Source organism: Luteibacter sp. UNC138MFCol5.1 (assembly GCF_900110505.1).
In the GTDB taxonomy this organism is placed as follows: Bacteria; Pseudomonadota; Gammaproteobacteria; order Xanthomonadales; family Rhodanobacteraceae; genus Luteibacter.
Genome location: NZ_FODZ01000003.1, coordinates 311975 through 367797, shown reverse-complemented (window position 1 = coordinate 367797; position 55823 = coordinate 311975). Strand labels below are relative to the sequence as shown.

At 67.6% G+C, this 55823-nt stretch carries 57 protein-coding genes, 4 tRNA genes and 1 other RNA gene (1 of these 62 cut by a window edge); 51 read left to right on the top strand and 11 right to left on the bottom strand.

Annotation, left to right across the window (positions count from 1 at the left end; genetic code table 11):
- From lon to fabV, 6 genes are all read left to right on the top strand, one after another.
- Positions 1–2303: the 3' portion of an endopeptidase La gene (lon, locus tag BMY69_RS10100; protein ID WP_090177688.1), read on the top strand. Its footprint begins 205 nt before the window's first position; the window shows 2303 of its 2508 coding nt (coding positions 206–2508); its start codon lies beyond the left edge, outside the window; it ends in the stop codon at positions 2301–2303.
- 342 nt (positions 2304–2645) lie between these two features.
- Positions 2646–2918: an HU family DNA-binding protein gene (locus BMY69_RS10095; protein WP_090054255.1), complete on the top strand. Its 273-nt coding sequence runs from the start codon at positions 2646–2648 to the stop codon at positions 2916–2918.
- Positions 2919–2934: 16 nt separating this feature from the next.
- Positions 2935–3009: transfer RNA gene (locus tag BMY69_RS10090), tRNA-Val, on the top strand.
- A 9-nt stretch (positions 3010–3018) separates the two neighbouring features.
- Positions 3019–3095, top strand: a tRNA-Asp gene (locus BMY69_RS10085).
- 84 nt (positions 3096–3179) lie between these two features.
- Positions 3180–5090, top strand: coding sequence for a SurA N-terminal domain-containing protein (locus BMY69_RS10080; RefSeq protein WP_090177685.1), 1911 nt, complete (start codon positions 3180–3182; stop codon positions 5088–5090).
- 117 nt (positions 5091–5207) lie between these two features.
- Complete coding sequence (fabV, locus tag BMY69_RS10075; RefSeq protein WP_090178431.1) at positions 5208–6425, top strand: enoyl-ACP reductase FabV; 1218 nt, start codon at positions 5208–5210, stop codon at positions 6423–6425.
- 19 nt (positions 6426–6444) lie between these two features.
- On the opposite strand, the gene BMY69_RS10070 is transcribed toward fabV, so the two are convergent.
- Positions 6445–7707, bottom strand: coding sequence for a transglycosylase SLT domain-containing protein (locus BMY69_RS10070; protein ID WP_090177682.1), 1263 nt, complete (start codon positions 7705–7707; stop codon positions 6445–6447).
- The gene (gloB, locus tag BMY69_RS10065; RefSeq protein ID WP_090177680.1) at positions 7704–8471 is read right to left on the bottom strand and encodes a hydroxyacylglutathione hydrolase; all 768 of its coding nucleotides are present in this window, start codon (positions 8469–8471) and stop codon (positions 7704–7706) included. Before gloB ends, BMY69_RS10070 begins: the two co-directional genes overlap by 4 nt.
- A 168-nt stretch (positions 8472–8639) precedes the next feature.
- On the opposite strand from gloB, the gene BMY69_RS10060 reads away from it, so the two are divergent.
- The 3 genes from BMY69_RS10060 to dnaQ are packed head-to-tail and all read left to right on the top strand — an operon-like array spanning position 8640 to position 10516.
- The gene (locus tag BMY69_RS10060) at positions 8640–9332 is read left to right on the top strand and encodes a methyltransferase domain-containing protein (RefSeq protein WP_090054247.1); all 693 of its coding nucleotides are present in this window, start codon (positions 8640–8642) and stop codon (positions 9330–9332) included.
- Between the two features lie 3 nt (positions 9333–9335).
- A complete protein-coding gene (rnhA, locus tag BMY69_RS10055; protein ID WP_090054245.1) occupies positions 9336–9797 on the top strand; it encodes a ribonuclease HI in 462 nt (153 codons plus the stop codon).
- Positions 9794–10516 (top strand): DNA polymerase III subunit epsilon, encoded by a 723-nt coding sequence (gene dnaQ / locus BMY69_RS10050; RefSeq protein ID WP_090177678.1) that lies wholly within the window; start codon positions 9794–9796, stop codon positions 10514–10516. Before rnhA ends, dnaQ begins: the two co-directional genes overlap by 4 nt.
- A 73-nt stretch (positions 10517–10589) precedes the next feature.
- Here dnaQ and BMY69_RS10045 read toward each other — a convergent pair whose 3' ends face one another.
- Positions 10590–11294, bottom strand: a complete 705-nt coding sequence (locus BMY69_RS10045; RefSeq protein ID WP_090177675.1) for a PP2C family protein-serine/threonine phosphatase — start codon at positions 11292–11294, stop codon at positions 10590–10592.
- A 146-nt stretch (positions 11295–11440) separates the two neighbouring features.
- On the opposite strand from BMY69_RS10045, the gene BMY69_RS10040 reads away from it, so the two are divergent.
- Positions 11441–11530 (top strand) — tRNA-Ser (locus BMY69_RS10040).
- Positions 11531–11617: 87 nt separating this feature from the next.
- On the opposite strand, the gene BMY69_RS10035 is transcribed toward BMY69_RS10040, so the two are convergent.
- Positions 11618–11860 carry a hypothetical protein gene (locus BMY69_RS10035; RefSeq protein ID WP_090177673.1) on the bottom strand — a complete coding sequence of 81 codons (243 nt, stop codon included), beginning with the start codon at positions 11858–11860 and terminating at the stop codon, positions 11618–11620.
- A gap of 154 nt (positions 11861–12014) precedes the next feature.
- On the opposite strand from BMY69_RS10035, the gene BMY69_RS19660 reads away from it, so the two are divergent.
- From BMY69_RS19660 to BMY69_RS10020, 4 genes are all read left to right on the top strand, one after another.
- On the top strand, positions 12015–12176 hold the full coding sequence (locus BMY69_RS19660; RefSeq protein WP_177191135.1) for a hypothetical protein: 162 nt from the start codon (positions 12015–12017) through the stop codon (positions 12174–12176).
- Positions 12177–12280: 104 nt separating this feature from the next.
- Positions 12281–13192, top strand: coding sequence for a YihY/virulence factor BrkB family protein (locus BMY69_RS10030; protein ID WP_255364521.1), 912 nt, complete (start codon positions 12281–12283; stop codon positions 13190–13192).
- A 45-nt stretch (positions 13193–13237) separates the two neighbouring features.
- Positions 13238–14527 (top strand): Nramp family divalent metal transporter, encoded by a 1290-nt coding sequence (locus tag BMY69_RS10025; RefSeq protein WP_090177671.1) that lies wholly within the window; start codon positions 13238–13240, stop codon positions 14525–14527.
- A 64-nt stretch (positions 14528–14591) separates the two neighbouring features.
- Positions 14592–14996, top strand: a complete 405-nt coding sequence (locus tag BMY69_RS10020; RefSeq protein ID WP_090054235.1) for a DUF6165 family protein — start codon at positions 14592–14594, stop codon at positions 14994–14996.
- Positions 14997–15084: 88 nt separating this feature from the next.
- Here BMY69_RS10020 and BMY69_RS10015 read toward each other — a convergent pair whose 3' ends face one another.
- Positions 15085–16110, bottom strand: a complete 1026-nt coding sequence (locus BMY69_RS10015; protein ID WP_090054233.1) for a glycosyltransferase family 9 protein — start codon at positions 16108–16110, stop codon at positions 15085–15087.
- 97 nt (positions 16111–16207) lie between these two features.
- On the opposite strand from BMY69_RS10015, the gene BMY69_RS10010 reads away from it, so the two are divergent.
- The 8 genes from BMY69_RS10010 to BMY69_RS09975 all read left to right on the top strand — a co-directional run bounded on the left by BMY69_RS10010 (position 16208) and on the right by BMY69_RS09975 (position 21108).
- Positions 16208–16936, top strand: a complete 729-nt coding sequence (locus tag BMY69_RS10010; protein WP_090177669.1) for a 3-deoxy-D-manno-octulosonic acid kinase — start codon at positions 16208–16210, stop codon at positions 16934–16936.
- Entirely contained in the window at positions 16933–17691 is a 759-nt protein-coding gene (locus BMY69_RS10005; protein ID WP_090177666.1) for an MBL fold metallo-hydrolase, read from the top strand. The genes BMY69_RS10010 and BMY69_RS10005 overlap by 4 nt, the downstream gene beginning before the upstream one ends.
- A gap of 151 nt (positions 17692–17842) precedes the next feature.
- Positions 17843–17933: transfer RNA gene (locus BMY69_RS10000), tRNA-Ser, on the top strand.
- Positions 17934–17958: 25 nt separating this feature from the next.
- Positions 17959–18055: signal recognition particle sRNA small type (ffs, locus tag BMY69_RS09995), an RNA gene on the top strand.
- 76 nt (positions 18056–18131) lie between these two features.
- Entirely contained in the window at positions 18132–19802 is a 1671-nt protein-coding gene (gene dnaX, locus BMY69_RS09990) for a DNA polymerase III subunit gamma/tau (protein WP_090177663.1), read from the top strand.
- Positions 19799–20122, top strand: a complete 324-nt coding sequence (locus tag BMY69_RS09985) for a YbaB/EbfC family nucleoid-associated protein (RefSeq protein ID WP_090054226.1) — start codon at positions 19799–19801, stop codon at positions 20120–20122. The genes dnaX and BMY69_RS09985 overlap by 4 nt, the downstream gene beginning before the upstream one ends.
- A 19-nt stretch (positions 20123–20141) precedes the next feature.
- Positions 20142–20744 (top strand): recombination mediator RecR, encoded by a 603-nt coding sequence (recR, locus tag BMY69_RS09980; protein ID WP_090054224.1) that lies wholly within the window; start codon positions 20142–20144, stop codon positions 20742–20744.
- Positions 20745–20763: 19 nt separating this feature from the next.
- Positions 20764–21108, top strand: coding sequence for a histidine triad nucleotide-binding protein (locus BMY69_RS09975; RefSeq protein WP_090177660.1), 345 nt, complete (start codon positions 20764–20766; stop codon positions 21106–21108).
- 78 nt (positions 21109–21186) lie between these two features.
- Here the strand turns inward: BMY69_RS09975 and BMY69_RS09970 are convergent, their stop codons facing one another.
- The 4 genes from BMY69_RS09970 to BMY69_RS09955 are packed head-to-tail and all read right to left on the bottom strand — an operon-like array spanning position 21187 to position 25715.
- Positions 21187–21789: a Slp family lipoprotein gene (locus BMY69_RS09970; protein ID WP_090177658.1), complete on the bottom strand. Its 603-nt coding sequence runs from the start codon at positions 21787–21789 to the stop codon at positions 21187–21189.
- A 43-nt stretch (positions 21790–21832) separates the two neighbouring features.
- A complete protein-coding gene (locus BMY69_RS09965) occupies positions 21833–23821 on the bottom strand; it encodes a transglutaminase TgpA family protein (protein ID WP_090177655.1) in 1989 nt (662 codons plus the stop codon).
- Entirely contained in the window at positions 23818–24774 is a 957-nt protein-coding gene (locus tag BMY69_RS09960) for a DUF58 domain-containing protein (protein ID WP_090177652.1), read from the bottom strand. Before BMY69_RS09960 ends, BMY69_RS09965 begins: the two co-directional genes overlap by 4 nt.
- The gene (locus BMY69_RS09955) at positions 24774–25715 is read right to left on the bottom strand and encodes an AAA family ATPase (protein WP_090177651.1); all 942 of its coding nucleotides are present in this window, start codon (positions 25713–25715) and stop codon (positions 24774–24776) included. The genes BMY69_RS09960 and BMY69_RS09955 overlap by 1 nt, the downstream gene beginning before the upstream one ends.
- A 140-nt stretch (positions 25716–25855) precedes the next feature.
- Here BMY69_RS09955 and BMY69_RS09950 point away from each other — a divergent pair, with 140 nt between their 5' ends.
- On the top strand, positions 25856–27334 hold the full coding sequence (locus BMY69_RS09950) for an ArnT family glycosyltransferase (RefSeq protein WP_255364520.1): 1479 nt from the start codon (positions 25856–25858) through the stop codon (positions 27332–27334).
- Positions 27335–27339: 5 nt separating this feature from the next.
- Here the strand turns inward: BMY69_RS09950 and BMY69_RS09945 are convergent, their stop codons facing one another.
- Positions 27340–27924: a Maf family protein gene (locus BMY69_RS09945; protein WP_090177648.1), complete on the bottom strand. Its 585-nt coding sequence runs from the start codon at positions 27922–27924 to the stop codon at positions 27340–27342.
- A 1-nt stretch (position 27925) separates the two neighbouring features.
- Positions 27926–28372, bottom strand: coding sequence for a hypothetical protein (locus tag BMY69_RS09940; protein WP_254779140.1), 447 nt, complete (start codon positions 28370–28372; stop codon positions 27926–27928).
- A 157-nt stretch (positions 28373–28529) separates the two neighbouring features.
- On the opposite strand from BMY69_RS09940, the gene BMY69_RS09935 reads away from it, so the two are divergent.
- The 28 genes from BMY69_RS09935 to nuoN all read left to right on the top strand — a co-directional run bounded on the left by BMY69_RS09935 (position 28530) and on the right by nuoN (position 55293).
- Complete coding sequence (locus tag BMY69_RS09935; protein ID WP_090054212.1) at positions 28530–29048, top strand: YceD family protein; 519 nt, start codon at positions 28530–28532, stop codon at positions 29046–29048.
- An 18-nt stretch (positions 29049–29066) separates the two neighbouring features.
- A complete protein-coding gene (gene rpmF / locus BMY69_RS09930; protein WP_090054210.1) occupies positions 29067–29261 on the top strand; it encodes a 50S ribosomal protein L32 in 195 nt (64 codons plus the stop codon).
- Between the two features lie 136 nt (positions 29262–29397).
- Positions 29398–30366: a beta-ketoacyl-ACP synthase III gene (locus BMY69_RS09925; protein WP_090054207.1), complete on the top strand. Its 969-nt coding sequence runs from the start codon at positions 29398–29400 to the stop codon at positions 30364–30366.
- Positions 30367–30574: 208 nt separating this feature from the next.
- On the top strand, positions 30575–31522 hold the full coding sequence (fabD, locus tag BMY69_RS09920; protein WP_090177647.1) for an ACP S-malonyltransferase: 948 nt from the start codon (positions 30575–30577) through the stop codon (positions 31520–31522).
- Between the two features lie 23 nt (positions 31523–31545).
- Positions 31546–32289 carry a 3-oxoacyl-ACP reductase FabG gene (gene fabG, locus BMY69_RS09915; protein ID WP_090177644.1) on the top strand — a complete coding sequence of 248 codons (744 nt, stop codon included), beginning with the start codon at positions 31546–31548 and terminating at the stop codon, positions 32287–32289.
- Between the two features lie 169 nt (positions 32290–32458).
- A complete protein-coding gene (acpP, locus tag BMY69_RS09910; RefSeq protein WP_090054201.1) occupies positions 32459–32698 on the top strand; it encodes an acyl carrier protein in 240 nt (79 codons plus the stop codon).
- 149 nt (positions 32699–32847) lie between these two features.
- Entirely contained in the window at positions 32848–34137 is a 1290-nt protein-coding gene (fabF, locus tag BMY69_RS09905) for a beta-ketoacyl-ACP synthase II (protein ID WP_090177643.1), read from the top strand.
- A 25-nt stretch (positions 34138–34162) separates the two neighbouring features.
- Positions 34163–35491: an aminodeoxychorismate synthase component I gene (locus BMY69_RS09900; protein WP_090178423.1), complete on the top strand. Its 1329-nt coding sequence runs from the start codon at positions 34163–34165 to the stop codon at positions 35489–35491.
- Positions 35488–36324, top strand: a complete 837-nt coding sequence (gene pabC, locus BMY69_RS09895; protein WP_090177640.1) for an aminodeoxychorismate lyase — start codon at positions 35488–35490, stop codon at positions 36322–36324. The genes BMY69_RS09900 and pabC overlap by 4 nt, the downstream gene beginning before the upstream one ends.
- On the top strand, positions 36321–37349 hold the full coding sequence (mltG, locus tag BMY69_RS09890) for an endolytic transglycosylase MltG (protein WP_090177638.1): 1029 nt from the start codon (positions 36321–36323) through the stop codon (positions 37347–37349). Before pabC ends, mltG begins: the two co-directional genes overlap by 4 nt.
- Positions 37340–37990: a dTMP kinase gene (gene tmk, locus BMY69_RS09885; protein ID WP_090054194.1), complete on the top strand. Its 651-nt coding sequence runs from the start codon at positions 37340–37342 to the stop codon at positions 37988–37990. Before mltG ends, tmk begins: the two co-directional genes overlap by 10 nt.
- Positions 37987–38922 carry a DNA polymerase III subunit delta' gene (holB, locus tag BMY69_RS09880; protein WP_090177636.1) on the top strand — a complete coding sequence of 312 codons (936 nt, stop codon included), beginning with the start codon at positions 37987–37989 and terminating at the stop codon, positions 38920–38922. The genes tmk and holB overlap by 4 nt, the downstream gene beginning before the upstream one ends.
- Positions 38923–38981: 59 nt before the next feature.
- Positions 38982–39944, top strand: a complete 963-nt coding sequence (locus BMY69_RS09875) for a PIG-L deacetylase family protein (protein WP_143070453.1) — start codon at positions 38982–38984, stop codon at positions 39942–39944.
- 34 nt (positions 39945–39978) lie between these two features.
- Positions 39979–40338, top strand: a complete 360-nt coding sequence (locus BMY69_RS09870) for a PilZ domain-containing protein (RefSeq protein ID WP_090054189.1) — start codon at positions 39979–39981, stop codon at positions 40336–40338.
- Positions 40339–40620: 282 nt separating this feature from the next.
- Entirely contained in the window at positions 40621–40977 is a 357-nt protein-coding gene (locus BMY69_RS09865; RefSeq protein ID WP_090054187.1) for an NADH-quinone oxidoreductase subunit A, read from the top strand.
- Positions 40968–41522, top strand: coding sequence for a NuoB/complex I 20 kDa subunit family protein (locus BMY69_RS09860; protein ID WP_090054185.1), 555 nt, complete (start codon positions 40968–40970; stop codon positions 41520–41522). Before BMY69_RS09865 ends, BMY69_RS09860 begins: the two co-directional genes overlap by 10 nt.
- A 13-nt stretch (positions 41523–41535) precedes the next feature.
- On the top strand, positions 41536–42264 hold the full coding sequence (locus BMY69_RS09855) for an NADH-quinone oxidoreductase subunit C (RefSeq protein ID WP_090054183.1): 729 nt from the start codon (positions 41536–41538) through the stop codon (positions 42262–42264).
- Positions 42265–42291: 27 nt separating this feature from the next.
- The gene (locus tag BMY69_RS09850) at positions 42292–43521 is read left to right on the top strand and encodes an NADH-quinone oxidoreductase subunit D (RefSeq protein ID WP_254779249.1); all 1230 of its coding nucleotides are present in this window, start codon (positions 42292–42294) and stop codon (positions 43519–43521) included.
- A gap of 21 nt (positions 43522–43542) precedes the next feature.
- Positions 43543–44070 carry an NADH-quinone oxidoreductase subunit NuoE gene (gene nuoE, locus BMY69_RS09845; RefSeq protein ID WP_090054179.1) on the top strand — a complete coding sequence of 176 codons (528 nt, stop codon included), beginning with the start codon at positions 43543–43545 and terminating at the stop codon, positions 44068–44070.
- Between the two features lie 10 nt (positions 44071–44080).
- Complete coding sequence (gene nuoF / locus BMY69_RS09840; protein ID WP_090177632.1) at positions 44081–45424, top strand: NADH-quinone oxidoreductase subunit NuoF; 1344 nt, start codon at positions 44081–44083, stop codon at positions 45422–45424.
- Complete coding sequence (nuoG, locus tag BMY69_RS09835; protein ID WP_090177629.1) at positions 45421–47736, top strand: NADH-quinone oxidoreductase subunit NuoG; 2316 nt, start codon at positions 45421–45423, stop codon at positions 47734–47736. Before nuoF ends, nuoG begins: the two co-directional genes overlap by 4 nt.
- A gap of 3 nt (positions 47737–47739) precedes the next feature.
- Positions 47740–48762, top strand: coding sequence for an NADH-quinone oxidoreductase subunit NuoH (nuoH, locus tag BMY69_RS09830; protein WP_090054173.1), 1023 nt, complete (start codon positions 47740–47742; stop codon positions 48760–48762).
- A 6-nt stretch (positions 48763–48768) separates the two neighbouring features.
- Positions 48769–49260 carry an NADH-quinone oxidoreductase subunit NuoI gene (nuoI, locus tag BMY69_RS09825; RefSeq protein ID WP_090054171.1) on the top strand — a complete coding sequence of 164 codons (492 nt, stop codon included), beginning with the start codon at positions 48769–48771 and terminating at the stop codon, positions 49258–49260.
- Positions 49261–49279: 19 nt separating this feature from the next.
- Positions 49280–49933: an NADH-quinone oxidoreductase subunit J gene (locus tag BMY69_RS09820; RefSeq protein ID WP_090177625.1), complete on the top strand. Its 654-nt coding sequence runs from the start codon at positions 49280–49282 to the stop codon at positions 49931–49933.
- Positions 49930–50235: an NADH-quinone oxidoreductase subunit NuoK gene (nuoK, locus tag BMY69_RS09815; protein ID WP_036112219.1), complete on the top strand. Its 306-nt coding sequence runs from the start codon at positions 49930–49932 to the stop codon at positions 50233–50235. Before BMY69_RS09820 ends, nuoK begins: the two co-directional genes overlap by 4 nt.
- Positions 50236–50239: 4 nt before the next feature.
- Positions 50240–52294, top strand: coding sequence for an NADH-quinone oxidoreductase subunit L (gene nuoL / locus BMY69_RS09810; RefSeq protein ID WP_090177624.1), 2055 nt, complete (start codon positions 50240–50242; stop codon positions 52292–52294).
- Positions 52295–52308: 14 nt separating this feature from the next.
- Positions 52309–53820 (top strand): NADH-quinone oxidoreductase subunit M, encoded by a 1512-nt coding sequence (locus BMY69_RS09805; RefSeq protein WP_090054165.1) that lies wholly within the window; start codon positions 52309–52311, stop codon positions 53818–53820.
- Between the two features lie 12 nt (positions 53821–53832).
- Positions 53833–55293: an NADH-quinone oxidoreductase subunit NuoN gene (gene nuoN / locus BMY69_RS09800; RefSeq protein ID WP_090177620.1), complete on the top strand. Its 1461-nt coding sequence runs from the start codon at positions 53833–53835 to the stop codon at positions 55291–55293.
- Positions 55294–55823: the final 530 nt, after the last annotated feature.

Genomic DNA, 55823 nt, shown 5'->3' with positions numbered 1-55823 from the left:
CGGCCATCGCCGACCTGCACAACGTCGGCACGCTCGCGGGCGTGCTGCAGCTGCTGAAGCTGCCGGACGGCACCGTGAAGGTGCTCGTCGAAGGGCAGTCGCGCGTGCAGATCGACGCGTTCGAAGACGAGGCCGGCATGATGAGCGGCCGCGCGCACGTCATCGAGCCGATCTACAGCAACAACGAGCGCGAGCTCGACGTCGTGTCGCGTTCGCTCGTCTCGCTGTTCGAACAGCTGGTCAAGCAGAGCCGCAAGCTGCCGCCGGAGATCCTGGCGACGCTCTCGGGCATCGACGATCCGTCGCGCCTGGCCGACTCGATCGCCGCCCATCTTTCGGTCCGCATGGCCGACAAGCAGCGCGTGCTCGAAACCGCGGACGTCGGTCAGCGCCTCGAGCTCCTCATCGGTCTGGTCGACGGCGAGATGGACCTGCAGCAGGTCGAGAAGCGCATCCGCGGCCGCGTGAAGTCGCAGATGGAGAAGAGCCAGCGCGAGTACTACCTCAACGAGCAGATGAAGGCTATCCAGAAGGAACTGGGTGAGGGCGAGGAGGGCGCGAACGAGATCGAGGAACTCCAGAAGAAGATCGACGGCGCCGGCATGCCCAAGGCCGTGCTCGCGAAGGCGCGCCAGGAGTTCAACAAGCTCAAGCAGATGTCGCCGATGTCCGCCGAGGCCACGGTGGTGCGCAACTACCTCGACTGGGTGGTGGGCGTGCCGTGGAAGAAGCGCACGAAGGTGCGCAAGGACCTCGCGCTCGCGCAGGAAACCCTCGACGCCGATCACTTCGGGCTCGAGAAGGTCAAGGAGCGCATCCTCGAATACCTCGCGGTCCAGCAGCGCGTGAACACGATGAAGGGCCCGATCCTGTGCCTCGTCGGTCCGCCCGGCGTAGGCAAGACGTCGCTCGGCCAGTCGATCGCGAAGGCGACGAACCGCAAGTTCGTCCGCATGAGCCTGGGTGGCGTGCGCGACGAGGCCGAGATTCGCGGTCATCGCCGCACCTACATCGGTTCGATGCCGGGTCGCATCGTGCAGAACCTCAACAAGGTCGGCAGCAAGAACCCGCTGTTCGTGCTGGACGAGATCGACAAGATGTCGATGGATTTCCGCGGCGACCCGTCGTCGGCGTTGCTCGAGGTGCTCGATCCGGAGCAGAACAACGCGTTCAACGACCACTACCTCGAAGTCGACCTCGACCTTTCGGAAGTGATGTGGATCGCCACCGCGAACTCGCTGAACATTCCGGGTCCGCTGCTCGATCGCATGGAAGTCATCCGCATCCCCGGTTACACCGAGGACGAGAAGCTCAACATCGCGCAGAAGTACCTGTTGCCGAAGCAGCTGAAGGCCAACGGTCTGAAGGCCGACGAGCTGGTGGTGGGCGAAGACGCGCTGCGCGACATCGTGCGTTACTACACGCGCGAGTCGGGCGTCCGCAACCTCGAGCGCGAAATCTCGAAGATCTGCCGTAAGGTGGTGAAGGAGATCGCGCTGGGCACGGTGCCCGCGCAGGCGAAGGCCAAGGTGAAGAAGCCGGCGAAGGCGGCGAAGGGCAAGGCGCTCGCGCCCGACCACGTGCACGTCGACGGCGGCAACCTCGATCATTACCTGGGCGTGCGCCGCTTCGACTTCGGTCGCGCGGAGCAGCAGAACGAAGTCGGTCTCGTCACCGGCCTCGCCTGGACGCAGGTCGGCGGCGATCTGTTGAGCATCGAGGCTTCCGTGGTGCCGGGCAAGGGTCGCCTGGTCCACACGGGCCAGCTGGGCGACGTGATGAAGGAATCGATCCAGGCCGCGCTCAGCGTCGTTCGCGCGCGCGCCGCGGGTCTGGGCATCGAGCCGGACTTCCACGAGAAGCTCGACATCCACATCCACGTGCCGGAGGGTGCGACGCCGAAGGACGGTCCGAGCGCGGGTATCGCGATGTGCACGGCGCTCGTGTCGGCCCTGACGAAGGTGCCGGTGCGATCCGAGGTCGCGATGACGGGCGAGATCACCTTGCGCGGTCGCGTGCTGCCCATCGGTGGCCTGAAGGAGAAGCTGCTGGCGGCGCATCGCGGCGGCATCACCACGGTGATCATCCCTGAGGAGAATCGCAAGGATCTGGTCGACCTGCCGGAAAACATCACCGGCTCGCTCGACATCCACGCGGTGAAGTGGATCGACGAGGTACTCGATCTCGCGCTGGAGCGCCCGATCGGGCAGGCGAAGACCGGCAACGGCGGCGAGAAGGTCGACGTGCCGCGCACGCAGGGCAAGCGTGGCAAGGGCAAGGCATCGCCGTCGCTGACGCATTGACGTAACGACACCGCATCGTTTCGTGTCACGAACAAGGGCGCACGCAAGTGCGCCCTTTTCGTTTTCGTCGTCCTGTCATCGACACGCCGCGATAATCCTTTTCGATGTCGCGCGCAAGCCTCCAAAGACCATGCATATGGCCTGAAAGCCTTGGTATTCCTTGTATTGCGATGGGGGGAGGGCGCTGGTATAAAGTCGGCTCCGCCTTCGCCCGCGCCGCAAGGGCGCGCTGGATCGCGGGGTTGCATTCGCCATGCCGAATCGGCGCGGCACCTGCGACCTGACGTCTTCGCCATGAATCGCCGACCGGCGCTTCGAATTACCTATGAAGGGAGTTACGTAATGAATAAGACCGACCTGACCGCCGCCATCGCAGAAATGGCAGAGCTCTCGAAGGCTGACGCCGGCAAGGCGCTCGATGCCCTGATCAAGGTGGTGTCCGAGACTCTGAAGAAGGGCGAAGACGTTGCCCTCGTCGGCTTCGGTACCTTCAAGCTGCGCAGCCGCGCCGCGCGCACCGGCCGCAACCCGCGCACGAACGAAGAGATCAAGATCCCGGCGTCGAAGGTCCCGGCCTTCACCGCTGGCAAGGCGCTCAAGGATCACGTAAACTAATCCGTCTTGCCGTCGGGGGTGCTTAGCTCAGCGGTAGAGCGTCGCCTTTACACGGCGCTGGTCGGGGGTTCGATCCCCTCAGCACCCACCAACGGAAAGTGGAGTGGTAGTTCAGTCGGTTAGAATGCTGGCCTGTCACGCCGGAGGTCGCGGGTTCGAGTCCCGTCCACTCCGCCAGTCATCCACAAAGGCGCCCGCGTGGCGCCTTTGTTTTATCGATCGCCGGTAAGGGTTACCGGTGCAACCATCGCGAGTCGCATCATGCTGCAAGCCCTGCGCAACAAGATCCATGGATGGCCTGCCGCCATCGTCCTCGGTGTCTGCGTGTTTGCCGTCGCGTTCTTCGGCATCGAGTCGTATTTCGTCTCGCACGTCGACACGTACGTGGCGAAGGTAGGCGATCACGAGATCTCGCAGCAGGACTGGCAGAATCGCATGAACGAGCTGCGCCAGCAGGCGGCGCAGAATCCGCAGTCGCCGTTCACGGCGGCGGATCTCGAAAAGCCGGAACTGAAGCAGCGCGTGCTCGACGGCATGATCAGCCAGCAGCTGCTGCAGCAGGCGAACGTCGACCTCGGCCTCACGGTCGCCGATGCCAGCGTGCGCAGCGCGATCGGCAGCGATCCGGGTTTCCAGGTCAACGGCCAGTTCAGCCCCGAGGCCTATCGCGCCATCCTCTCGATGCAGGGCATGAGCCCGGGCATGTACGAGCAGAAGGTGCGCGCGTCGCTCGCGACGCAGCTCATTCCCGAGGCGATTTCGAATACCACGCTGGTCAGCGATGCCGACGTCGACGCGTTCTTCCGCCTCCGTCTCCAGCAGCGCGACCTGAGCTTCGTCGAACTGCCGCGTCCCTCGCTGACGGACGCCACGGTGTCCGATGCCGACATCGACGCGTTCTACAAGTCGCATATCGCCGACTACACGACGCCTGAGCAGGTCTCGGTGCAGTACCTCGAAGTGAAGCAGGCCGACCTCAAGGTCGGTGAACCCACCGACGAGCAGCTGCACGCCTATTACGACAAGTTCAAGCAGCGCTACGCGCAGCCCGAGCAGCGCGAGGCGTCGCACATCCTCGTCAACGTGCCCAAGAACGCCACGCCGGAGCAGCAGAAGGCCGCGCTCGACAAGGCGAAGAAGATCGCCGCCGAAGCGACGCCGGAAAACTTCGCCAGGCTCGCCGCGGAAAACTCGGACGACCTGGGTTCGAAGCGCACGGGTGGCGACCTCGGCTGGCTCGAGAAGGGCGTCGCGAACGCGGCGTTCGATACCGCGCTGTTCGGCATGAAGAAGGGCGAAGTCACGAAGGAACCCGTCCTGTCGCCGGAAGAGGGCTACCACATCATCTGGCTGCGCGACGCCCGCGAGGGTGATGCGAAGCCGTTCGCCGAAGTGCGCGGCCAGCTCGCGTCCGACTGGGCGAAGAACGAGGGCGAGCGTCTGTACAACGAGCGCGCCGGTCAGCTCGCCGATCTCACGGAGCGCAATCCGGGCTCGCTGGAGCCGGCCGCGAAGGAGCTCGGTCTCGAGATCAAGACCTCGCCGCTGTTCGGTCGCGAGGGCGGCGAGGGCATCCCGTCGGATCCGAAGTTCGCGCTGGCCGCGTTCCAGGACGACGTGCTCGCGCAGGGCAACAACTCCTCGCTCGTGCAGCTCGGCAAGGGCGACGCGGTGGTGATGCATCTGGCGAAGCACAACGCCGCCGCGCCGAAGGCCCTGGCCGATGTGAAGGACGCCGTTCGCCAGCGCATCCTCGACGAGCGCGTCGACGCGCAGGCGAAGAAGCAGGCCGAGGACATCGCCGCGCAGCTCGCCAAGGGTGGCGATGTGGCCGCGCTGGCCAAGGCGCCGGTGCGCACGCTGGCCGGTCTCGATCGCAGCAAGCTCGCGTCGATCACCGACGTGTCGCCGGCGATCCTGCAGCAGGCCTTCACGCTGCCGCATCCGGTCGACGGGAAGCCCGCCTGGACGACCGTCCAGACCGGCAACGGCACCTACGCGCTGGTCGCCGTGAACAAGGTCGTGGACGGCGATCCGTCGAAGGTCGAGAAGGCGCAGCGCGACGCGCTCCGCGGCCAGATGATGGACGCGATGGCCCAGGCCGCCACGCTCGAATACATCGAGGCGCTCAAGAAGCGTACCGAGATAAAGATCGCCCAGGACCGCATGTAACAAGAAACCCCTCTCCGGAGGGGTTTTTTCATGCGGGTCGTCCCGTGCTCCATGCGGAAGCGCATGGCCCACGACCTTTATTACAATGGGCCCTTCATTGCGTCGAAGGGACAACCCGTGATCATCCAGCCCAAGGTTCGTGGCTTCATCTGCACCACCGCTCATCCGGTCGGCTGCGCGAAGAACGTCGAAGAACAGATCGCCATCACGAAGGCCAGCGGCACGTTCGCCGCCGGTCCGAAGAATGTGCTCGTGATCGGCGCCTCGACCGGCTACGGCCTGGCCTCGCGCATCACCGCCGCGTTCGGTCATGGTGCCGCCACGCTCGGCGTGTTCTTCGAGAAGCCCTCGAGCGAGGCCAAGACCGGCACGGCCGGCTGGTACAACGCCTACGCGTTCGACAAGGCCGCACGCAAGGCGGGTCTCTTCGCGAAGTCGATCAACGGCGACGCGTTCGCGAACGAGACGCGCGCGAAGGCGATCGAGATCATCCGCGAGGAAATGGGCGGTAAGGTCGATCTCGTCGTGTATTCGCTCGCCTCGCCGGTGCGCAAGCTGCCGGAAGGCACGAAGATGGGTGAGCCCGGCACGGTGGTGCGCTCGGCGCTCAAGACCATGGGCGACACGTTCACGGCGTCCTCGGTGGACACGAACAAGAACGAAGTCGTGCAGGCCACCGTCGAGCCGGCGACGGAGCAGGAGGTCAAGGATACCGTCACCGTGATGGGTGGCGAAGACTGGGCGATGTGGATCGACGCGCTGGCCGAGGCGGGCGTGCTCGCCGAGAACGCGACGACCATCGCCTACAGCTACGTCGGCACGTCGATCACGTGGCCCATCTACTGGCACGGCACGCTCGGCCAGGCGAAGCAGCACCTCGATCGCACCGCGAAGGAGCTCGGCGAGCGTCACAAGGGGCTGCGTTCGTACGTCGGCGTTATGAAGTCCGTCGTGACGCAGGCGAGCTCGGCGATTCCGGTGATCCCGCTCTACGTCTCCATGGTGTTCAAGATCATGAAGGCGAAGGGCATCCACGAGGGCACGATCGAGCAGATCAACCGCCTGTTCCACGATCGCCTCTACCGCGCCGATGGCGCGAAGGCCGAGACCGACGCCGAAGGCCGCCTGCGCCTCGATGACTGGGAACTGCGCGACGACGTGCAGGGCGAGTGCAAGGCGCTCTGGCCGACCGTCACCACCGCGAATCTCTGGGACGTGACCGACTACGCCGGTTACAAGCACGATTTCATCAAGCTGTTCGGCTTCGAGGCGTCCGGCGTCGATTACGACGCGGACGTGAGCGCCGACGTGCAGTGGGACGTGGTGCAGCTCTGAGACGGCGACCGCGTCGGCGTCAGCGCGACGCGGTCAGCTTCAGCACCTGACCCGGCTTCACCGCCTGGGTCTGCAGGTCGTTCCATTTCATGAGCTGCTCGACGCTCACCTGATGCCGGCGAGCGATCGACCAGAGCGACTCGCCGTTGTTCACCTTGTGGACCACGAGCGGCTCGTCCGCGGCAGCGGACTTCGACTTCGAACGGGACGTCGTCTTCGCCTTCGCGACGGCGGTGTCCTTCGATGTCCTGGCCTTCTTTCCCTTCGCCGGCGCCTGCGCCGTGGTCAGTTCGTCGACGATGGGATCGGCCGGGTCGGCCACGGGATCGACGGGGCCGAGCTTGTACTGGTCGGCCGCCGATTTCGGCAACAGCAGGCTCGCGCTCACCGTGCCCGAGGTCGTCCGGAAGGCGGGATTGAAGCCGCGCAGGTCGTTCATCGACAGGCCCGACTGCTTCGCCGCCTGCGCGAGCGACTGCGGGGTGGAGACCTTCACCACCTGCAGGGCGTCGTCGCCGTCCTGGCGCGGGAGGCTGACGTTGAAACGGCCCGGGTCGCGCACGATGCAGGCGATCGCCATCAGCTTGACGAGGTGTTCCTTCGTGTTCGCCTTCATCGGCACGTCGGGCAGGCCGTCGTCGTCCGAGGGTCCGCCGTGGCGATCGATCGTCTTCTTGAGACCGAATTCGCCGGCGTTGTACGCGACGTCGACCAGGCGCCAGTCGCCCAGGTCGTCGTAGTAACGGCGCATCATGTTCATCACCGACTCGGTCGACTTCGTGATGTCGAGGCGCTCGTCGTAGTTCTTCTCCACCCGCAGGCCGAGGGTGCGCGCCGTCTGCGGCATGATCTGCCACATGCCCGCCGGCCGGTTCTTCTGGCCCGGTACGTGGCGGTACTGGCTTTCCACCCACGGAAGCAGCGCGAACTCGCCGGCGACGCTGTGCTTCATCGCCGCCTTGTGCGCGTAGACGATCAGCGGCAGCACTTCGTTGACCTGCTGCTCGAAGCGGTTGGGCATCTTCGTATAGGTGCGGGCCCAGGCCAGCACCTGCGGATCGGCCTCGCAGCCGGGCATCGCGAAGCTGTCGCGCATGCCCGACCAGAAATCCGCCTGCTGCGCTGGGCGCATCATCTTCGGCGACACCGTGACATCCTCGACGGGCGCCGGCGGCGCGACGACGGGGAGCGGGTGGGGCAGGGGCTTCGGCATGCCGGCGGCGCAGGCCGTCAGCAGCATCGGGATCAGGGTGGGCAGCAACCGGCGGGTGAAAGCATTCATGCGGCGAACGTGTCCTTGGCACGGCGGAGCGCGGCGAAGCGCTCCACCCGGTCGTCGACGTTCCCGGCCTGCGGCGCGAACCAGCGCGCGATCGCGTCGCTGTCGACGCGCAGGAAGGGATTGGTGGCGAACTCGTCGCCCAGGGTGCTCGGCACGCTCGGCCGGGCCTCCTCGCGAAGGCGCGCCACCTCGTCCCGACGGCGGCGCAGGGCATCGTTGTCCGGGTCGACGGTGAGGGCGAACCGGATGTTGGACGCGGTGTACTCGTGCGCGCAGCAGACCTTGGTCTCCGGCGGCAGGTCGGCGAAGCGATCGAGCGAGGCCAGCATCTGCGCCGGGGTGCCCTCGAACAGGCGCCCGCAGCCGACGCTGAACAGCGTGTCGCCGCAGAACAGGAATCCTTCGCCGTAATACGCCACGTGCGAGCGCGTGTGGCCCGGCACCGCGATCACGCGGAAGCTCGCCTTCGGCGATTCGAGCTCGACGATGTCGCCATCCGCGACGAAGTGGTTCTTCGGCTGGATGCGGGGGTCGTCGGTGGCGTACACCTCGACGTCGTGCTCGCGGACGAGGTCCGACACGCCGCCGATGTGATCGGCGTGATGGTGTGTCAGCAGGATCGCCCGCAGCGTCCAGCCTCGCTCCTTCAGCGCGGCTTCCACGGGGGCGGCTTCACCGGGATCCACGACGAAGGCGTTGCCCTCGTCATCGGCGACCAGCCAGATGTAGTTGTCGCTCAAAGCCGCGACGGGGACCCAATGCATCGGGCGGACTCCGTGACGAACGATTGGGCGCGAACACCCAAGGAATGGCCGCCGGGCAGTGATGCGGACCGGGCGGGGCGGCCGGACTATATCAGCCGGGTATATCTCGCTCGTTAGCAAGTCGTTAACCCATGCGCCCCCCGTTCAACCCCACTACACTCCCCGTGCATGCCGCATTTCGCCCACGACATCTACGCCACGCCGCAGATCGGCAAGCTGCTCGCCGACGAGGCGCGCGTGCTCGGCCCCCTGCTGTCCCGCTGTACCGGGGAGCACGGCCTGCACCTGACCACGTCGGCGCCGGCCGAACCGCCCGCCATTCCGCTGCTGGGCCACTGGGCGACCGTCCGGGTCGCGGGAGCGACGCTGGGCGGGGATATCCGCGCGAGTGGCCTGGAGCCGCTCCCGTTCGCCGACGAAGCGTTCGGGGTCGTCCTGCTCCGGCACGCGCTGGAAACCACGGCGCGCCAGGACAACCTCCTCGACGAGGCGATCCGCGTGCTGGCGCCCGGAGGTATGCTGGCGATCACCGGCATCCACCCCGTGGGACTCTGGTCGCCGTGGGTCGCGCGACAGAGTCGCGGTTCCCGGCCGCGCCTCACGTGGCCATGGTGGTGGAGCCAGCGCCTGGTGCGCGACGAATTCGAGCTCTCGATGCCGCGCCGCCTCGGCAGCGCCTGGCCCCGCGCCGGTGGCACCGCGATGGCGGAGTCGATCTTCGGCGGCGGTTACTTCCTCGTGGCGCGCAAAAAGCGTCCGTCGGCGGTACCCTTGCGCACCCGCGAGGTCGCCGTGCCGACCCCCATGCCCGGCACGCTCGCCTCCGGCGCGCGTCGCCATGCCCGTGAATCCATCAGCTGACCTATGACCGACACCGATACCGTTGAAGCCTTCACCGACGGCGCCTGCCTGGGTAACCCCGGCCCCGGCGGCTGGGCCGCGCTGCTGCGCGCGAAGGGCGTGGAAAAGATGCTCTCCGGCGGCGAGGCGGACACCACGAACAACCGCATGGAGATGATGGCCGCGATCTGCGCGCTCGAAGCGCTCACGCGCCGCTGCAACGTGCACCTGATGACCGATTCGAAGTACGTCATGCAGGGCGTGCAGGAGTGGGTGCCGAAATGGCGCCGCAACGGCTGGAAGACGGCCGACAAGAAGCCGGTGAAGAACCAGGACCTCTGGATCCGCCTCGACCAGGCCGCCGCGGCGCACACGGTCACGTGGGAATGGGTCAAGGGGCATAACGGCCACGTCGAGAACGAGCGCGTGGATGTCGCGGCGCGCGACCAGGCGATCATCTACAAGGCGAAGGGGAAGGTGGCATGAGGCAGATCGTCCTCGATACGGAAACCACCGGCCTCGAAGCGCACCTCGGTCACCGGCTCATCGAAATCGGCGCGGTCGAGATGATCGGCCGGCGCCCCACGGGCCGCCACTTCCACACGTACCTGAACCCCGAGCGCGCGATCGACGCGGAGGCGAGCGCGGTCACCGGCATCAAGGACGCCGACCTCGTCGACAAGCCGTTCTTCCGCGACAAGGTGGACGAGTTCATCGAGTTCATCCGCGGCGCGGAACTGATCATCCACAACGCGGCGTTCGACGTCGGCTTCATCAACGCCGAGCTGAAACGGATGGGCGACGCGTACGGCACGGTGAGCGATCACGCCACGGTGCTCGACACGCTGCTCATGGCGCGGCAGATGTATCCAGGGCAGCGCAACAGCCTCGATGCGCTGTGCAAGCGCCTCGGTGTCGACAACACGAAGCGCGACCTCCACGGCGGCCTGCTCGACGCCCAGCTGCTCGCCGAAGTCTATATCGCGATGACCTCGGGCCAGGTGACGCTCGACTTCGCCCTCGATGCGGGTGCAGACCATCGTGGCCCGAGCCATCTGGGCGAGATCGTGATCACGCGTCGACCCATCGTGCGTCGCGCGGATGCGCACGAACTCGAACTGCACACGAAACGCCTCGACGCGCTCGACAAGTCGTCGGGCGGCCAGAGCATCTGGCGCAAGCTGGAATCCGAAACGCTGCACTGACCCCGCCGCGCTCCTGTCCACGGGGGGAGCGCGCTCGCGCGCGAACAGCGCCGCTATGCCAGCGAATCGCCGATCACGCCGCCGCGCGCAGCAGGATCACCGTCACGTTGTCGCGCGCGCTGCCGCCGAGCGCCTCGAGCAGCAGATGATCCACGCTCTCCTGGGCCGCGATGTCGGTGCGCGCCACGATCTCGCCGATCCGCGCGTCGGTGATTTCGTCGGTGAGCCCGTCGGTGCACAGCAACAACCGCGCGCCGGGCGCCAGTTCGCCGCGCGCGAGGCCGATGTGCAGCTGCGCCGGCGACGTGATGCCCAGTGCCTGCGTCAGCACGCTCCGCTGCGGATGCGCACGCGCCTGCTCCTCGGTCAGCTCGCCCGACTCGACGAGCGCCTCGACGATGGAATGATCGTGCGACAGGCGGCGAAGCTCGCCATCCCAACGATAGATCCGGCTGTCGCCGACCCATGCCGCCTCGTACGAGCGACCGACGATCCGCACGGCCGCGATGGTCGTGCCCATCGGGCGCGACTCGGCCAGGCCGCTGGAACGCGCCAGCAGCGCCTCGTTCACCCGCTGGATCGCATCGACGAGCGACTGACCGGCGGACACCTGCGCCACGACGCCGTCGCGGGCCGTGGCCGAGGCCACCTCGCCGTGCCGATGCCCGCCCATGCCGTCCACCACCAGGAACAGGCCCAACGAGGCGTCGGCATAGTAGGTGTCCTCGTTGCGCGTACGGCGAAGTCCCGTATGCGTGCCATGTCCGAACTCGATCATGTGGGGCCTGGAATGCGAGGGGAAGGGCGCGGGAAGCGCCTCGATGCCCGGGCAGGATGCCCCATCAAAAGCCTGTTGTCACGGCCGTGAAGACCCACTATCATTGCGGGCCCGGCAGTGCTCAACCACTGCCGTCGACCGTTCACGGAGAGGTGGCAGAGTGGTCGAATGTACCTGACTCGAAATCAGGCGTACGTGTAAGCGTACCGTGGGTTCGAATCCCACCCTCTCCGCCAGTAAAAAACAAAAGCCCCGCAGCGATGCGGGGCTTTTGTTTTTTGCCTTCGTCTACCTGCTTGCCACGCTGAACGGCGCTCGCGGCACTACGCCTCCAGCGGGTCGTCCTCGTGCAGTTCGTCCATCCATCCACGGCGGCGATGGAACACCCATTCCACATGCTCGGAGAAGAGGACATCGATGTGGCCGCCCTGGTCCATCGCCTCGAGCCGATGGCCCGTGACGTTGCCGAGGTGGGCGGCCTGCGCTTCGTAGCCGGAGATGCCGTCCTTCCCGAGCTGGTCGAGGATGGCGCGCAGGTTGGCGTGACGGGCGTGCTGGACGGGCATGGGCGGTCGCTCGGCAAGGTAATGAGTCATCGGCGCCGCACGCCCGGACTTTAGCGGGCGGCACCGGCGTGACGGGCGTCGTGACATCGCGACCACGGCGCGGGCAGGCGGGACGGCGGAGCCTCACCTGTACCCACCGCCCGGAGATAACGCCATGAACGACACGTCCCGCGATCATCGCCCGCAATCGGGTGACCGTAACAACGACTACGTCGCGAACAACGACAAGCCGCAGCAGGAAAAGCGCGACCGGGAGATAAAGGAGGGGGAGGAGAAGATGGACGAGATCGGCAAGCGCGACGAAGGGGTCCGCTGACCCGTCTCCCGGGGCGATCGTCCGCGTCCCCTTCACATCGCCTGCGCCCCGTCTTTATCGACGTCCACCGATGGTGTGGCCGACGAGATGACGGAGGCAGTGCGATGAAAGCGGCATGGGGCGGCGTCAAACGCACGGTGATGTCGGCGGTCGACGGATTCAGCGACGACGAACTGATCACCCGCGCGGCGGCGTTGTCGTTCTACGCGGCGCTGTCGTTCGCCCCGTTGTTGCTCCTGCTCGTGTGGACCGTATCCATGCTCCATCCCGCATGGCAGGGCGAACTCTCCGAGGCGCTGGCAGGCGTCGTAGGCACCAAGGCGGCCGAGGCGCTGAATGCCGTCATCGCGAGCGCGAAGTCGCATCCGAAGCTCGGCGATATCGCCGGCATTATCGGCATCGGCGTGACGCTGTTCGGTGCGTCGGCCGTGTTCGCGCAGCTTCAGGGCACGCTGGATCGTGTCTGGCGCGTCAAGCCGAAGCCCGGTGCCGCACTGAGCGCATGGCTTCGTGCCCGTGCCCGCGCGTTCGCGTTGCTGGGTGGCATCGCGTTCATGATGATCATTTCCTTCGTCGTCAGCGCCGCCATCCAGACTCTCGTACGCGGCGACGGCACCGCGTGGAAGATCGTCGAATACGCGATCTCCGTCGTCGTCTTCATCGCCGCCTTCGCGACGATGTACAAGGTGCTGCCGGACGCCGTGATCGACTGGAACGAGGCGATCATCGGCGCCATCCTGACTACGGCGCTGTTCCTGCTGGGCAAGTACGCCATCGGCCTGTACATCCAGTACTCGGACGTCGGCGGTGCGTACGGCCCGGCGGGCGCTTTCATCGTGCTGCTGACGTGGACCTATTACTCGTCGATCATCGTGCTGCTCGGCGCCGAACTGACCCGGGGCGTCGCCGATGCGCGCGGCAAGCCCATCCGGCCCAGCGCGCATGCGGTCGAGATCGAGGCGGCGCCCGCCGAGATTTCCGCGTCGCCACGGACCGAACCGGCGGGGCATTCGTAGTATGTTGATCGCGCAGGACGGCGCCACCGCCGTCGACGGGAGCTGATGGTGCTCCAGAAGGTCACTCCGGAGCGGACCGAAGAGCCGGCCATGCGCGAGGTCCTCGATGGGCGTCGCCGGGGCCTGTCGGCCCTGCTGCCGTTCGCCGGGCCGGCGGTGGTCGTGTCGGTGGCATACATCGATCCCGGCAACTTCGCCACGAACATCCAGGCCGGCGCGCGCTACGGATACGCGCTGCTCTGGGTGGTGGTGATGGCCAACCTGGTGGCCATGCTGTTCCAGAGCCTTTCCGCGCGCCTCGGCATCGTCACGGGCTACAGCCTCGCCGAGGTGTGCCGCGAGAATCTGCCGAAGCCGCTGGTGTACGTGATGTGGGTGGTCAGCGAGCTCGCCGCCATGGCGACCGACCTGGCGGAGTTCCTCGGCGGCGCGATCGGTCTCGCCTTGCTCTTCCACCTTCCGCTGCTCGTCGGCATGGGCATCACGGCGGTGGTCACCTATGGCCTGCTGTTGCTGGAGGGGAAGGGGTATCGCCGGCTGGAGCTGACGATCGGCGCGCTGGTCGGAGTCGTCGGGCTGTCGTACCTCGCGGAACTGTTCATCGCGCCGGTCGGCTGGGCGTCGCTGGGTCGGCAGATCTTCGTGCCGAACCTGCCGGACGGCGCGGCCGTGGCCATCGCCGTCGGCATCATCGGCGCCACCGTGATGCCGCATGCGTTGTTCCTGCACTCCGGTCTCACCGAGCGCCGCGCGCGGCCGAAGACGACCGACGAACGCCGGCGCATCATCCGGCTGTCGAACCTCGAAGTGGTGCTGGCGCTGTCGGTCGCGGGTCTGATCAACCTCGCGATGGTGGTGATGGCGGCAGGCGCCTTCCACGGCAGCCATCCGGACGTGGCGAAGATCGAGACCGCCTACCAGACGCTCGTGCCGCTGCTCGGTGGGGCCGCCGCCACGATCTTCCTCATCTCGCTGATCGCCTCGGGCTTTTCCAGTTCCGTGGTGGGCACGATGGCGGGCCAGATGATCATGCAGGGCTTCGTGTCCTTCAGCATTCCGCTCTGGCTGCGTCGCGCCATCACGATGATTCCGAGCTTCGCGGTCGTCATCGCCGGTGTCGACGCGACCCGTGCCCTGGTGCTCAGCCAGATCGCGCTGAGCATCGCGTTGCCGTTCCCCATGATCGCGCTGGTCTGGTTCACCAGTCGCCGGGCGGTCATGGGGGACTTCCGCAACCGGCCGGCGGTCAGCGTCGCCGCGGTCGTCGCGGCGCTGGTCGTGCTGGCCCTCAACGTCGTGCTCCTGCTCGATACCTTCGGGGTGGTGGCGCTCTGAGGGCACGCCGGGCGGGCCGTGAAACTGCTAACCTGCGCGGTCTGACGAACCGGAGATTTTGCCCATGAGCCTCATCCAGACCCCCGTTTCCTACGGCGAGCTGATCGACAAGATCACGATCCTCCAGATCAAGCTGCAGGAGATCAAGGACGAGGCGAAGCTGGCGAACGTCCGCAACGAACTCGAGCTGCTCGACGCCACGTGGAAGAACGACTCCGCTTCCGACACGGACATCGCCGACGAAACGGCGCGCCTGCTCGCCGTGAACCAGCGCCTCTGGAAGATCGAGGACGACATCCGCCTCAAGGAAAAGGCGCAGGCCTTCGACGCCGAGTTCATCCAGCTGGCCCGTTCGGTGTACATCGAGAACGACGAGCGCGCGGCCATCAAGCGCGAGATCAACGTCAAGCTCGGTTCCACGCTGATCGAGGAGAAGTCGTACCAGGATTACCGCGCGCCGCAGGCCTGAGGCGGGCGTTTTCGTAGGAGCGCACCTGGGCGCGACAGCTGCTCGCGGCAAGCCCCCAATCGCGCCCAGGTGCGCTCCAACGACGGCATTAGCGGTTCAGCGCGAGCTTCAGGTGCGCCGAGCATGCCTCGAAGCGGTCGATCATCTCGTCGACCTGCACCAGGTCCATGACGCCGGGCTTCTCGATCTTGGTGCCCCAGGGAATCTCCGAGGCCGGCTTGCCGAAGAACTTCCGTGACGCCGCGTCGTACTTGTCGACACACCAGCGACGGTCGGAGTACGGGCCCGACCGGTCCGGGTTGCTGGCGGCATGCAGCCCGAGCACCTTTATGCCGGCCGCGTTGGCCATGTGCATCGGGCCGGAATCCGGCGTCAGGATCATGTGGCTGCGCGCGAGCAGCGCCATGAAGCGCTTGAGGGTGTCCTTGCCCGTGAGGTCCATGGGCGCCTCGCGCACGGCCGCGAGGATCGCGTCCGCCAGCGCACGCTCCGGTTCCGACGGCCCGCCCACGAGCGCCACGCGCGCACCTCGCGCCATGGCGTGGTCGATCAGCGCGGCGTAGCGTTCCACGCGCCAGTTACGGACGGTATGGCTCGACATCGGACTGACCAGCAACGTCGGCGCGTCGCCGGGAAGCTGCGCCGCGGCCCATTCGTGGGCCTCGGCCGGTACCGGAATGTCCCAGCGCACCTCGGTCTGCTTCAGGCCCAGCGGTTCGATGAAACTCGCCATGGCATCCAGCACGTGCTCACCGCTTCGTGCCGGGATCCGCTCGTTGACGAACAGGCCGTGCAGGTCCTTCGAGCGCGCGCGGTCGTAGCCGATGCGCCGATCGGCCTTCACGGCGAGGCTGAGGAGGTTGGAGCGCAGCGCGACCTGCATGTGCAGGAGGGCGTCGAAGCGGCGACCGGCCAGCGCGTCGCGGACGGCACGGACGCCGGCCTTGCCCGCGCCCTTGTCGAACGTGACGAACTCCACTCCCGGCAGATCGCCCACCAGCTTGCGCTCCAGCTTGCCGACGATCCATGTCAGACGGGTGCCGGGCGACTTTTCCTGCAAGGTGCGCACCAGCGGCACCACATGGGTGACATCACCAATGGCCGATGTCCGCATGATGCAGAGGCTGGAGTCTCCCGGCGGGAGGGGGCGGCTTGTTAGACTGGACACGATCGGATTACCGGACAGGTGGCCGCGGAAGGCGGCCGGGCAAATGACAGAGCAGCAACTGGATGCGGGTGCGGGCGGCACGATTCTGTTCGACGCCGCCCGTGCACCTCAAGTCGACGCCGACTGGTTCTCGCCCCACCGTTGGCGCGAACGCGGTGCGCTGCGCTCGCAGGCGGGTGGGCGCGGCGGGGTCGCGATCATCGGGACCCCGGCCGGCGAGGCCGTCCTGCGCCATTATCGCCGCGGCGGCATGGTCGCGCGTCTGTTTGGCGACCACTATCTGTTCATGGGCGGCCGAAGGACGCGAAGCGCGCGCGAATTCCGGCTGCTCGCCGAGCTGGCAAAGCGAGGCCTTCCGGTTCCCGCCCCGATCGCCTCGCGTTACGTTCGCCAGGGTTGGCGGTACTCCGCCGACCTCATCACCGCCCTCATCCCGGAGGCCGCCACGCTCGCCGAGCGACTAGCGGACGGCGCGTTCAACGCGACGCTCGCCGCGAAGGTGGGCGCGCTCGTGGCCGCGTTCCACCGCGAAGGGGCATGGCATGCGGACCTCAACGCGCACAACATCCTCGTCAACGGCGACGGGCTGTATCTGATCGACTTCGACCGGGGACGCCTGCGTCGGCCGTCGGCGGGCTGGCGGCGCGCCAATCTGGCGCGACTGAAACGCTCGCTGGTGAAGCTCGGCGCGCGCGATGCCGCCGGCGACACGTTCGATGCCGAATGGTGGCCCGCGCTGGAGGAACAGTACGAACGGAGCATGCGCGAATGAGCTGGAACCTGCGTTTCCTCGGTACCGGCGCCGCGCACGCGGTGGAGCTCGGTTCGTCCGCCGTGGTGCTCGAACGCGACGGCGGGCCGGTGCTGCTGGTGGATTGCGGTCCGGACACGCTGGACCGCTACATGGCCACCTACGGTGAGCCGCCACGGGCGCTGTATGTCACCCACGTGCACATGGACCACGTCGCGGGCATGGAACGGCTGTTCTTCCGCCTCTGGTTCGACGAGGCGCTGCGCGGCAAGACCCGGGTCTTCCTGCACGCGGCGCTGCTGCCCTGGCTGCAGGGTCGCGTCGCCGACTATCCGGGCGCGCTGGCGGAAGGGGGTGTGAATTATTGGGAAGCCTTCCACCTCATCCCGTGCACCCGGGGCTTCTGGCACGACGGCCTCTGGTTCGACGTCTTCCCGACCCGTCATCATGTTCAGGGCACGTCTTACGGGATCGCCCTGCGCGGCAGCTTCGTCTTCACCGGCGATACGCGGCCGGTGCCCGAGGCGCTGGCGCTGCACGGTGCCGAGGGCGAGCTGGTCGCGCACGACTGCGGCGTGATCGGCAACCCTTCCCATACGGGGGTCGACGACCTCGAACGCGAGTATCCGGACGAGGTTCGCGGGCGAATGGCGCTGTATCACTACGGGAGCGCGGAGGACGGCGAGACGCTGGTCTCGCGCGGCTACCGGATCGCGCGGCCCGGCGAGGCGCTGGCCCTGCCCGAACCGCATCCGCCGCGGCCGACGGCGGGCTGAGCGGGGCCTGGCGGGTCCGCCGCGAACGGCTGTCGCGGCCGGGTCCGCTCCCACGAAAAAGCGGCACGGCGCTTGTCTCGTTTCGGCGCTCCGGCTATCCTTCCGCTTCTTTGCCGGAACCGGAAGCCGGGAAAGAAGGATGTACCAGTGCGGAGAGGTGTCCGAGTGGTTTAAGGAGCACGCCTGGAAAGTGTGTATACGTTAATAGCGTATCGCGGGTTCGAATCCCGCCCTCTCCGCCAGTTTCACTATCTTTTATGGTGGCCCTGTCGGTCCCCCCGCGACGATAGTCCGTAAACCCCGCCAGGTCCGGAAGGAAGCAACGGTAGCGGACGATTCGGGTGCCGGGGTGTGGCTGGCAGGGTCATCGCCTTTTCGGGGCACGCTTTCGTACCCCTCCGGACCTTGGCACAATCCCCTGTCGCCTCAAGGTATACGGCATGTCCTATCAGGTCCTCGCACGCAAGTGGCGCCCGCGCAAGTTCGCCGAACTCGTGGGGCAGGAGCACGTGGTCCGCGCGCTCACCAACGCGCTCGACTCCGGGCGCATGCACCATGCCTATCTTTTCACCGGCACGCGCGGCGTCGGCAAGACGACGATCGCGCGCATCTTCGCCAAGTCGCTCAACTGCGAGCGCGGTGAATCGGCCGATCCCTGCGGCGAGTGCGCCGTCTGCACCGCCGTGGACGCCGGTCGCTTCGTCGATCTGCTCGAGATCGACGCGGCGAGCAACACCGGCGTCGACGACGTGCGCGAAGTCATCGAGAACGCGCAGTACGCGCCGTCGCGGGGGCGCTTCAAGGTGTACCTCGTCGACGAGGTGCACATGCTGTCGAAGCCGGCGTTCAACGCGCTGCTGAAGACGCTCGAAGAGCCGCCGCCGCACGTGAAGTTCCTGCTCGCCACCACCGACCCGCAGAAGCTGCCGGTGACGGTGCTGTCGCGCTGCCTGAAGTTCAACCTGAAGCGACTTCTGCCCGAACAGATCTCCGGCCAGATGCGCCACATCCTCGGCGCCGAAGCCATCGAGTACGAAGAAGAGGCCATCGGCGAACTCGCGCACGGTGCCGACGGTTCGTTGCGCGACGGCCTCTCGCTGCTCGACCAGGCCATCGCCTACGGCGGTGGCTCGCTGCGCGCCGCGGACGTCCGCGCCATGCTCGGCAGCGTCGAGCGCGGCCAGGTGCTCGGCGTGCTCGACGCGCTCGCCTCGGGCGACGGCGCGGCGTTGATGGCCGAAGCGGATCGCATCGCTTCGTTCTCGCCCGATTTCGGCGGCGTGCTCGACGACCTGGCGACCGTGCTGCATCGCGTCCAGCTGATCCAGCTCGTGCCGGGCTATCGTGGCGAGGAGAGCGACGCTGGCCTCGCGGCGCTGGCCGAGCGCTTCGCGCCGGAAGACGTGCAGCTGTATTACCAGATCGCCACCAACGGCCGTCGCGAGTTGCCGATGGCGCCCGACGCACGCATCGGCTTCGAGATGGTGCTGCTGCGCATGCACGCGTTCCGACCGGCAGAGGCCGGGCAGGGCGCTTCCGCGCCACGGTCCGCCGCCGCTCCGTCGCAGCCCGCGCCGGCCCGGCCGGTGGCCGCTCCCGCCGCCGCGGCACCCGCGCCGGCACCGCGGGCGCAGGCCACCGCTCCGGCGCCCGCGCCCGCTCCGCCGCCGGCTCCGGTCCCGGCGCCGGCGGCGCAGCGCCCGCTCTCCGTCGGCGCGAACGGCCTGCCGGACTGGCACGAGATCGTGGAGCGCGCCAACCTGCGCGGCCCGATCGGCCAGCTGGCGCAGAACTGCTCGCTGCGCGAGATGGACGGTGAAGGCATGGTGCTGGCGCTGACGCCTTCGCACATGCACCTGGCCGTGGAACCGCTCACCAGCCAGATGGAAGAAAAGGTCTCGCAGGCGCTCGGCCGCCGCGTGCGCTTCCGCTTCGTGGCGGACCGGGGCAACCTCGGTACCCCCGCCGAGCGTCGCGCGCAGGCGCAGAGCGACCTGCAGGCCAACGCGGAGGCTTCGATGGAAGCCGATCCGCTCGTACAGACGCTCAAGCGTGAATTCGACGCGCGCGTCATCCCGCAATCGATCAAACCCGTGGAGCCAGGAACGTGAAAGGTCAAATCGGTCAGCTGATGCAGCAGGCCCAGCGCATGCAGGACGAAATGAAGCGTGCGCAGGACGAACTCGCCAAGACGGAAATCACCGGCAGCGCCGGCGGTGGCCTCGTCACCGTGACGATGACGGGCGGCCACGAGGTGCGCGCGGTGCACATCGATCGCCAGGCGTTCGCCGACGATCCGGAGATGGCGGAAGACCTCGTCGCCGCGGCCGTGAACGACGCGGTGAACAAGATCGCCGAAATGAGCCGCACCCGCCTCGGCGGCGTCACCGCGGGGCTGAATCTGCCCCCCGGTTTCAAGATGCCGTTCTGACGGCTGACCGCCACCCACGATGAGCAACGGCTCCCGCCTCCTCGGTGAATTGATCGACGCGCTGCGCTGCCTCCCCGGCGTCGGCGCGAAGAGCGCGCAGCGCATGGCCTTCCATCTGCTCGAACGCGAGCGGCAGGGTGGCCTGCGCCTGGCGTCGGCACTGGAATCCGCCATGCGCGACGTCGGCAACTGCACCCGCTGCCGGAATTTCAGCGAGACGCCCGTGTGCACGCTGTGCGCGGCCGCCAGCCGCGACAAGCAGGTGCTCTGCGTCGTCGAGTCGCCCTCCGACCTGGCGGCGATCGAGCAGGCCACCGGTTATCGCGGCCATTATTTCGTGCTGCTCGGCCGCCTGTCGCCGCTCGACGGCCTGGGTCCCGACGAGCTCGGCCTTCCGCTCCTGGCCGAGCGGCTGGGGGAGGGCGAGGTCGAGGAAATGATCATCGCGACCAACCCCACCGTCGAAGGCGAGGCCACCGCGCATTACATCGGCCAGCTTGCCAGGGCGGCGGGAATTCGCGCCACGCGCCTCGCGCACGGCGTGCCGCTGGGCGGCGAGCTGGAGTTCGTCGACCGGGGCACGCTCGCCCACGCGTTCGGCAGCCGGCAATCGCTCGGCTAACCATGCAAGGAAACCTTCGATGACCGACACCATCTTCGCGAAGATCGTGCGCCGCGAGATCCCGGCCGACATCGTCTACGAGGACGACGACGTGCTCGCCTTCCGCGACCTCAATCCGCAGGCACCGGTGCACGTGCTGTTCATTCCCAAGCGCGCGATCGCGACGCTGGATGACGCCCGGCCCGACGACGCGACCCTGCTGGGCAAGCTGCTCCTCGCCGCGGCGGCGTATGCGCGCGCCCAGGGATTCGCGAACGACGGCTACCGCACGGTGATCAACACCAACGGCCATGGCGGCCAGACCGTGTTCCACATTCATGTGCATCTTTTGGCGGGACGACAAATGACCTGGCCGCCGGGCTGAAATCCGACCGAGCGTTCCATCGCGGCCAGGTCCGCTCCAACGAAAAAAAGCCGGCTTTCGCCGGCTTTTTCTTTTCCCTTAGCGAGCCCGCGGTGGCGGGTGCGGCACGGGACGCGGCACGATGATCGTGCGCGGGCGGTACCAGAACGGGTCGCCCCACGGACCATAGCCGTACGGGCCCCAACCCGGACCCCAGCCCGGACCCCAGAACGGGTCGTAGAAACCTGGCGGGTAACGCGTCACCGGGACGCGCTTGGGCCACAGGTAGACGACATCGGCCTCGACGCGCGGATAGGCGTAATCGAAGTCGCCGACCTTCTGGGTGACGGCGCCATGCAGCGTGCCGGTCACCGTGATCTCGCGACCGCGCGTGAACACTTCTGGATCGTAGAAGCCGTCGCGGCAGGCGACGAAGCGCCCCTGCGTTTCGTTCTTGCTGGCGGTCGGGCGCGCCTCGCTGTCCAGCGGCTCGGACAGGACGAAGAAGCAGGTCTGCTGCGGACCCGGCTCGGTCTTGATGATCTCGCCACCCCAGCGCACCTTCGCCCCCGGCGCGCCGCCCTGCTGGGCCCCGGCGGTGGAAACGTCGTTGAACTGGCCCTGCAACGGTTGGGGCACCGTGGCGCATGCGCCGAGCGCGAGTGTCGCGGCGGCGAGGACCAGCGGTTTATACATCGACATGTCACGTCTCCTTCAGGTGCCGGGCACGGCCGACACCATGCTCTTATTTGACCACGCGGCGCGGCTTTAATTCCTTCACCGCACGCCCGAATTCGGCGACCGATTCAGGCGGCGGTTCGTCATGCCCGTAACGCGACCGCAAGTAAAGCCCGCTCAACCTTTCCAGTGCATTTCTATGTCCGGGCAACGCGCGCGCCGCGCGTGCCAGATAGTGCTTCGGTCCTTCACCCGCCCGGCGCAAGACGCCGGCCCGAGCAAGTTTCCGCTGTAGACGTCTCATCCACGCATCCAGGGCATCGCCTTCACGCCGCTGGAACAGCGCCCAGCCCAGCGCGGCGGCGGCCAGCAGCGCGCACCCGATCGCGAACACGAGGGCGAGGTCGGATACCTCGGCGCGGGGCACGCCGAACGGTTGCAGCAATCCCTGCTGGCGCAACGCATCGAAACCGATAACGCCCTGGTTCCACCATTGGTTGACGATGTCCCAGCGATTGCGCAGGTCGCGCAGCCAGGCCATGTCGAACAGGCCGTCGCCCGCGCCGTGACCCGCCGCGGCGGCGGCCGCGCCCAGTTGCACGCGTTCGGGTCGCACCGCGCCCGTCGGATCGAAGCGGACCCATCCCCGGCCATCGAGCCACACCTCCGACCACGCATGGGCATCCGAGTGTCGAACGAGAAGGTACCTGCCGGACGCGTTCCAGTAGCCGCCCTGATATCCGGTGACCACGCGTGCCGGCAGTCCGGCCGCGCGCATCAGGAACGTGAAGGACGAGGCGAAGTGCTCGCAGTAGCCTTCGCGCGTGCCGAACAGGAAATCGTCGATGCGGTCGCGTCCGAGGGGTGGGGCGGCGAGCGAGTACGAGAAGTCGTCGTGGAAAAGCGCCAGTGCCGCGGCGGCGATCGCCGCGTGATCGCTGCCGTAGCGCTGCGCCCAGGACGCGGCCAGCGCGCGCGCGCGGGGTCCCGTCTTCGGGGGCAGCCTGAGGTTCTCGGCGCGAACGCCCTCGTCGAGCGACGCCTCCAGTCGATACGCCGTGGCGGCCGTCGCGCTGAAGGCCAGCGTTTCATCGATCGGGCGATCGGCGACGGCGGTCTGATCGGGCCGGATGCGAACGCCGGGCGGCGCCGAGAGCGGGAGGTCGAGCATCGGCACGACTCGGTCGTGGGTCGGCTCCAGCGACGCCTGGTAGCGGATCGTCCGTGCGGTCTCGACGAGCGCCGGCGGTCGCCGCGTGCCGCGGAACGAGGGACGCCACGCGGTGCCGTCGAAGACCTGCATCGTGAAGGCGCGGAAGTAGCGCGCGCCCGGCGGCAGCGTTCCGCCGTCGACCGTCACCCGCATCGCGGGCGTGTCGTCGGTCATGATGTCGAGCATCTCGCCGGGCGACAGCTGGTTCGACAGCCCGACCTTCGCCTGGTTGTCCTGCGGCGTGCCCCACAGCGGGGAACTGAGGCGCGGCACGAACAGGAACGCGAACAACGAAAGCGGGACGGCCGCCAGCAGCGCGATCAGCACCGGCGTGAATTCGCGCGACCAGGGCGTCGATTGCGGATCGATCTCCTCGAGCGAGCGCAGGGTCGCCAGCGCCGGCACGATGCCGAGGCTGACCACGACCGTCGCGACCAGGCCCTGATCGAAGAGCAGGGCGCTCATGAGGGCGAAGCAGGCGAACGCCACGCCCACGCGCGCGTCGCGCCGGTGCTCGCTTTCCAGAAGCTTCAGCACGAGCAGGCCCACGGCGAACGCGCTGCCGGGTTCGCGCCCGAACAACGTGCCGTTCTGCGCGATCACGGCGCCGAGCAGCAGGCCGATCAACGGCAGCTTCAGCCAGGTGGGCGCATTGCGTCCGCCGCGGCGGCGTTGCCACCAGCGGGCGCCGAGCAGCACCGCGAGGGAGAGCGTCAGCCACCACGGCAGGTGCGTCGCGTGCACCAGCACGACGAAGGCCATCGTCACGGCCAGAAGGTCGAATGAGCGCCGCGCGAGGAGGGGATCGGCGACGGTCGCGACGGAGCGGCGGAAGCCCGTCATGGCCGGAGCGCCAGTGCGGTCATGCAGCGGTGGTAATGCTCGTCGCCCTGCGCGATGTCGAAATAGCCGTCGGGGAGTCGCAGGCTCCAGCGACGACCGGATTCCCGCGCCTCGTCGACCCAGCGCGCGAGCCGCGCGATGCGCGATTCGTCGTCGAGTCCATGCATGCCGTCCCAGTCGAGCCGCCAGTCTTCCTGCGGCGCGGGTTGCTCGAGGTCCTTCACCAGCAGGCCATGATGGCGGGCGCTGAGCTTCCAGGCGATCTGCCGTCGCGGATCGCCCGGCCGGTATTCGCGCAGCGCGGCGAGTTCGTCGCCGGGACGGGGACGGCCACGGTCCGCGTCGCCCTCAGGCTCGTACGGCTTGGGGCCGAGCGCTTCCGGGCGGGGGTAGACGAGCACGGCGCGGTCGGGGTTCAGCCAGCTCCACGCGCGGAACATGCCGAACGGCCAGCGGCTGTGGACGCGCATACGGGGCAGGTCGAGCCAGCCGCGGAACTCCGTGGGCAGGTCGAATTCGATCGTGGTCGAGCGTCCGCCCGGCACGGCGAAGACGAACTCGCGTTGCGCCACGTCGAGTCGTACGGCCATCCGGTCGCGCTGGCTCGCGCCGATGTCGAGGGACACGCGGATCGTTTCGCCGGCACGCGCCGTGCCTGCGCGGAGGCCGCCGATCGTCAGGCCATTGAGCACGCGGAACGCGACGAGCATGCTGCCGGCGGTCGAGGCACCCAGCAGGCAGGTGAGCACGAGCGCCGCGTTGTTCGAATAATTCAGCGAGCCGACCAGCATGACGGCAAGCAGGATCGCGAAGCCGACCCCGAACGCCGTGGGGACGATGTAGATGCGGCGCCGGTGCAGGAGAATCGGTAGCGGCTCCCGCTGGCGCAGACGGGTGAGCGAGGGCAGGCGCCGCTCCGCCCAGGCGACGACGCGCTGCGCGCTGGCGAGCATCAGGGTACCGGCGTTTCGGCCAGGATCGCGCGCGCGATCGCTTCTCGGTGGCTTCCACGCGCGGGCACGAGTCGATGCGCCGCGGCGGGGACGAACACGGTCTGCAAGTCTTCCGGAATCACGTAATCGCGGCCGCTGACCAGCGCCCAGGCACGCGCCGCCGCGAGCAGCGCGAGTCCCGCGCGCGGCGACAGGCCGACCCGCACCTCGTTGTGCTTGCGGCTCGCGGCGAGCAGCGCCTGGAGGTAGTCGAGCAGGGTGCCGCTGGTCGTCACGGACTGGGCCGCGGCATGCAGTTGTCCGATCGCCGCCATGTCGAGGCGAGGCGAGAGACCGGCCATCATGTCCCGACGGTCCTCGCCCGTGAGCAGCGCACGTTCCGCGGCCGGGTCCGGGTAGTCGAGGCTCAGGCGCAGCATGAATCGGTCGAGCTGCGAATCCGGCAGGGGGAACGTGCCGGCGAGATCCAGCGGATTCTGCGTCGCGACGACGAAGAAAGGCTTCGGCAGTTCGTGCGTCGTGCCGTCGACGGTCGTCTGGCCTTCGGCCATGGCCTCGAGCAGCGCGCTCTGCGATTTCGGCGTCGCACGGTTGATCTCGTCGGCGAGCAGGAGGCTGGTGAAGATCGGGCCGGGATGGAAGCGGAACTCGCCGGTCTCGCGCTCGTAGACGCTGACTCCGATAATGTCGGAAGGCAGGAGGTCGCTGGTGAACTGGATGCGCTGGAAATCGAGATCGAACGTCGCGGCGAGCGCGTGCGCGAGCGTGGTCTTGCCCACGCCGGGCACGTCTTCGAGCAGCAGGTGGCCGCCCGCGATCAGGCAGGTGAAGGCGAGCTTCACCTGGCGCGGCTTGCCCAGCAGCACGCCGTTGACCTGCGCGAGCGCGGCGTCGAGGCGGTGCTTCAGCATTTCATCGTGGAGCGGATTCGGCGCGGACATGAGCGATGCGTTTGCCCCCCGGCGTGGCCATGTCGATGGTTGAGCGTTCGAGTGTAGCCGCGCGCGCGCGTTCGTGGCGAGGCGCTTTCCTCGTCCTGTTCGCGCTGACGTGCGTTGTGAAGCTGGTGATAGCGTGCACGTTGTCGCCTTTCGGTGACGAGGCGTTCTACTGGCAGGAGAGCCTTCGGCCGGCGTGGGGCTATAGCGATCTTCCCCCGGCGACCGCGTGGCTGATCGCGCTCTCGGAAGCCTGCTTCGGTCACGGCCTGCTGGCCATGCGTTTGCCGTTCCTGCTCATCGGCGCGCTGCTGCCCTGGCAGGCCGGCGCCATCGCGGCGCGTGTCGGTGGCGAAACCGCCCGGTGGCAGGCGGCGATCGGCGTGACGCTGCTTCCGCTGGCGGGAAGCCTCGGCGTGCTCGCCTTGCCCGACGTGCCGCTCACCTTCGCCATTCTCCTCGCGACGCAGGGGCTGGTGGCGGCGCTCGACCGCGACCGCCTGGTCGACTGGTGCCTCCTGGGCGCCGGCCTCGCCATCGCCTGGACGACGCACTACCGGGCGGCCATGCCGATGCTTGCCGGGCTCGTGTTCCTCCTGATCACCGCGCGCGGCCGCGCGCTCTGGCGACGCCCGGGCCTCTGGTTCGCCCTGGCGATCGCCGCGATCGGTCTCGTTCCGATCGCGCTCTACAACATCGAAGCGCGCGGCGCGGGTGTCGCGTTCCAGGTGGTCGAGCGCAATCCCTGGCGATTCCAGGCCGACGCGCTCGTGCAGCCGCTCGAGCAGGCGCTGACCTGCACGCCGATCGCCTGGGTCGTCATGCTCTGGGCGCTGTGGCAGGCGTGGCGCCGGCGCGCGGTGGCGCCGTTCGACGCGATCGGCGTCATCGGCGGCACCTTCGTGCTGGGCTACTTCGTGCTGGGCCTGTTCGCCGACGACGTGCGCTTCCGCGTGCACTGGCCGCTGCCCGGCTGGATCCTGGCGTGCGCGGTGCTGCCGTCGCTGCTGCAGGAGGCCGGAAGCGGCTGGCGTCGCGCGGCGCTGGCGGGTTTCGCGCTCGCGGGCATCGGACTGGCCGCGGGTTTCGCCTGGCTGGGTCTCGCCGCCTCGACGCATGGGGCCGGCGTGCTCGCGGACGTCAAGGCGTTTCCGTCGAACTTCACGGGCTGGCGCGAAGCGTCGGAGGAGGTGCGTGCCCGTCTCGCGGCGCGACCCGGTGCGATCGTCGTCGCGGACAACTTCATGCTCGCCGCGGAACTGCGTTTCGTGCTGGGCGCGTCGGCGACCGTGTACTCGCTGGACAGCCCGTTGAACGTGAAGCACGGTCGCGCGCCGCAACTCGCGGCGTGGGGCGACGACGAGCGGGGCCTGGCGGTGCACGAGGGGCGACGCGTGCTCCTCGTGGTCGACGAGACATCGCTCCGCGAGCGCGAGCGTCCGGCATGGCTGGGCTCGATCTGCTCACGGGTCGCCGACGTCGCGCCGGTATCGCGCATCGATCTCTTCGGCGGCCGTCGACGGTTCGCGCTCTACGACGCCAGGGCAAGGGCGGGGCACGCGTCGATGGACCCCGAAGCCTGTCCGGTGTGGACGGCCTACCGCGCCGCCTACGACCGCTAGGCGGCCTAGGGCAATACCACTCCCGCCGCGCGCAGCAGTCGTGCGGTCGCGATCAGGGGCAGGCCGACCAGCGCCGTGGGATCTTCGTTGTCGATGCGTTCGAACAGCACGATGCCCAGGCCTTCGCACTTGAAGCTGCCTGCGCAGTCGAGCGGGCGCTCGCGCTCCACGTAGCGCGCGATGTCTTCCGCCGAGAGGTCGCGGAAGCGCACGCGGGTTTCGTCCACATGCGTGGTCGCGTCGCCGCGCAGGTCGATCACGCAGACGGCGGTATGGAAGACCACCTCCCGACCGGAACTCGCGGCAAGTTGCCGGTGCGCCACGTGCACCGTGCCGGGCTTGTCGAGCACGCGCCCGTCGAGGTCCGCTACCTGGTCGGAGCCGATGACCACCGCGCCCGGATGCGACGCCGCCACGGCCCGCGCCTTGGCTTCGGCGAGCCGGGCGGCGCGATCCGCCGGTGGCTCGTCCGGTAGCGGCGCCTCGTCGGTGCCAGGCGCCGCCTGCTCGAAATGATCGAGCAGCCGGCGCAGCAGGGCGGCGCGGTAGGGCGACGTGGAGGCGAGGACGATGGTCGGCTGCGGTGACACGCTAGAAATCCTTGTGGATGTGTTCGCGGACGGCGGTATCGAGGGCCGTCTGCGCGTCGTCGAGCGCGCGCAGGCGCGGCTCGAGCTGGTGGCGGGCGCGGACGAGGGCGTCCACCGCCTGGTCGAGTTCGCGCTGGCTCGCGTCCGGGGCGCGGTCGCGGATCCAGAGCCGTTGCTGGAGCAGGGCGCGGAGTCCGGAGTCGACGGCCTGCTGGGCCTCGACCTCCCCCGCGGCGGGTAGGTCCGGACTGACCGACATCACGGCATGGGCTCGCTGGAGCCGGTCGCGACAGTCCTTGAGATCGGACTCGAGACGGTCCGCGTTGTCCATGAGGTCCTGCAACGCGCCATGCCGCCGGCGCGAGCGCTGATGGCGGAGGATCCACACGCACAGCGCGGCGGCCACCAGGATGACCCCGGCAAGTGCATAATACGCAACGGAAAACACGCTTCCTCTTCTCCCTCGCAGGCGTGTTGCGGCAGAATTCCCCGAACCTCGGCAGTCTGCCCGAAACGCGGCAGGCCGCGCAAAAGCGGCCGCGCATGCGCGTGAAGGCGCCTAACCGGTTGACTTCAGGGATGTTGATGCCTACCATTTCACGATTATGTCCGTGACCTTGCCATCGTCCGTGGACGCTTGGCGCGAAGTTCGTGCGCGGCGTTCGTTCCAGGGCCATCTTCCCGTGTCGGCGCTTGCCCGCCTCGGCGAAGTGGTCGCGTCGCCGGAAGGCGATGTCGCCTACGAGCTGGACTTCGGACGTGACGAACTGGGTGTGGCCTACGTGGCGGTGCGTGCGAACGCCTCGCTGACGGTCATCTGTCAGCGCTCGCTGGAGCCCTTCGTGCTCCCGGTGGCCGTCGACACACGCCTCGGACTGATCAAGCGGGAAGAGGAGGAAGCCGGCCTTCCCCCGGGATACGAGCCGCTGCTCCTCGAAGAGGACGGCAAGCTCGACCCCTCCGTGACGATCGAAGATGAACTGCTGTTGGCGCTGCCCCTGGTTCCGGTCAATCCGGCCTACGAGTTGCCCGACGACGTGACTGGACCCGGTGAGGACGACGAGCCCTCGCAGGAAACGACCGAAAACCCGTTCGCGGCACTCCGCGAACTCATGAAAAAGTAATTTCGCTGGAGATTTGCCATGGCCGTTGCCAAGAGCCGCAAGACCCCGTCCACCCGCGGCATGCGCCGTTCGCACGACGCGCTGAAGTCCGTGCAGCTGTCGACCGACCCGACCAGCGGTGAAGTCCACCTGCGTCACCACGTGACGAAGGACGGTTTCTACCGTGGCAAGAAGGTCATCGACACCCGCGGTGCGGTTGAAGTCGAGGACTGATCTTCCCGCCTAGGGACGATCTCGACGCAGGCGGCGCGGTGACGCGCCGCTTTGCGTTTGTGGCATACCGATTCATCCCGGCCCCGGGCCCGTTGATCGCGTCCGGGCGAATCCTCCCTGACATGGGGATACGGTCCTGAAATACGCACGCATCATCGGTACCGGCAGCGCACTTCCCGACAAGGTGCTGACCAACGCCGACCTCGAAAAAATCGTCGAAACGAGCGACGAGTGGATCCGCACGCGCACCGGCATCACCGAGCGCCACGTCGCGGCCGACGGCGAAACCACCGGCGATCTCGCCTTCCTCGCCGCGCAGCGCGCGCTCGAGGCGGCCGGCGTCAAGGCGTCCGAGATCGACCTGATCGTCCTCGGCACCACCACGCCCGACATCATTTTCCCGTCCACCGCCTGCCTCGTGCAGCACCGTCTCGGCGCCAACGGCTGCGCGGCGTTCGACGTCAACGCCGCCTGTTCCGGCTTCGTCTATGCCCTCGGCGTCGCCAACGCGTTCATCCGCAGCGGCCAGTCGAAGCGGGCGCTCGTGATCGGTGCGGAGACGCTGACCCGCATGGTCGACTGGACGGAGCGCGAGACGTGCGTGCTGTTCGGCGACGGCGCCGGTGCGGTCGTGCTGGAAGCCTCGGACGAGCCGGGCATCTTCACCACGCGCCTGCGCGCGGACGGCGGGTTCAAGCACCTCCTGTTCAATCCGGTCGGCGTGTCCGCCGGATTCAAGGACGAGCCGAACCACGGCGTGCGCATCAACATGCTCGGCCGCGAAGTGTTCAAGGTCGCCGTGAAGACGCTCGACTCCCTCGTCGGCGAAACCCTCGAGGACGCCGGCATGAAGGAAGACGAGATCGACTGGCTGATCCCCCACCAGGCGAACCTGCGCATCATCGAAGCCACGGCCAAGCGCCTGAACATGTCGATGGACCGCGTGATCGTGACCGTCGACAAGCACGCCAACACGTCGGCCGGTTCGGTGCCGCTCGCGCTCGATTACGCGGTGCGTTCGGGCAAGGTCCAGCGCGGCCAGAACCTGCTGCTCGAGGCGTTCGGCGGCGGTTTCACGTGGGCCTCGGCGCTGCTGCGTTACTGAGGCGGCATGAAATCGCCGATACGATCGGCTCCCACACCTCCGGTAGTGACCCTTCTACCGGAGGTGTGGGAGCCGATCGTATCGGCGAACCCTGCGAAGCCGTGCTTCCAGGATCAAGGCGGTGCCGCCCACCACACGCCCGCGAATGGTGCATTCGCCCATGGGTTGCTGGCACCATGCGCGGTTTGAAGTCCCGGAACCGTTTCGCATGACCTCATCCAGCGCCTCGCTCGCCTTCGTGTTTCCCGGCCAGGGCTCGCAGTCCATCGGCATGCTCGCCGAGCTCGCGGCCATCCATCCGGAAGTGAAGGCCACCTTCGACGAAGCGTCGGAAGGTGCCGGCGTCGATCTCTGGGCCATCAGCCAGGATGGCCCGCAAGACCTCCTCAACAGCACCGAGAACACGCAGCCGGCCCTGCTGGCGGCCAGCGTCGCCGTGTGGCGCGTGTGGGTGAAGCAGGGCGGCGCCCTGCCGGCGTACCTTTCGGGCCATAGCCTTGGTGAATACAGCGCGCTGGTCGCCGCGGGCGCGCTCTCGCTGAAGGATGCCGCGGGCCTCGTGGCCGAGCGTGGCCGACTGATGCAGGCCGCGGTGCCGCCGGGCGTCGGAGCCATGGCCGCCATCCTGGGAGGCGACGACGCCCAGATCGCGCAGGTGTGCGAGGAGGTGGCGCAAGGCCAGATCGTGGCGCCCGCCAACTTCAATTCGCCGGGCCAGCTGGTGATCGCGGGACACGCCGACGCCGTGGACCGGGTCATCGCGCGCCTCGCCGAACTCGGCGTGAAGAAGGCCGTGAAGCTCGCGGTGTCCGTACCCTCGCATTGCATGCTCATGCGCGACGCCGCGGACGCGCTCGGCGAGCGCATGGCCGCCATCGCGTGGTCCATGCCGTCGATCCCCGTGGTGCAGAACGCCGACGCGAAGGTGCACGGCACCGTCGAGGACATCCGTGGAGCGCTGATGCGCCAGCTGTACCTGCCGGTCCGCTGGACCGAGTGCGTGCAGGCGCTCGCCGCGGCAGGAATCGTCCAGACCATCGAATGTGGCCCCGGTAAGGTCCTCACCGGCCTCATCAAGCGCATCGACAAGTCGATCGAGGGCAAGGCCATCGGCACGCCCGCCGAACTCGACGCGGCGCTCGCGCCCTCCGCCTGATCACGTACAACAGGACATCCCCCATGACAGCAACCCTGCAGGGTGAAATCGCCCTCGTCACCGGCGCGAGCCGCGGCATCGGCGCCGCCATCGCCGACCGCCTCGCCGCCCTTGGCGCCACCGTCTACGGCACCGCCACCAGTGAATCCGGCGCGAAGGCCATCGGCGAGCGCCTTGCCGCCCACGGCGGCCACGGTCGCGTGCTCGACGTGACGGACCCGGCCGCGATCGAGGCGCTGATCGACGGCATCGCGAAGGAGAGCGGCGCGGTTTCCGTGCTCGTGAACAATGCGGGCATCACGCGTGACCAGCTCCTCATGCGCATGAAGGAAGACGACTGGAGCGCGATCATGGACACGAACCTCACGTCGGTGTTCCGAACCTCCAAGGCCGTGATGCGCGGCATGATGAAGGCGCGCAAGGGCCGCATCATCAGCATCGCGTCGGTCGTCGGCGTCACCGGCAACCCGGGTCAGGCCAACTACGCGGCGGCGAAGGCCGGCATCATCGCGTTCTCCAAATCGCTGGCGCGTGAGATCGGCTCCCGCGGCATCACCGTGAACGTCGTCGCGCCGGGCTTCATCGACACCGACATGACGCGCGCCCTGCCGGAGGAGCAGCGTGAAGCGCTGCTGGCGGGCATCGCGCTGGGCCACCTTGGCGAGGCCAGCGACATCGCCGAAGCCGTGGCCTTCCTGGCGTCGCCGGCCGCCCGCTACATCACGGGCGAGACCCTGCACGTCAACGGCGGCATGTACATGCCCTGACGGGCCTGGGGCCGGCGGCAGTCGCCACCGGCCCGTTTTTGAGAGACAATCGTCATTTCGCGCCCGGCGAACCAAATCGGGCGCCATCCACGTAACGGCGGTGTGTGGCGGGCCCCCGCCTTAGCCACTACAATGCCGCCGGATTTTCCCCTCGGGAGGTAAAGGCAACATGAGCACCATCGAAGAGCGCGTCAAGAAGATCGTCGTTGAGCAGCTGGGCGTGAAGGAAGACGAAGTGAACCCCAACGCTTCGTTCGTTGACGATCTGGGCGCCGACTCGCTCGACACCGTCGAGCTGGTGATGGCTCTCGAAGAAGAGTTCGAGTGCGAGATCCCGGACGAAGAAGCCGAGAAGATCACGACGGTCCAGCAGGCGGTCGACTACGTCAAGGCCCACGTCAAGGCCTGATCGAAACCGACTGGTCGTCGATCGGAGGCGCGCCTCCCGTCGATCTCCGAGCGACACGGAAGCTGCGCCTATAGGCGCAGTTTTCGTTTGCGTCTAACGCAACCTGCGCCCGCGTATGGTTGCGCGGAACAAGTGAAGGATGAGAACGCATGAGTAAGCGACGTGTGGTAGTGACCGGCATGGGAATCATCTCGCCGGTCGGCAACGATCTCGCCACCGCCTGGAAGAACGTCGTCGAAGGCAACAGCGGCATCGGCCCTGTCACCGATTTCGACGCCAGCGCCTACACCACCCGCATCGCGGGCGAGGTGAGGGATTTCGATCCCGTCGACGCGTATTTCGCCGGCACCGACACGCCGGACGACGAACGTCGCGCCATCGCGAAAGATTTCAAGCGGATGGACCCGTTCATCCACTACGGCATCGTCGCCGGCACGCATGCTTTCCGTCAGTCGGGCCTCGTCGTCACCGACGAGAACGCGGGCCGTATCGGCATCGCGGCGGGCGCCGGTATCGGCGGCCTGCACACGATCGAAGGCACCGCGCTCGAACTGGCCGAGAAGGGTCCGCGCAAGGTGTCGCCGTTCTACGTGCCGAGCTCGATCATCAACATGGTCGCCGGCAATCTCTCCATCTACCACGGCATGAAGGGTCCGAACATCGCCCTCGTGTCCGCATGCACCACCGCCGCGCACAACATCGGCATGGCGATGCGCCTCATCCAGTACGGCGACGCCGACGCGATGCTCGCGGGCGGTGCCGAATTCGCCACCACGCCGACGGCGATGGCGGGTTTCTGCTCGGCCAAGGCCATGTCCACGCGCAACGACGACCCGACGCACGCCAGCCGTCCGTGGGACACGGGCCGCGACGGCTTCCTGCTGTCGAACGGCGCGGGCATGCTGATGCTCGAGGAGTACGAATTCGCGAAGGCGCGTGGGGCGAACATCCTGGCGGAGCTCGTCGGCTTCGGCATGAGTGGCGACGCGTATCACATCACCGCGCCGAGCGGCGACGGCGCGGAGCTGGCCATGCGCAACGCGCTTCACGACGCCGGCCTGAAGCCGGAAGACGTGCAGTACGTCAACGCGCACGGCACGTCGACGCCGGTCGGCGACCTTGGCGAAGCGAAGGCCATCCGCAACGTGTTCGGTGACCACGCCACGAAGAAGGGCGAGTTCGCGGTCAGCTCGACCAAGTCGGTCACCGGCCACCTGCTGGGTGCCGCCGGCGGCGTCGAGGCGATCTTCTCGATCCTCGCGATCCGCGACGGCATCATCCCGCCGACCATGAACCTGGTCGACGTCGATCCGGAAGTCGCCGCGCTGGGCATGGACCTTGTGCCGGGCAAGGCCGAGAAGGCCGACCTCGACGTGGTGATGTCGAACTCGTTCGGTTTCGGCGGCACGAACGGCACGCTCGTCTTCCGTCGCGTCTGACGCGTTGGCTTTCGTCACGCGAACCCTGGCCGGCCGGCGCGATCTCCTCGCGCCGGCCGCGTCGTATCCGGAGCGCTATCCCGCGCTGCTCGCCAGCGCCGTCACGGGCACGCCCCAGTCCCGCTTCGACATCCTCTTCGCCGCCGGTGACGCGTCGCTCACGCTGTCGCGTGACGGCGTGACGCGCGACGCGCGTGGCGTGGCCGTCCCTGGAGGCTTCCTCGACGCGCTCGATGCCGCATGGAGCGATCGCCGTCGCCCGCGCGTCGACGACGGCCTGCCTTTCCATGGCGGCTGGATCGTCTACCTCGCGTATGAACTCGTCGGCCAGATCGAGCCGACGTTGCGCCTTCCCGTGTCGACCGGTTCCGCACCGATCGCCTTCGCGATGCGCGCACCGGCGGCCGCCATCGTGGATCACGTCGAGCAGCGCACGATCCTCGTGGTGGAGGAGGGGGCGGAAGCATGGCTCGATGTGCTCGCGGCGGATCTCGACGTCGTGATGCCAGACATGCCGCTCGCGCTGCCCGACGCGGTCGACGAAGACGCCCCCGGGCGTTTCCTCGATGGCGTGCGGCGCGTGCACGAGCACCTGCGCGCGGGCGATGTCTTCCAAGTCAACCTGTCGCGCCGCTGGACCGCGCGCTTCGCCACGCCGCCGGCACCCGCGAGCCTCATGCGGGCGCTACGTGCCGCGAACCCGGCACCGTTCGCGGGGATGATCCAGCGGCCTGGCTGGGCGGTCGTCAGCTCGTCGCCCGAACGCCTGGTCGAATCGCGCGACGGCGTGTTGCAGACGCGGCCCATCGCGGGCACGCGTCCACGCGTGGCCGGCGACAACGACGCGGCGCGCATCCGCGAACTCACGACGCATCCGAAGGAGCGCGCGGAGCACGTGATGCTGATCGACCTGGAGCGCAACGACCTCGGGCGCGTCTGCGTACCGGGCAGCGTGAAGGTCGACGAACTCATGGTCGTCGAAAGCTACGCGCACGTGCACCACATCGTGTCGAACGTCCGTGGCCGCGCGCGTGCCGACGTCACGCCCGGCCAGGTCATCGCCGCGACGTTCCCGGGCGGCACCATCACGGGGTGCCCGAAAGTGCGCTGCATGGAAATCATCGGCGCCATCGAGCAGGAGCCGCGGGGTGCGTACACCGGCGCGCTCGGTTATCTCGACGACGATGGCGACATGGACCTCAACATCCTCATCCGCACCTTCGCGGTGGACGGCACGACCGTCTCGCTGCGCGCGGGAGCGGGCATCGTCACCGACTCCGTCGCCGAGCGCGAACTCGACGAAACGCGTGCGAAGGCGCGCGGCCTGTTGCGCGTGTTCGGGCAGGGGGCATGACGCCGCGGTTGTCCGTCGATTTCGTCGACGCCGGCTCGGTGCCGGCGACCGATCGCGGACTGCTCTATGGCGACGGGCTTTTCGAGACGCTGCGCATCGTCGATGGGCGCATGCCGTTGTGGGAGCGTCACGCCGCACGCCTTCTCGCGGGCTGTGAACGGCTGCGCTTTCCGCCGCCCGATACGACGAGGCTGCGTGCCGAGGTCGGGCGGCTCGTGGCGGGACTCACCGATGCGGTCGCCCGCGTGACGGTGACCCGCGGCAGCGGCGAGCGTGGCTACGCTCCGCCTCCGTCGCCGCGGCCCACCGTGGTCGTCGCGGTCTCGCCGCTCGCGCTCGACGCGCGGGCCGCTTTGGACGGCATCGCGGTGCGCGTTTGCGACACGCGCCTCGCCGCGCAACCGTTGCTGGCCGGACTGAAGCACATCAATCGCCTCGAGCAGGTGCTGGCGCGGGCCGAATGGAGCGATCCCGAGATCGGCGAAGGCCTGCTCCGGGACATCGACGGGGACATCGTCAGCGCGACCGCCGCGAACCTCTTCGCCGTGTTCGATGGCGCGCTCGTGACGCCCGTCGTGGACCGCGCCGGCGTGGCGGGCGTCGCGCGTGCCGAGGTGCTCGCGGTGCGCGACGTCCGGGTGGTCCGGATGAACCTCGCCCGACTCCTGGAGGCCGACGAGGTCTTCCTCACGTCGGCCGTTCGCGGCATCCTCCCCGTCCGGGCCTGCGAGGGCCGGACATGGCAGGCCGGTCCCGCCGCGCGTGCGCTGCAGGCGCACTGGCGGGACATCGGCCTGCCGTCGCCCACAGGACGCAAGGACTCCGATCGATGAAAGTGCGCGGCATCGCCCTCTGGCGTGTCATTCTGCTGGTGGTGGTGCTCGCCGCGATCGTCGCGGGAGCGTGGCTCTGGTTCGACTGGGCGCGGTTCGCCCGTTCGCCGCTGAACGTTCCGGTGGCGGGGCAGAGCATCGATGTCGCGCGTGGCGCCTCCTTCAAGGACATCGTGCGCGACCTGCGCAACCGCAAGGCCACGCAGGCCTCGCCGCTCTACTGGCGCGTGCTCGCGACGCAGATGCACGCGTCGGGTCGCCTGCACGCGGGCGAATACGCGTTGCGGCCCGGCATGACGCCGCGCGACCTGATCGCGGACATGGCCAGCGGCAAGGTCATGCAGCGCAATTTCACCATCGTCGATGGCTGGACGTTCGCCGACCTGCGCCGTGCGCTCGCCGCGGTCGAAACGCTCAGGCACGACACGGCGGACGTGGACGACGCCGCGCTCATGACGTCGCTGGGCGCGCCTGGCGAACATCCCGAAGGGCGCTTCCTCCCCGAAACGTATGCCTATGTGAAGGGCGATGCGGAATCGAGCATCCTCAAGCGCTCGTACGCCGCGATGACGAAGACGCTGGATGCCGCGTGGAACGACCGCGACAAGGACGTGCCGCTCGCGACGCCTTACGAGGCGCTGATCCTCGCGTCCATCGTCGAGAAGGAGACGGGCAGGGCGGACGAGCGCCCGCGCATCGCCGGCGTGTTCGTGCGCCGGCTGCGGCAGCACATCCTCCTGCAGACCGATCCCACGGTGATCTACGGCATGGGCGCCGGGTATTCCGGGAACATCCACAAGAGCGACCTGACCACCGACACTCCCTACAATACGTACACGCGCGCCGGCCTGCCGCCGACGCCGATCGCCCTCCCGGGGCGCGCGGCGATCCAGGCGGCGCTGCATCCGGCGGCGGGTGACGAGCTGTACTTCGTGGCGCGTGGCGATGGCAGCCATGTCTTCTCGTCGTCCCTCTCCGACCATAACCGGGCCGTGGCCTGCTACCAGTTGAAGCGATGCCAGTGACCACTCTCCAGCGCGGCCGTTTGATCACCCTCGAAGGAGGCGAAGGCGCCGGCAAGAGCACGCTGCTGCGCGGGCTCGAAGCCCATCTGCGCGCGCAGGGCGTCGACCTGGTCGTGACGCGCGAGCCGGGCGGCACGGCCGTCGGTGAATCCGTGCGCGCCCTCGTGCTCGACGCGGCGAACAACGAACTGACGGCCGAGGCCGAGTTGCTTCTCATGTTCGCCTCCCGGGCGCAGCTCGTGCGGCAGGTGATTGAGCCCGCGCTCGCGGCGGGCCGCTGGGTGCTGTGCGACCGCTTCACGGATGCCAGCTACGCCTACCAGGGCGGCGGGCGTCGCCAGCCGGTCGAGCGCATCGCGGATCTCGAGCGTTGGGCGGCCGAAGGCCTCGTGCCCGACGTGACGCTCCTGCTCGACCTGCCGGTGGCCACCGGCCGTGCGCGAGCCGCGGGTCGCGGCGAGGTCGATCGCATCGAAGTCGAGAGCGACGCGTTTTTCGAGCGCGTGCGCGACACCTATCGCGCGCGCGCCGCGGCGGAGCCCGCGCGGTTCCGCGTGCTCGACGCCAGCGCGCCCGCCGAAGCCGTTCTCGACCAGGCCGTGGCCGGCCTCGCCGGCCTCTTCGCGCGGGTGGCGCCGTGAGCCCGCGCCCGTGGCATGCCGACGCCTGGGCGCGGCTGCAGTCGCGGCGCGAGCGCGATGCGCTGCCGCATGCGCTCCTGCTCGCAGGGCCCGCCGGGCTTGGCAAGCGCGACTTTCTCGCCGCGTTCGTCAAGGGGCTGCTGTGCCAGCGGCCCGTCGACGGCGTGGCGTGCGGTACCTGCCGCAGTTGCCAGTTGATCGCGGCCGGCACGCATCCGGACGTCGTCACGTTGTCGTTCGGGCTGCGCAAGGACGGCGTCACGCGCAGCGAGATCGTGGTCGACCAGATACGAGATCTTTCTCAACGCCTGTCGATGGCCAGTCAGTTCGGCGGCTGGCAGGTCGTGACGATCGATCCGGCCGACGCCATGAACGCGGCCGCCGCAAACGCCTTGCTGAAGACACTCGAAGAGCCGACGCCGTCGACGCTGCTCGTGCTCGTGGCCGATGAGCCCGCGCGCCTGCCGGCGACGATCCGCAGCCGTTGCCAGCGCATCGATTTCCTCGTCCCGTCGCGGGATGCCTCGCTGGCGTGGCTGCTTGGGGAGGGCGTCGCCGATGCGCCGGCGGCGCTGGAAGCCGCCGGCGGCAATCCCGGCATGGCGCGGGCGTGGGCGACGGACGGCGCGCTGAAGCAGCGCGGCGAGGTGCGGAACGACCTGAAGGCGCTCGCCGCCGGCCGTGGCGACGCCATGGAAGTGGTGAAACGCTGGCAGGCCGCCGATCCGGCGCGCTACCTGTGGTTCGCCGCGCAGGCGGCCACCGATGAGCTTCGGGCCCGCGCCGCGGGCACGCCGCCGCCGCTCGACAGTCAGCTCGACGACGAATCGCTCGACACCTGGTACGGCAAGGCCAACCGCGCGCGCGACGCGCTGCGCGGCCCGCTCCGCGCCGATCTGGTGCTGCTCGAGCTGATCGCGGCCTGGCGTTGACGCGCCCTTATCGCGTATTCGGTCCTAATCGGCTCGACGTGTCGCCCAAGGATCCCTCCGTGTCCCGCCACCCGACCATCGACGGCAGCACCCGTCTCCTCGTCGTCGCGCCCCATCCGGACGACGAGTCGCTGGCGGCCGGTCTGCTGATCCAGCGCACGCTCGCGTCCGGCGGACGGGTGGACGTGCTCCTCCTGACCGACGGCGACGACAATCCGTGGCCCCAGCGCTGGCTCGAACGGCGGATCGTCGTGGGCGCGGCGGACCGCGCGCGCTGGGGCGCCCGTCGTCGGCGCGAGGTCGCCGCGGCACTCGCTCGTCTCGGTGTCGGCCCCGATCACCTCCACGCGCTGGGGTGGCACGACATGCAGGTGACTTCGGAGCTTCGCGAGCGGCATGGCCAGGCGTTGAGCGCCGTGCGCCGCGTCGTCGAGCGGACCCGTCCCAATCTCGTCGTCATCCCCGATCTCGGCGACAGCCACCCCGACCACGGTTCGGCGCACGTGCTGGCGCGGCTGGCCCTGGCGGCCGCCGGCAGCAACGCTGACGTGCTGACCTACATGGTCCACGGTACCGAGCGATCGGCTCCGGAGGACCTGATCGTCCCGGATGCCGACGCCCAGCGGCAGGCGACCAAGACGGCCGCCGTGCTGGAGCATCACACGCAGATGGCGCTCAGCCGCAAGCGGATGCTCCGCGTCGCGTCGCGGCCCGAGCGCTTCGATCGTCCGCCGCCCGCCCTGACCGGCGGTACCGTCCGGCTGCCGTGGCGCCCCGGCCCGCTCGCCCGGGCCCGGGTCCGGATCGTGCTGGCGGACGGGCAGGGCGTGGCGGTGTGGCCATGGCGCCGCGCGCCGCTGGAACGCTCCGGCGAGGACTGGGTGCTGTCGCTGCGCCATGCGGCGGGCCCGGCCTTCGTGAAACTCACGGCCGACCTGTCGACCCCGTGGATCTACGACCGCTACGGCTGGGTGGGGGCGGATCCCGAGCCGGTCGGGCTTGTCGCCCGGCCCGCCGCCTAGTTAGCATGCCTCGACTCCAGGGAATCCATCGTCCATGAATGCCACAGCCTCCTCGCCGCGACAGGGCATCCTCTCGCTGAAGATCAAGGACGTGAATTCCCTGTACATCTCGTACATGCCCTACCTGAAGACCGGCGGCCTGTTCGCCCCCACGGCCCAGCGTTACAGCCTGGGCGACGAGGTCGCGCTGCTGGTCACCCTGATCGACGAGAACGAGCGCCTCTCCGTGGCCGGCAGGGTGGTCTGGATCACGCCGGTGGGTGCCCAGGGCAATCGCACCGCCGGCGTCGGCGTGCAATTCAACGAGTCCCCCGAGAGCGAAGCCGCGCGGCAGCGCATCGAGGGGCTGCTCGCGGGAACGCTCGCCTCGGAGCGTCCGACCCAGACCATGTGACGGCGGCGGTCCGTCCGATGGGGCGAAAACCCTGCGATTGCACCATCCCGATGCAGTTTTTCCGCCGTTAAGGCTTGTCGGGATACCTGCACGCACTGGTACAATAGATCGGTTCCCCAACGTGAGATTGTGGATATCCGGAGTCGTTGGCGCGCAACCTGCGCCGGCACGGATCGGACCATTTGGATCGATTCGATAAAAGCTCCGGCGACACTAGCCGGACCGCTCGTCCCCGCCGACGGTCACTGATGCGCCCAGTGAGGCGCGGAGGTACGCAGCATCGTGCTTGCCCAATATTGGCCCGTCCTGTTGTTCATCGCCGTGGCCGCAGGCCTAGGTATCGTCCTCATGGTGCTCGGCATGCTCGCCGGGCCGCGCCGCCCCGACGCCGAGAAGCTCTCGCCCTACGAGTGCGGCTTCGAGGCCTTCGAGGACGCGCGCATGAAGTTCGACGTGCGCTACTACCTGATCGCGATCCTCTTCATCATTTTCGACCTCGAAATTGCCTTCCTGTTTCCCTGGGCGGTGGTGTTCGACAAGATCGGCGCGATCGCGCTGATCGAGATGGCCCTGTTCCTGGCCCTGCTCGTGGTCGGTTTCGCCTACGTCTGGAAGAAGGGAGCACTCGAATGGGAGTGATGACCACCATCGACCGGGTGATGCACAACCCGGAACCGCTGAACCTCGTCGACGACATCATTCGTCCCAACGGCGACGCGCCGGTCCCGCAGCGCGGCTTCGGCGTCACCAGCGTCGACGCCCTCATGAACTGGGCGCGTACCGGCTCGATGTGGCCGATGACCTTCGGTCTCGCCTGCTGCGCGGTCGAAATGATGCACGCCGGCGCGGCGCGCCTCGATCTCGATCGCTTCGGCGTCGTGTTCCGTCCCAGCCCGCGCCAGTCCGACGTGATGATCGTCGCCGGCACGCTGGTCAACAAGATGGCCCCCGCGCTGCGCAAGGTCTACGACCAGATGCCCGAGCCGAAGTGGGTCATCTCGATGGGTTCGTGCGCCAATGGCGGCGGCTACTACCACTACTCCTATTCGGTCGTGCGCGGCTGTGATCGCATCGTTCCGGTCGACATCTACGTGCCGGGCTGCCCGCCGACCGCCGAAGCGCTGATCCACGGCATCCTGCAGCTGCAGAAAAAGATCCGCCGCACCCACACGATCGCGCGTTAACAGGGCTTCGCACATGAGCGTTACTAACGAGACCTCGCTGGTCGAACGCCTCGGCGCGCGCTTCGGCGACATGCTGACGGTGAAGGTCGAGCGCAACGAAGTCACCGCCGAGGTGGCCCCGCGTGACCTGATCGCCGTCGCCACGGCGCTGCGCGACGAGGCGGGCTTCCGCTTCACGACCGTCATCGACGTCTGTGGCGTCGACTACCTCAGCTACGGCCAGACCGAGTGGGACACCGATACCGCGCAGGGCGAGAGCTTCTCCCGCGGCGTCGAAGGCCAGGCCGTCGGCCGCTTCACGTGGGCCGAGCGTCCGCGCGGCGTCGAGCAGCCGCGTCGCTACGCCGCCGTGATCCACCTGCTGTCCGTCGAACTCAACCAGCGCATCCGCCTGCGCGCGTTCTGCGAGGACGACGCGTTCCCGGTCGTGCCGTCGATCACGCCGATCTGGCCGGGCGCCGACTGGTTCGAGCGCGAGACGTTCGATCTGTACGGCATCATCTTCGATGGCCATCCGGATCTTCGCCGCATCCTCACCGACTACGGTTTCGTGGGTCATCCGTTCCGCAAGGACTTCCCGCTGATCGGCAACGTCGAGGTCCGCTACGACCCCGAGCAGAAGCGCGTCGTCTATGAACCGGTCTCGATCGAGCCGCGCGTGCTGGTGCCGCGCACGATCCGCAACGACGCCGACCTCGATCAGGCCAGGGCGGAATCCGCCGATCACTGGCGGGAGAATTAAGCCGTGGAAGAAATCCGCAATTACACGATGAACTTCGGTCCGCAGCATCCCGCTGCGCACGGCGTGCTGCGCCTCGTGCTGGAAATGGACGGCGAGACGATCGTCCGTGCCGATCCGCACATCGGCCTGCTGCACCGTGGCACCGAGAAGCTTGCCGAGTCGAAGCCGTTCAACCAGTCGATCGGTTACATGGACCGCCTCGACTACGTGTCGATGATGTGCAACGAGCACGCCTACGTGCGCGCCATCGAGAACCTCCTGGGGATCGAGGCGCCCGTCCGCGCGCAGTACATCCGCACGATGTTCGACGAGATCACCCGCATCCTGAACCACCTCATGTGGGTGGGCTCGAACGCGCTCGATCTCGGCGCGATGGCCGTGTTCCTCTACGCGTTCCGCGAACGCGAAGAACTGATGGACGTCTACGAGGCCGTGTCGGGCGCGCGCATGCACGCCACGTACTACCGGCCGGGCGGCGTCTACCGCGACCTGCCGGAGCAGATGCCGCAGTATCGCGAGTCGCCGTGGCACAAGGGCGGTGACCTGAAGCGCCTGAACGCGTGGCGCGAGGGGTCGATGCTCGATTACCTCACCGAGTTCACGAACGACTTCCCGAAGCGCGTCGACGAATACGAGGCGCTGCTCACCAACAACCGCATCTGGAAGCAGCGCACGGTCGGCATCGGCGTCATCGATCCCGAGAAGGCGCAGGCCTGGGGCATGACCGGCGCGATGCTTCGCGGTTCGGGCATCGCATGGGATCTGCGCAAGAAGCAGCCCTACGCCGCCTACGACAAGATGGACTTCGACATCCCTGTCGGCGTCAACGGCGACTGCTACGACCGCTACCTCGTGCGCGTCGAGGAAATGCGCCAGTCCAACCGCATCATCCGCCAGTGCGTCGAGTGGCTGAAGGCCAATCCGGGCCCGGTCATGGTGCAGAACTACAAGGTCGCGCCGCCCAGTCGTGAAGAAATGAAAAACGACATGGAAGCGCTCATCCACCACTTCAAGCTCTTCACCGAGGGCTATGGCGTGCCGGCCGGCGAGACGTATTCCGCCGTCGAGGCGCCGAAGGGTGAATTCGGCTGCTACCTCGTGTCCGACGGTGCGAACAAGCCCTTCCGCGTGCACCTGCGCGCGCCCGGCTTCGCGCACCTGTCCTCGATGGACGCGATCGTACGGGGCCACATGCTCGCCGACGTCGTCGCGATGATCGGCACCTACGATCTCGTCTTCGGCGAAGTCGACCGCTAAGTCGACGGAGTGAACTGAATCATGAAAGCCACCGGTCATTTCGAGCAGGTGAAGGACGTCGATCCTCTCGTCGCGCTCAACGATCACACCCGCAGCCACATCGACCACTGGGTGTCCAAGTTCCCGCCGGATCGCAAGCGCTCGGCGCTGATCCAGTCGCTCATGGGCGCGCAGGAACAGAACCAGGGTTACCTCACCGATGAACTGATCACGGCGGTCGCGAAGTACCTCGACCTGCCGCCGATCTGGGCGTACGAAGTCGCGAGCTTCTACTCGATGTTCGAGACCACGCCTGTGGGCCGCAACAACGTCGCCATCTGCACCAACATCTCCTGCTGGCTCAACGGCGCCGAAGGCCTCGTCCGCCATTGCGAGAAGAAGCTCGGCATCCGCACCGGCGAGAGCACGGCCGACGGCCGTATCTACCTCAAGCAGGAAGAGGAGTGCCTGGCGGCATGCGCCGGCGCCCCGATGATGGTCGTCAACGGTCACTACCACGAGAAGCTGACGACCGAATCGGTCGACGCGATCCTCGACGGTCTGAAGTGAGGTAAGGGCAATGGCTAGCACTACCGGTCCCGTCGGACCCGCTCCGCAGGAACACCAGGTCGTCTACACGACCCTGCATTTCGAAAAGCCCTGGGCCCTCGAGAACTACGAGAAGGTCGACGGTTACAAGGCGTGGCGCAAGATCCTGGCCGAGAAGCCGGATCCGGCCGCGCTGATCGAAGAGATCAAGAAGAGCTCGCTGCGCGGTCGCGGCGGCGCAGGCTTCCCCACGGGCCTGAAATGGTCGTTCATGCCGCGCAACGCGCCGGGGCAGAAGTACATCCTGTGCAACTCGGACGAATCCGAGCCGGGCACCTGCAAGGACCGTGACATCCTGCGGTTCAATCCGCACGCGGTCATCGAAGGCCTGGCGATCGCGTGCTACTGCACGGGCTCGACCGTCGCCTACAACTACCTGCGTGGCGAGTTCCATCACGAGCCGTTCGAGCACATCGAAGAGGCGCTGAAGGAAGCCTACGCCGCGGGCCTGCTCGGCAAGGACATCGCCGGTTCGGGCATCGACGTCGACATCTACAACGCCCTCGGCGCCGGCGCGTACATCTGCGGCGAAGAAACCGCGTTGATGGAATCGCTGGAAGGCAAGAAGGGCCAGCCGCGCTTCAAGCCGCCGTTCCCGGCCGGCTTCGGCCTGTACGGCCGTCCGACCACGATCAACAACACCGAGACGTACGCCTCGGTGCCGGCCATCCTGCGCAACGGCGCGGAGTGGTTCCTCAACATCGGCAAGCCGAACAACGGCGGCCCGAAGATCTTCTCGGTCTCCGGCCACGTCAACAACCCGGGCAACTTCGAGATCAGGCTGGGCACGTCGTTCGCCGACCTGCTGCAGCTGGCCGGCGGCGTCCGCGGCGGCAACAAGCTCAAGGCGGTCATTCCGGGCGGCTCCTCGATGAAGGTGCTGCCGGCCGAGAAGATCATGGAATGCACCATGGACTACGACTCGCTGCAGAAGGCGGGTTCGGGCCTCGGTTCCGGCGCCGTGATCGTGATGGACGAGACGACCTGCATGGTCCGTGCCTGCCATCGCATCTCGCGCTTCTACAAGGCGGAGTCGTGCGGCCAGTGCACCCCGTGCCGCGAAGGCACCGGCTGGATGTACCGCGTGCTCTCGCGCATCGTGGAAGGCAAGGGCACGGAAGACGACCTGCATCGCCTGAAGGCGGTGGCCGGCCAGATCGAAGGCCACACCATCTGCGCGTTCGGCGAAGCCGCCGCGTGGCCGGTGCAGGGCTTCCTGTACCACTTCTGGCACGAATTCGAATACTACGTGAAGCACGGCCGTTCCATCGTGGACGGCCCGGCTGACACGGTCACCACTGGAGTCGCTGCATGAGTGCGCAGCCCGTAGCCAATGCCGCGCCGGACCTCGTCAACATCGAGATCGACGGCGTTCCGGTGCAGGTAGCCAAGGGGTCGATGATCATCCAGGCGGCGGACGCCGTCGGCATCCCCATCCCGCGCTTCTGCTACCACCGCAAGCTCCCGATCGCCGCCAACTGCCGCATGTGCCTGGTGGAGATCGAGAAGATGCCGAAGCCCGCGCCGGCCTGCGCCACGCCGGTGGGCGAGGGCATGAAGGTCTTCACGCGTTCGGACAAGGCGCTCAAGTCGCAGCGCAACGTGATGGAGTTCCTGCTCATCAATCATCCGCTCGACTGCCCGATCTGCGACCAGGGCGGCGAGTGCGAACTGCAGGACGTCTCCCTCGGTTACGGCCGTTCGGTGTCGCGCTACAACGAGCGCAAGCGCACCGTCGCCGACGAGAACATCGGGCCGCTGATCGCGACCGAGATGACGCGCTGCATCCAGTGCACGCGCTGCGTCCGCTTCACGAGCGAAATCGCCGGCACGTACGAACTCGGTGGCATGAGCCGTGGCGAGGGCCTGGAGATCGGTACCTACATCGGCAAGACGATCGAGAGCGAACTGTCGGGCAACATCATCGACGTCTGCCCGGTCGGCGCGCTGACCAACAAGCCGTTCCAGTTCCAGGCGCGCGCCTGGGAACTGATCGCGCGCCCTTCCGTCGGTTATCACGACGCGCTCGGCTCCAACCTGTGGATGCACACGCGTCGCGGTGAAGTGCTGCGCAACGTGCCGCGCGACAACGAGACGATCAACGAGTGCTGGCTCTCGGACCGTGACCGCTACAGCCACCAGGGCCTGTACGCGGCGGATCGCGTCAAGGCGCCGATGGTCAAGCGCAACGGCCAGTGGTCGACCACCACGTGGGACGACGCGCTGTCCGTCGCCCGCGAGGCGCTCAAGAGCGTCGCCGGTTCGGACCTGGGCGTGCTCGTGCACGGCGCCACCTCGAACGAGGAGGGCGAGCTCATCGTCCGTCTCGCGCGCGGCCTCGGCAGCGCGCACGTCGACCATCGCCTGCGTCAGCTCGACTTCGCCGACAACGCGTTCGCGAAGCCGTTCGCCTCGACCATCGCGTCGTTCGACACCGTGACGTCCGCGCTGCTCGTGGGCTCCGACCTGCGCCACGAGGTCCCGCTCCTCAACCACCGCATCCGTCAGGCGGTGAAGAAGGGCGCGAAGGTGTACGCCGTCAACCCGGCGCACTTCAACTTCAACTACCCGCTGGCCGGTGAGTCCGTCGCCGCGCCGCACGCGCTGGTGAACGAACTCCTCGTCCTGGCGAAGGCCGCCGGCGAGAACGGCGCGACCGTGCCGGAGTCGATCGCCGCCGCGCTCGCGGGCGTCGAGACCACCGACGCGCATCGCGACGCCTTCAAGGCGCTGTCGACCGACGGCGCGGTCGTGATCCTCGGCCAGGCCGCGGTCACGCATCCGGAAGCGTCGTGGCTGCGCGCCATCGCCCGCTTCATCGCGCAGGCCGCCGGCGCGGCGTTCAACGAGATCCCGGTCGGGGCCAACGCGCTCGGTCTCGCCTCGGTCGGCGTGCTGCCGACGGCGGGCGGTCTCGACGCGCGCGCCATGCTGGCGCAGCCGCGCAAGGGCTACATCCTCTACAACGTGGAGCCGCCGCACGACTTCGCCGACGGCGCGCTCGCGCAGCAGGCGATGCACTCCGCGCAGACCGTCGTCGCGTTTGCCGCCTATGCGAGCGACGCGCTGAAGGACTCCGCGGACGTCATCCTGCCGATCGGCCTCACCCCGGAAATCGACGGCACGCTGGTCAACGTCGAAGGCAACGCGCAGGCCGTCGTGGCCGGCGCGAAGGCGCCGGGCGAGGCACGCGCGGGCTGGAAGGTGCTGCGTGCGCTGGGCGGTTCGCTGGGTCTGCCGGGCTTCGAGTTCGACGACCTCGCGGGCCTGCGCGAGGGCCTCACGGAGCGCGCTTCCGAGGCTCGCGCGCAGCTGGCGACGCGTGCGTCCGGCGTGACGTTCTCGCGCCTGGCCACCACGCCGATCTACCGCGGCGACGCGGTGCTGCGTCGTGCCGGCGCGCTCAACGCGCATCCGCTGAACCGTCCGGCCGCCATCCGCATCAACGCGGACGACGCTGCCACGCTCGGCCTCGCCGCCGGTGGCAACGCCCGCATCGGCGACGCCGTCCTGCCGGTGGCGATCGATGCCGCGGTGCCCAACGGCGCCGCGTGGATCGAGGCCGCGCATTCCGAAACCGCGATGCTGCCCCCGTACGGCGCGGCCATCACCCTGAGCAAGGCGTAAACCATGGCCGATCAACTCTTCGACCACCTCTTGCTGCCGGTGCTCTTCATCCTGGCGATCGTGCTGCCGCTGGTCATCGGCGTCGCACTCTACGTCTGGTGGGAACGCAAGGTGCTGGGCTGGATGCACGTGCGCATGGGGCCCAACAAGGTCGGCCCCGCCGGCCTGCTGCAGGCCTTCGCGGACGTCGTCAAGCTGCTGCTGAAGGAAGTGGTCCTCCCGACCAACGCGAACAAGTTCCTGTACTACCTGGCGCCGATGCTGGCCCTGGTGCCGGCACTGTGCGCGTGGGCCGTGGTGCCCTTCAGCCCGGGCGTGGTGCTCGCCAACGTCAACGCCGGCGTGCTCTACCTGCTGGCCATGACCTCGATGGGCGTCTACGGCATCATCCTGGCCGGCTGGGCGTCCAACTCGCGTTACGCCATGCTCGGCGCCATGCGCGCCGCGGCGCAGGTGATCTCGTACGAGCTGGCGATGGGCATGTCCATCGTCTGCGTGCTGGTGCTGACGGGCAGCCTGAACCTGACGGCCATCGTCGACGCCCAGGCGGGCGGGGCGCTCAGCTGGTACTGGATCCCGCTGCTGCCGGTCTTCGTCATCTACTTCGTGTCCGGCGTGGCCGAAACCAACCGCGCGCCGTTCGACGTCGCGGAAGGCGAATCGGAAATCGTCGCCGGTTTCCACGTGGAGTACTCCGGCTCGCCGTTCGCGCTGTTCTTCCTGGCCGAATACGCCAACATGATCCTCGTGAGCTTCCTCGCCTCGATCCTGTTCGTCGGCGGCTGGCTCTCGCCGTTCCCCGAGTCGTGGGGCGTCCTCGGCCACGCCAGCTTCCTGTGGCTCTTCGCCAAGGTCTTCGTCTTCGCCTTCCTGTTCCTGTGGTTCCGCGCGAGCTTCCCGCGCTACCGCTACGACCAGATCATGCGTCTCGGCTGGAAGGTCTTCATCCCCATCACCATCGTCTGGGTCCTCGTCGCCGGCTGCATGAAGTATTTCGGCTGGGTCCACATCGGCACGGGAGCCTAAAGAGCCATGTCCCGCGTAACCCATTATTTCAAGAGCCTGCTGCTGCTCGAGCTGTTCAAGGGCATGGGCCTGACCATGCGCTACATGTTCAGCCCCAAGTACACGATGCGTTATCCCTTCGAGCACATCCCGAAGTCGAACCGCTTCCGTGGCCTGCATGCCCTTCGCCGTTACGCCAACGGTGAAGAACGCTGCATCGCGTGCAAGCTGTGCGAGGCCGTGTGCCCCGCGCTGGCGATCACCATCGACTCGGCGCCGCGCCCGGAAGACGGCCAGCGCCGCACGACGCGTTACGACATCGACCTGTTCAAGTGCATCTTCTGCGGTTTCTGCGAAGAGAGCTGCCCGGTCGACTCGATCGTCGAGACGCACGTGCACGAGTACCACTTCGAGCACCGTGGCGAGAACGTGGTGACCAAGGCCCAGCTGCTGGCCATCGGTGACCGCTTCGAGCAGGACATCGCCGCCGCCCGCGCGCAAGACGCGGCTTACCGCTGAGCGCACGGAGACCTACGCGATGAATACCGATCTGCTCCAACTCATCTGTTTCTACCTTTTCGGTGGGGTGGCCGTCATCGGCGCCCTGATGGTCATTGCCGTGAAGAACTCGGTCCACGCCGTGCTCTCGCTGGTGCTGACCTTCTTCAGCATGGCCTGCGTCTGGCTGCTGGCCGAAGCCGAGTTCCTCGCCATCGCCCTCGTGGTCGTCTACGTGGGCGCCGTGATGGTGCTGTTCCTGTTCGTGGTCATGATGCTCGACATCAAGCAGGAGGTCGTCCGCGAGGGCTTCATCCGCTACCTGCCGGTCGGCATCGTCGTGGCCGTGGTCATGCTGGTCGAGATGCTGGCGATGATCGGTGTTAAGTCGATGCATGCCCACACGCTGGGCCCCAATCCGGCGGGCGAGTCCAACGTGGCCTGGCTCGGCAAGGCGCTGTACACCGAGTTCCTGCTGCCGTTCGAGATCGCCGCGCTGATCCTCACCGTGGGCATCGTCGCCGCCGTTGCCCTGACGCTACGCCAGCGCCTTGGCGTCCGTCATCAGTCGGCGTCGCAGCAGGTCGTGGTCCAGGCCACCGACCGCGTCCGCGTCGTGAAGGTCCCGGTCGAACAGCCGGCCTCGGTCTCGCCGGCCCCGGTCGTCGCGCCCCCGCAGGAGAATGCCCCGTGATCACGCTTTCCCATTACATCGTCCTCGGCGCGATCCTCTTCTGTATCGCGGTCGCCGGACTCTTCATCAACCGCAAGAACGTGATCGTGCTGCTGATGGCGATCGAGCTGATGCTCCTGGCGGTGAACACCAACTTCGTGGCCTTCTCGCGCTTCTTCGGCGACGTCGGCGGCCAGGTCTTCGTGTTCTTCATCCTCACCGTGGCCGCGGCGGAATCCGCCATCGGCCTGGCGATCCTGGTCCTGCTGTTCCGCAATCGCAGCACGATCAACGTCGCCGAAATCGACAGCATGAAGGGTTGATCCGATGAGTCTCTCGCTTTCAATCCTGCTGACGATCGCGCTCGCACCGCTGGTGGGCTCGATCCTGGCCGGCCTCTTCGGCAAGCTGATCGGCCGGGCAGGGGCGCACACCGCGACCATCCTCGGTGTCGCCATCGCCTGCGGCCTGTCGTTCCACGTGCTCTACCAGCTCGTCTGGGGCGGCGCGCAGAACTTCAACCAGGACGTCTACACCTGGTTCGAGATCGGCAACTTCCACGCGTCGGTCGGCTTCATGGTCGATCGCCTCACCGCCATGATGATGGTGGTGGTCACCTTCGTGTCGCTGCTGGTGCACCTGTACACCATCGGCTACATGTCGGACGACCCGGGCTACCAGCGTTTCTTCAGCTACATCTCCCTGTTCACCTTCTCGATGCTGATGCTCGTCATGAGCAACAACTTCATGCAGCTGTTCTTCGGCTGGGAAGCGGTGGGCCTGGTGTCGTACCTGCTGATCGGCTTCTGGTACAAGCGCCCGACGGCGATCTTCGCGAACCTCAAGGCGTTCCTGGTCAACCGCGTCGGCGACTTCGGCTTCCTGCTCGGCATCGCCGCGATCCTCTTCTTCCTGAAGACGCTCGACTACCAGACCGCGTTCGACGCGGCGCCGACGCTGGTCGGCAAGACGCTGCAGATCACGCAGAACCACGCGTGGGATGCCGCCACCGTGATCGGCATCCTGCTGTTCATCGGCGCCATGGGCAAATCCGCCCAGGTCCCACTGCACGTGTGGCTGCCGGACTCCATGGAAGGCCCGACCCCCATCTCGGCGCTGATCCATGCCGCCACGATGGTGACCGCGGGCATCTTCATGGTCGCGCGCATGTCGCCGATCTTCGAGCTGACCGAGGGCGCGCTCTCGTTCATCCTCGTTATCGGTTCCACGACCGCCCTGTTCACAGGCCTCATCGGCATCGTGCAGAACGACATCAAGCGCGTGATCGCGTACTCCACGCTTTCGCAGCTGGGCTACATGACCGTCGCGCTGGGCGTGTCCGCCTATAGCGGGGCCGTGTTCCACCTGATGACCCACGCCTTCTTCAAGGCGCTGCTGTTCCTCGGCGCGGGTTCGGTCATCATCGGCATGCACCACGAGCAGGACATGCGCTACATGGGCGGCCTGCGCAAGTACATGCCGGTCACGTGGATCACGATGTGGATCGGCTCGCTGGCCCTCGCCGGCACGCCGTTCTTCTCGGGCTTCTACTCGAAGGACGCCATCATCGAGGCCGTCGGCGAGTCGCACCGCTGGGGCGCGAACTACGCATACTTCTGCGTGCTGGCGGGTGTGTTCGTCACTTCGCTGTACAGCTTCCGCCTGCTCTACATGACCTTCCATGGCAAGGAGCGCTTCACGGTGGAGCACAAGGCGCACGGCCACGGCCACGACGCCCATGCGGACCATCACGACGACGCGCACGACGACCATGGCCATTACACGCCGGGCGTCCTCGAGCACGCGCCGCACGAATCGCCCTGGGTCGTCACGGTGCCGCTGGTGCTGCTGGCCATCCCGTCGATCCTCATCGGCTTCTTCACCGTCGGCCCGATGCTCTTCGGCGACTGGTTCGGCAAGGCGATCCACGTCGACGAGGCGAACAACGTCCTGGGCGAACTCGCGCACGAGTTCCACGGCGCCTTCGGCATGGGCCTCCACGGTTTCACGGCCGCGCCGTTCTGGCTGGCGTTCGCCGGCTTCGCGGTGGCGACCTACGTGTACCTTTTCAACCCGACCGTCGCCGACAAGGCGAAGAGCGCGCTGAAGCCGGTGTACGAGGTGCTGAACCACAAGTACTGGATCGATGAACTCTACTTCGCGGTGTTCGCGAAGGGTGGCGTGAAGCTCGGCGAAGGCCTCTCGAAGGTGGGCGACGCCGCCATCATCGACGGTGCCATCGTGAACGGCTCGGCCGGCCTGGTGCAGCGCATCGCGAGCGGCACCCGCCGCCTGCAATCCGGATTCCTCTTCCACTACGCCTTCGCCATGATCCTCGGCCTCATCCTGCTTCTCGGCGGGTACTGGCTGATCGGGCAATAAGGGAAACGAGCTCTATGTCGAATCACTTGCTCAGCCTGCTGATCTGGCTTCCGGTCGTCGGCGCCATCCCGGTGCTGCTGGCCGGCGCCGGTCGCCCAGGCCTCGCCCGCTGGATCTCGCTCCTGGTCGCGGTCGCCACGTTCGCCGCCAGCCTGGCCCTCCTGCCTGCCTACGATGCCGCCACCGGCACGCTCCAGCTCTCGGAATCGATGAGCTGGATCCCGTCGCTGGGCATCAATTACTCGCTCGCCGTCGACGGCATCTCCGTCGCCCTGATCGTCCTCACCACCTTCGTCCAGATCCTGGTCATCGTCGGCGCGTGGGAAGTCATCCAGAACAAGCCGCACCAGTACATGGCCGCGATGCTGGTTCTCGAAGGCGCGATGGTCGGCGTGTTCTGCGCGACGGACGCGATGCTGTTCTACGTGTTCTTCGAAGCGATGCTGATCCCGATGTTCATCCTCATCGGTATCTGGGGCGGCCCGCGCCGCGTCTACGCGACGCTGAAGTTCTTCATCTACACGTTCTTCGGCTCGATCTTCATGCTGATCGGCCTGATCTACCTGTATCATAAGACCGGCGGCAGCTTCGCCATGTCGGACATGGCCAACGTCCACCTGACGATGACCGAGCAGACCTGGCTGTTCTTCGCCTTCCTGCTGGGCTTCGCGATCAAGGTGCCGATGGTGCCGGTGCACACCTGGCTGCCCGACGCCCACGTCGAAGCGCCGACCGGCGGTTCGGTGGTGCTGGCGGCCGTGATGCTGAAGATCGGTGGCTACGGCTTCCTGCGCTTCAGCCTGCCGATCACGCCGGACGCCTCGCACGAGTTCGCGTGGCTGATCATCGTGCTCAGCCTGATCGCCGTCTGCTACATCGGCTACATCGCGCTCGTGCAGCAGGACATGAAGAAGCTGGTGGCGTACTCGTCCATCGCGCACATGGGTTTCGTCACCCTGGGCATCTTCATGGGCTTCCTGCTGGTCCGTGAGACCAACGATCCGGATGCCGCGCGTCTCGGCATGCAGGGTGCGATGGTCCAGATGATCTCGCACGGCTTCATCTCCGGCGCGATGTTCAGCTGCATCGGCGTGCTCTACGACCGCCTGCATTCGCGCCAGATCAAGGACTACGGCGGCGTCATCAACGTGATGCCGGTCTTCGCCCCGTTCTACGTCCTGTTCGCCATGGCCAACAGCGGTCTGCCGGGTACGAGCGGCTTCGTCGGCGAGTTCATGGTCATCCTGGCCGCCTTCAGTGCCAATCCGTGGATCGCGCTGTTCGCCGCTTTCACGCTGATCATCGGCGCCGCGTACACGCTGTGGATGGTGAAGCGCGTCCTCTGGGGCGACATCACCAACAAGCATGTGGCGGAACTGAAGGACGTCAACGGTCGCGAGATCTTCATGCTGAGCGCGTTCGCCGCGGGCGTGCTGCTCTTCGGCATCTGGCCCGAACCGCTGGTCCACCTGATGGACGCCTCGGTCGCTCGTATCGTCGAGCAGCTGGCCATCACCAAAGTCTGATCGGGAATAATCATGCCGAGTATCAACGACATCCTGATCCTGCTCCCCGAGGTCTACCTCGTGGTCGCGGCCTGCGTGCTGCTCCTGCTGGATGCGTACCTCAAGCCGGGCCAGAAGGGCACGGTTCACTGGCTCTCCATCCTCGTGCTGCTGGTCGGCGCGTATCTGGTCGTCAGCGGGTCGCCGACGACGCCGGTCACCGCGTTCAGCGGCATGTTCGTCCGCGACGGTGTCGCGGAGGTGCTGAAGCTGTTCTCGCTGCTGATCACCGCGGTGATCTTCGTCTACGCGCGTCCGTACCTGAAGGAGCGGGCGATCCCGTTCGGCGAGTTCTACACGCTGACGATCTTCGCCACCGTCGGCATCATGTTCCTGGTGTCCGCCGGTAGCCTGGTCACCGTCTACCTGGGCCTCGAACTCCTGACGCTGTCGTCGTACGCCCTGGTCGCGCTCAACCGCGATTCGCGCCTGTCGTCCGAAGCGGCGATCAAGTACTTCGTTCTGGGCGCGCTCGCCTCGGGCATGCTGCTGTACGGCATGTCGATGGTGTATGGCGCCACCCACAGCCTCGATCTGCACGCGATCCACGCCGCGATCGTTGGCGCCGAGTGGAAGACGCTGCTGCTGTTCGGCCTGGTCTTCATGATCGTCGGCATCGGCTTCAAGCTCGGCGCGGCCCCGTTCCACATGTGGATCCCGGACGTCTACCAGGGCTCGCCGACCGCCGTCACCGTGTTCATCGGTTCGGCGCAGAAGCTGGCCGCGTTCGGCATGGCCTACCGCCTGCTGTCGACCGGCATGGGCGACATCGCCGGCGGCACGTCGGGTCTCGCGCCGCAGTGGCAGCTGATGCTGGCCGTGCTCGCGGTCCTGTCGCTCGCGATCGGTAACCTCGTCGCCATCGTGCAGACCAACCTGAAGCGCCTGCTGGCTTATTCGACCATCTCGCACATGGGTTACCTCCTGCTCGGCCTGGTGAACGCCGGTCCGGAGGGCTATTCGGCCGCGATGTTCTACGCCGTGAGCTACGCGCTGACCAGCGCCGCCGCGTTCGGCATGATCCTCGTGCTCTCGCGCTCGGGCTTCGAGTGCGAGGAGATCGACGATCTGCGTGGCCTGAACCAGCGTTCGCCGTGGTTCGCCTTCATGATGCTGCTGGTGATGTTCTCGCTCGCCGGCGTGCCGCCGCTGTTCGGCTTCTTCGGCAAGCTGCTGGTCCTCAAGGCCGCCGTCGACGCGGGCATGTTGTGGCTCGCCATCGTCGGCGCCGTCGCGGCCATCATCGGTCTCTACTACTACCTGCGCGTGGTCAAGGTCATGTACTTCGACGCGCCGGCCGAAGGCACCGACGTCCGCGCCACCGCCGATGCTCCGGCCCGCTGGGTGCTGTCGATCAACGCCCTCGCGCTGCTGATCCTCGGCTTCACGTGGGCACCGCTCCTGGCCTGGTGCCAGCGCGCGTTCGGCGGCTGATCGATCCGCCAATGTCGAAAAAGGGGGCGCCGCGAGGCGCCCCCTTTTCGTTTCATCCTCGCCGAAACCGCAAGCGCGAGAGTCCCAGCACCCACACCGTCGTACCGGCGCACGCCGGTATCCACGGCCTCGGTTCGCGGTTTTCGCGACATGCCACACGCCGGAAACGTCACCGCGACAACCGATCGTCTCGCCGTGGACCCCGGCGTGCGCCGGGGTGACGAGCCGGAGAGTTGCGGCACCCGCTACGTCATGCCGGCACAAGCGGAACGTCGCGGCACCCCTCACCGTCATACCGGCGCACGCCAGTATCCACGGCCTCGGTGCACGGTTTTCGCGGTGGGCCACACGCCGGAAACGTCACCGCGACAACCGATCGTCTCGCCGTGGACGCCGGCGTGCGCCGGGGTGACGAGCCGGATAGTTGCGGCACCCGCTACGTCATGGCGGCACAAGCGGAACGTCACGGCATCCCTCACCGTCATACCGGCGTACGCCGGTATCCACGGCCTCGGTGCACGGTTTTCGCG

Bases quoted from the DNA above. Each gene is read 5' to 3' on its own strand.
- BMY69_RS10095 (WP_090054255.1), top strand. From the start codon at position 2,646: ATGAATAAGACCGACCTGACCGCCGCCATCGCAGAAATGGCAGAGCTC.
- BMY69_RS10080 (WP_090177685.1), top strand. From the start codon at position 3,180: ATGCTGCAAGCCCTGCGCAACAAGATCCATGGATGGCCTGCCGCCATC.
- BMY69_RS10070 (WP_090177682.1), bottom strand. From the start codon at position 7,707: ATGAATGCTTTCACCCGCCGGTTGCTGCCCACCCTGATCCCGATGCTG.
- gloB (WP_090177680.1), bottom strand. From the start codon at position 8,471: ATGCATTGGGTCCCCGTCGCGGCTTTGAGCGACAACTACATCTGGCTG.
- BMY69_RS10060 (WP_090054247.1), top strand. From the start codon at position 8,640: ATGCCGCATTTCGCCCACGACATCTACGCCACGCCGCAGATCGGCAAG.
- rnhA (WP_090054245.1), top strand. From the start codon at position 9,336: ATGACCGACACCGATACCGTTGAAGCCTTCACCGACGGCGCCTGCCTG.
- dnaQ (WP_090177678.1), top strand. From the start codon at position 9,794: ATGAGGCAGATCGTCCTCGATACGGAAACCACCGGCCTCGAAGCGCAC.
- BMY69_RS10045 (WP_090177675.1), bottom strand. From the start codon at position 11,294: ATGATCGAGTTCGGACATGGCACGCATACGGGACTTCGCCGTACGCGC.
- BMY69_RS10035 (WP_090177673.1), bottom strand. From the start codon at position 11,860: ATGCCCGTCCAGCACGCCCGTCACGCCAACCTGCGCGCCATCCTCGAC.
- BMY69_RS19660 (WP_177191135.1), top strand. From the start codon at position 12,015: ATGAACGACACGTCCCGCGATCATCGCCCGCAATCGGGTGACCGTAAC.
- BMY69_RS10030 (WP_255364521.1), top strand. From the start codon at position 12,281: ATGAAAGCGGCATGGGGCGGCGTCAAACGCACGGTGATGTCGGCGGTC.
- BMY69_RS10025 (WP_090177671.1), top strand. From the start codon at position 13,238: ATGGTGCTCCAGAAGGTCACTCCGGAGCGGACCGAAGAGCCGGCCATG.
- BMY69_RS10020 (WP_090054235.1), top strand. From the start codon at position 14,592: ATGAGCCTCATCCAGACCCCCGTTTCCTACGGCGAGCTGATCGACAAG.
- BMY69_RS10015 (WP_090054233.1), bottom strand. From the start codon at position 16,110: ATGCGGACATCGGCCATTGGTGATGTCACCCATGTGGTGCCGCTGGTG.
- BMY69_RS10010 (WP_090177669.1), top strand. From the start codon at position 16,208: ATGACAGAGCAGCAACTGGATGCGGGTGCGGGCGGCACGATTCTGTTC.
- BMY69_RS10005 (WP_090177666.1), top strand. From the start codon at position 16,933: ATGAGCTGGAACCTGCGTTTCCTCGGTACCGGCGCCGCGCACGCGGTG.
- dnaX (WP_090177663.1), top strand. From the start codon at position 18,132: ATGTCCTATCAGGTCCTCGCACGCAAGTGGCGCCCGCGCAAGTTCGCC.
- recR (WP_090054224.1), top strand. From the start codon at position 20,142: ATGAGCAACGGCTCCCGCCTCCTCGGTGAATTGATCGACGCGCTGCGC.
- BMY69_RS09975 (WP_090177660.1), top strand. From the start codon at position 20,764: ATGACCGACACCATCTTCGCGAAGATCGTGCGCCGCGAGATCCCGGCC.
- BMY69_RS09970 (WP_090177658.1), bottom strand. From the start codon at position 21,789: ATGTCGATGTATAAACCGCTGGTCCTCGCCGCCGCGACACTCGCGCTC.
- BMY69_RS09965 (WP_090177655.1), bottom strand. From the start codon at position 23,821: ATGACGGGCTTCCGCCGCTCCGTCGCGACCGTCGCCGATCCCCTCCTC.
- BMY69_RS09960 (WP_090177652.1), bottom strand. From the start codon at position 24,774: ATGCTCGCCAGCGCGCAGCGCGTCGTCGCCTGGGCGGAGCGGCGCCTG.
- BMY69_RS09955 (WP_090177651.1), bottom strand. From the start codon at position 25,715: ATGTCCGCGCCGAATCCGCTCCACGATGAAATGCTGAAGCACCGCCTC.
- BMY69_RS09935 (WP_090054212.1), top strand. From the start codon at position 28,530: ATGTCCGTGACCTTGCCATCGTCCGTGGACGCTTGGCGCGAAGTTCGT.
- rpmF (WP_090054210.1), top strand. From the start codon at position 29,067: ATGGCCGTTGCCAAGAGCCGCAAGACCCCGTCCACCCGCGGCATGCGC.
- fabD (WP_090177647.1), top strand. From the start codon at position 30,575: ATGACCTCATCCAGCGCCTCGCTCGCCTTCGTGTTTCCCGGCCAGGGC.
- fabG (WP_090177644.1), top strand. From the start codon at position 31,546: ATGACAGCAACCCTGCAGGGTGAAATCGCCCTCGTCACCGGCGCGAGC.
- acpP (WP_090054201.1), top strand. From the start codon at position 32,459: ATGAGCACCATCGAAGAGCGCGTCAAGAAGATCGTCGTTGAGCAGCTG.
- fabF (WP_090177643.1), top strand. From the start codon at position 32,848: ATGAGTAAGCGACGTGTGGTAGTGACCGGCATGGGAATCATCTCGCCG.
- pabC (WP_090177640.1), top strand. From the start codon at position 35,488: ATGACGCCGCGGTTGTCCGTCGATTTCGTCGACGCCGGCTCGGTGCCG.
- mltG (WP_090177638.1), top strand. From the start codon at position 36,321: ATGAAAGTGCGCGGCATCGCCCTCTGGCGTGTCATTCTGCTGGTGGTG.
- tmk (WP_090054194.1), top strand. From the start codon at position 37,340: ATGCCAGTGACCACTCTCCAGCGCGGCCGTTTGATCACCCTCGAAGGA.
- BMY69_RS09870 (WP_090054189.1), top strand. From the start codon at position 39,979: ATGAATGCCACAGCCTCCTCGCCGCGACAGGGCATCCTCTCGCTGAAG.
- BMY69_RS09860 (WP_090054185.1), top strand. From the start codon at position 40,968: ATGGGAGTGATGACCACCATCGACCGGGTGATGCACAACCCGGAACCG.
- BMY69_RS09855 (WP_090054183.1), top strand. From the start codon at position 41,536: ATGAGCGTTACTAACGAGACCTCGCTGGTCGAACGCCTCGGCGCGCGC.
- BMY69_RS09850 (WP_254779249.1), top strand. From the start codon at position 42,292: ATGAACTTCGGTCCGCAGCATCCCGCTGCGCACGGCGTGCTGCGCCTC.
- nuoE (WP_090054179.1), top strand. From the start codon at position 43,543: ATGAAAGCCACCGGTCATTTCGAGCAGGTGAAGGACGTCGATCCTCTC.
- nuoF (WP_090177632.1), top strand. From the start codon at position 44,081: ATGGCTAGCACTACCGGTCCCGTCGGACCCGCTCCGCAGGAACACCAG.
- nuoG (WP_090177629.1), top strand. From the start codon at position 45,421: ATGAGTGCGCAGCCCGTAGCCAATGCCGCGCCGGACCTCGTCAACATC.
- nuoH (WP_090054173.1), top strand. From the start codon at position 47,740: ATGGCCGATCAACTCTTCGACCACCTCTTGCTGCCGGTGCTCTTCATC.
- nuoI (WP_090054171.1), top strand. From the start codon at position 48,769: ATGTCCCGCGTAACCCATTATTTCAAGAGCCTGCTGCTGCTCGAGCTG.
- BMY69_RS09820 (WP_090177625.1), top strand. From the start codon at position 49,280: ATGAATACCGATCTGCTCCAACTCATCTGTTTCTACCTTTTCGGTGGG.
- nuoL (WP_090177624.1), top strand. From the start codon at position 50,240: ATGAGTCTCTCGCTTTCAATCCTGCTGACGATCGCGCTCGCACCGCTG.
- BMY69_RS09805 (WP_090054165.1), top strand. From the start codon at position 52,309: ATGTCGAATCACTTGCTCAGCCTGCTGATCTGGCTTCCGGTCGTCGGC.
- nuoN (WP_090177620.1), top strand. From the start codon at position 53,833: ATGCCGAGTATCAACGACATCCTGATCCTGCTCCCCGAGGTCTACCTC.